The organism is Anaerovirgula multivorans, assembly GCF_900188145.1.
Classification (GTDB): Bacteria; Bacillota; Clostridia; order Peptostreptococcales; family Natronincolaceae; genus Anaerovirgula; species Anaerovirgula multivorans.
In genome coordinates this window covers 115,343-158,203 of sequence record NZ_FZOJ01000010.1, presented here as the reverse complement: position 1 = coordinate 158,203, position 42,861 = coordinate 115,343, and the positions used below count along the sequence as shown (strand labels likewise).

Below are 42,861 nucleotides of genomic sequence, written 5' to 3'. Positions count from 1 at the left end.
GGTCACACCTGTTCCCATACCGAACACAGAAGTTAAGCCCTTCAGCGCTGATGGTACTTGGCGGGAAGCTGCCTGGGAGAGTAGGTCGTTGCGACGTGAATGAAAAAAGTTCTACAAAAACATGTAGAGCTTTTTTTAGTTTTCGTTTTGCGCTGAAAGGGCTTAAATAAATTAAGGAAGTTAAAAACCACTATAGATAGATGTTTTGACTGGTGAACTGCATGAGAGATAAGATAGATACTATTACAATAGAAAGATCTAGGTTTTTAACTAGGTGACCAGCACAAAAGTTACAAAGCAAACTTTTGGCTGTCTACCTAACCGCTGATGGTACTTGGCGGGAAGCTGCCTGGGAGAGTAGGTCGTTGCGACGTGAATAAAAAAAGTTCTACAAAAACATGTAGAGCTTTTTTTAGTTTTCGTTTTGCGCTGAAAGGGCTTAAGTAAACGTATGAAAAACATCGTCTAATTTATGGATAATTTGTTATTTATTGTTGAAGATATTTTTAACTATTGATACAATAGACATATCAATAGTTAAAATCTTTAGTTTTTAAGTACTTTATTAACATAAAATTATGGCTAGGGGGAAAAGGGATGATTTCTACAAATAGAAAAGAAATCAAAAAACTAAAAGAAGTTGTTTCCAATATTGCAGAGGGAGATTTGACTTCTAAGGTAGGACTTCAGAAAAATGGCAACTTACAGGAATTAGGAAGTACCATTAACTCTCTGTTAGTTAATGTGAAAAATCTTATAGGAAAAGTTTCAGTATCCAATGAAAAAACAGTTTCCTTTGCACAGGAGTTAGAGGAAAGTGCAAAACATATCTATGATTCTGCTGAAGAGATAGCAAATGTCATTATGCATATAGCTAATGAAGCTACCCATCAAAATCAATCTCTCATGAATGCCCAAGAATATACACAAAAAATTGAAGAAGATACTTTAAATATTTTAAATGAATCAGAAAAAACCCAGAAAATGTCTAACGATATGATACATACTGTTAAAGAAAGTATAGAAACTTTTGAAAGCACTTTAGAAACACTGAACCAAAACACCAGCTGGATTATTAATTTAGCTACAGATATGAAAACATTAGAAGAAAATGCAGAAAAGATACAAAAAATTACTATAGCTGTTTCCAACATTAGTGAACATACAAATTTATTGGCTCTTAATGCTTCTATTGAAGCTGCAAGAGCAGGGGAAGCTGGAAAAGGATTTGCTGTTGTAGCAGGAGAAGTAAGAAAACTAGCAGAACAATCCTCTCAATCAGCTAAAGAAATAGAAGAAACCGTTAATAGTATTACAGGAAATATAAGAAGTATTACTACAGAAATTGATAGAGAAACTCATCATATGAAAAAGAACATTGAAATAGTGGATCGAAGCAAGGCTCAGTTTAGATATATCATTGAATCTACTGAAAATACTTCTAAAGCTATTGATAGAATATATTTACTGGCTGAAAATGAAGCCAATCTAGTAAAGGAAGCTAATAAAACAATAGAAGATATTGCAGCCACTACAAAAAAGGCTGTATCTTTTACTCAAGAAACAGTCGCTGCTACAGAGGAACAATCAGCTTCCCTCAGCATCATGTTTGATTCAATTAAACAGTTAAGCCAAATGGCGGAGGAAGTACAACAAATAATAGAAGGTTTTGTAAAGAAGATAGCAATCAACAACGATATGAAAAATAGATTGGATAAAGGAAAAAAAGTTATTGAAGAGATAGCTATCAATCAGAAGGTAAGTGAGATGAAGGAACATGAATTTGGAGCCCTGATGGAAGGCTATTATAAAAACTATCAATACTTTGATGTGTTAGGTATCATTGATAAAGCAGGTGATACAAAAACAATTTTATCAAAGGGACAAAAAGTAACAAAGCAACAAAATTTTTCTTATAGACCTTTTTTCAAGCAAGCTATCAAGGGAAAAACTTTTATATCTGAACCCTATATATCTGTTTATACTAATACCTACTGTGTTACAATCGCAGCACCCATTAAAAATTCTCAAGAGAGTATTATAGGTTTAACATTTGGAAATATATCCTTAGAAGAATAGAGGAACAGCAATTGCTGTCCCTTTTGTTTTTGCACTCTGTGAAAGTGACTGACACCAAATCAAAGATTTGGGTCATCTACTTTTTATGCTACAATATTTCAATCTTGATAAATCTTAAGGTCTTAAATTCATCAAGACATCTTAGCAAAGAAGCTTCGGTATTTTTGACAGCATCTAGGGATGAAACCCTAGACCTTTGGGTATTAATAAGTCAATCGATGTATATCTATAATAATGAAAAATTATTTAAAACCCCTTTACATACACTAGAGGGGTATGGTATATTTATTTTAGAAGGGAGGGGAATAGGTGAAAGAAATAAATAAAAATCATAAAAAACCCAGTTTACAGTCCTCTAAAATCCAGAAATCTATTCTTGATAGACTTAGCAGAATAGAAGGGCAAGTTAGAGGTATAAAAAAAATGATAGAAAAAGGTACCTATTGTGACGATGTAATCAATCAAATAGAGGCCTCACGATCCGCTTTGAGCGCTATTGAGCTTATTCTACTGGAAAGTCACTTTAGGTATTGTGTTGGGGAGGAACTTAGAAATGGTAAAAGGGAAGCTATGGAGGAAGTATTAGAGACCATCAATAAGCTTACTGATCTAGAGCCCTCATCAAAAACTGAGGAACCAATTCTTGATAGGCTTAATAAAGCTGAAGAGGCAATAAAGGACATTAAAGTAATGATAGAAAAGGAAACCTACTGTGATGATATCATAAATCAAATAGAGGCTATCCGTTCCCTTTTAAGAAATACCGAATTAGTTTTATTGGAAAGTCATCTTAAGCATTGTGTTGCAGACCAGCTTAAAAATGGAAAAGAAGAAGTGGTAGAGGAAGTGCTAAAAACTATTAAAAAGCTTATTCATTAAAAAACATTATAAGAAATTGGAGGAATTATGTATGAAAAAGAAAATTATGATTGAAGGAATGAGCTGTGGTCATTGCGTAGCTCATGTAGAAAGAGCTTTGAAGGAACTACAAGAGGTAGTTGATGTAGAGGTAGATCTTCCAGGGAAAAATGCTGTTGTAGAATTAAAAGAAGATGCTCCTGATGAAAAGCTTAAAGAGACAATAGAAGAAGCTGGATATGATGTAATCGCGGTGGACAATCTTTAAAAATATTAAAGCTCCATAGGTTCCAGGTATAAGAAGACCCAGCATCCGTGGCATATAAAGAAATGCATGAGGGTGCTGGGTGTGAAAAACAAAGAAGAAAATTGTGTTTTTTCAACAGTCTAAGCAGATTTTACAATCTCATTAATTCTGATTAACCATTTGTCGATATTTATCAACATTATTTAAATGTTCGTTATAGGTTTTGCTAAAGACGTGACCATCTTCACCTAATACATAATAGAGATAACTATGTTCCTCAGGATATAAGGCAGCTACAATAGAAGCTTTAGAGGGAGCTGCAATAGGGCCTGGAGGCAACCCTTGGACTTTATAGGTATTAAAGGGAGATGGATCCTCTAGATGAGTATACAATACTCGTGTGATATGTTCTTGACCTTTACCTATACCATAGATAACTGTAGCATCAATTTGAAGAAGCATACTTTTCTGCAGCCTATTATAGATTACCCCTGCAATGGTAGCTTTTTCTTTATCGTTATAGGCCTCTCTTTCAATTAAAGAAGCAATGGTTAATACTTCATGAGGAGATAAATTCATTTCTTCGGCTTTTCTTTTATATTCCTCTGTGAAGACATCCTCCATTGTTTTAGCTAATATGGAGACAATTTCCAGTATAGTTTGTTTTTCACTGAAATAATAGGTATCGGGATATAGATAACCCTCCATTTCAAAAAACAGTTCAGAGGTATCAAAGGTATATCCTTTCTTCTCGAAATAAGCTACAGTTGCTTCCACAAACTCTTCAGATGTACCAAGGCCAGCAGTTTCAATTCGGTTAGCTATTTGATAAAGAGTAAAGCCCTCAGGAATCGTTACGATAACAGGAGCATCCTCTGTACCTCTTTGTAATAAAGTAAACATTTCTTCGAAGCTAATATTAGGATGAAAAACATAGGTGCCGGGTTTGATATTTCTATCGACACCTTCTGTTTTAGATCTATATTTGAACCAAAGCTTACTTTTGATGATACCCTCTTCATAAAGAAGTTCCGCCACATAATTTAAAGAAGCTCCTTTAGGAACAGTAATTTCCAGTGGTTCTTCATTAGAAGATACAGATAAATAGGATGGCAAATAAAAATAGATGCTACCTGCTACTATTATGAATATCAGTAAAACAGAAACTAGTTTTTTCATACAAAATCCCCCATTAAATTACAAAAAGCGTTTAATTTCATCACAATCTATATACTATTTTATCATCTTATAAGGTAAATTGCATCAGTATATTCAGAAACCAAAAATATTTTCCTAAAAAACAGGGTTTTCTGGAAAATTTATAGAAAGATAAGAATAAAATGATGTAAAGGATGATTCTTATGGAAGAAAGATATATAAAGCAGGTAAATTTTCATGGGATAGGTATTAATGGACAAGAACAATTGAAGAAGGCTAAGGTACTCTTGGTAGGCTGCGGTGCATTAGGAACTGTGTCTGCTAATAATCTTGCTAGAGCTGGAGTAGGGTACTTGAGGATTGTAGATAGAGATTTTGTAGAACTCAGCAATCTTCATAGACAAACTCTATTTGATGAAGAGGATGTCTATAACAGCATGCCCAAGGTAGAAGCCGCCGCAAGAAAGCTAAGGAAGATTAACTCATCCATTGAAATAGAGGCCATCATTAAAGATGTAAATAGCGTAACTATTGAAAGGTTAGTAGAGGGTATGGATCTTGTTATAGATTGTACAGATAACTTCAAGACCAGATACTTAATTAATGATGTGGCCTTCTCTAAGAAAATTCCTTGGATTTATGGAGGAGCTATAGGCAGTGCAGGAAATGTAAAGGTCTTTCTTCCTGAAGAGGGGCTTTGTTTGAGATGCATGATGGAAAGTCCTCCACCCGTGGGAAGTACTCCTACCTGTGATACTGCAGGGGTTATCAATACCATTACTGGAATTGTTGCTATGCTACAAACCAATGAAGCTATAAAATATTTAACCAATAATAAAAAAGAAATAGAAAGAAATCTAGTTTTTATTGATTTATGGGAAAATGTTATCGAAAAAATTGAATTAGTAGAAAGAGAAGATTGTCCCTGTTGTAAAAAAAATGATTTTGAATACTTGGAAAATAAAACACCAGAAGCAGTACATATATGTGGGAATAATAGTGTGCAGGTGGATTTTCAAAATACTCCCATTAAACTTCAACAATTATATGATCGTCTAAAGGCTGCTGATTTAGATGTAAAGCTTACTCCCTTCCTTCTAAATCTAAGGGTAGAGGGCTATGATATGAAGATTTTTGATGATGGTAGAGCAATTATTAAAAATGCTAAAACTATTGAGGAAGCTAAAAGTATTTATGCAAAATATATAGGTTATTAAGCATATATAGATATACGCCTTTAGACTTAAATTTTAATATACACGGTCTACGGTTTCGCCCAAAACTACGGACTGCAAATGTAGTACTTAGTATATCAAAATTTCACCTTGTATAAGCGACTGACATGAAATCATAGATTTCAGTCATCTGCTTAAGTTCTAGAGTTGGTTACCTATATAGATAACTAACTCCAGAGCTTAATATAAATACATGTTGCTATAGTTGGTGTCATTTTGAGCATAGCGAGGAATCTTTAAAGCCTTTTAAATACTTAGATCCTTCGCCAAGGCTCAGAATGACAATCTTGCTTTCTTACTGCATTAATTGACTTTTTCAACAGTCTCCTTAGTTATCTATATAAGAGAATAGACAAGCTGTTTCTGAAAGGAAAAGGACTATGAAGAGAAAAAAGATTTTTACAACCGTAACCTTAATAATTACAGGCATCCTTATCCTTCTGTGGTTTTTCTACTATAGAAAAAATTCATCTATACAATGGGATATAGAAACCCTTCAACAAACAGTTGAAGGGTTTGGAATATGGGGATTATTAGTGTTTATTGGTATTGCAGCCATTCGACCTTTTTTGCTTTTTCCTAACATACTCATTTTTATTGTTGGTGGTTTAATCTATGGAACCCTTTTAGGAAGCCTAGCTGCATTAATAGGTGCTATGTTGGCCTTTTCTCTCTGCTATTGGCTAGGAGGCAGGTTTCAACAGGTGTTTAGAAAAACAGTGGGGGAGAAGAATTTAATCAAGCTGCAAAACCTACAGGATAAAGAAATCATTAGAACATTATTTATCATGCGGGTTACACCTGCGTTTCCCATAGATCCTATTAGCTATGGTTCAGGTTTGGCGGGAATGCCCTTTGAAAAATTCTTTTTGGGAAGCCTTTTAGGGATAACCCCTAAAATTTTTCTTTATACATTTCTGGGAGACACTATAGATAATGTTTTTTCTATAAGAACCTTAGTGGTATACCTTTTACTGTCTATACTAGCAATTCTACCCGTAGTATTACAGAAAAAGGAAATTTGATATTTTGATTGAAAGCACAGGTATTTTTTGATATGATGGTTATGATAAAATAGTATCAATAATAATGAAATATAGGAAATTAAATAATATTTTAGGTGTTTCATGGGAAACTTAAATGGGAAAGCGGTGAAAATCCGCTGCAGCCCCCGCTACTGTAAGTGATGATGAAATCGACAACAGCCACTGAAGATCTTTTGGGAAGGCGTCGAGAGTAAAGAGATTCACAAGTCAGGAGACCGACCTAAAGTAATGCAGCAACCTTCGGAGGGAAGGGGTGTTTGTAGTGCTGTGATAGCTAAGGTTATTTAGTGCATACAAATTCCACTCTACCGAGTGGGATTTTTTCGTAAAAAACACTACTGATGAGGAGGCAAATCTATGAAAAAAGCATTATTTGTATTGGCGCATGGGAGCAAAGCTAAGGAAGCAGATGAAATATTAATAAGTATTGTAGAAATGTTAAAGAAAAGAGATGTGCAGGAGTTTCCCCTGTTAGGTTACGGTTCATTGCAAATATCAACACCAAGCTTTGAGGAAGGGATCGATGCTTTGGTAGAAGAAGGTGCCGAGGAAATCGTAATTGTACCAATGTTTCTTTTTCAGGGAAATCATATAAAACATGATATTCCAGTGGAATTACAGGTAATAAAAGAGAAACATCCAAAGATAGAATTCATCATGGGTAAACATATAGGAGCGGATAGAAGAATTGCAGATATTGTTGAGGAGAGAGGGAAAGAGGCAGTTGCCTCTATACTTTAAAAAACATAGAAGGTGAGAATAAATGAAATTAGTTGCATTTGGCATTACCCACAAAAACTCCACTATAGCCCTCCGAGAAAAGGTAGCTTTTTCTAAGAGCAAGTTGAAGAAGGCCTACAATCTGTTAAAGGAGGATTCCTTTATAAAAGAAGCTGTAATCATCTCTACCTGTAATCGCAGTGAAATCGTGGCAGTGGTGGAGGACACCAACGGGGCAGAAGAATGGTTTAAAAGTTTTTATATGGATTTCTTTCAATTAGAGAAAGAAGAAATAGAAGGTCGCTATCTATACAAATGCAAAAAAGAAGCCGTGAGCTATTTATATGAGGTTTGTTGTGGCTTGGATTCTTTGGTTTTAGGAGAAGATCAAATCTTAGGTCAAGTGAAAGAAGCTCATCAAGGTTCTATGGAGTTAAAGGCCTGTGGAAAGATACTAAATAAATTATTTTTAGAAGCTGTTACTACTGCAAAAGAGATTAAAACCAAAACTAGCATTTCTGAAAATCCTTTATCCATTAGCTATATTGCGGTTAAACAGGTAGAAAAACAAATTGGAAGCCTAAGGGATAAAAATGTTCTCATTATAGGGTTTGGAGAAATGAGCAGGTTAGCTGTGGAGCACCTTTTGGATAAAGAGGTGGCATCTGTTTATATATGCAACAGAAGAAAAGAAACCTTAGAACTTTTAATAGAAAAGCATAACAATATTCACTACATTGACTTTGATAAGAAATACGAAGCAATCAAAGAGGTAGATATCATCATTAGTGCTACGGGTGCTCCTCATTACATTTACTATAAAGAAGAATTCAACAACTATTATGAAGGAGACAAACCCCTATGTATAGTAGATATTGCTTTGCCAAGGGACGTTGATCCTGCTATTGGAGAAACCCAAGGGATAAGCTTATTTCATATAGATCAATTGAAGGACATCGCTGATGAGAATCTAGCAGCTAGAGAAAGCTTGGTTATTGAAATTAAACAGAATATTGAGGCTGCTATAAAAAACTACGAAGGCTGGTATCAATGTCTTCCTGTTTATCCTAGAATTGAGGCTATAAAAAACTATAGCCAGCAATTAACAGACGAGGAACTAGATAAAATGTTTAAAAAACTTTCCCACATGCCACAGAAGGATAAGGAGACCATAGAGATTATCGTTAGAAGCCTTGTGAAAAAGATGTGGAGAAAGCCGATTCTTCAGCTAAAGGATGCTGGTGTGAAGGGTAAGGGGGAGGAAATGGCCTCTTTTGTAGATGAGTTTTTGGGATTATAAAATTTGTTTTGTAAGGAGGCTGAAGATGTCTCTGTATTATCCAATGATGCTTAAAATTAAGGATAAGCTCTGTACTGTAGTGGGGGGAGGATCAGTAGCGGAAAGAAAGGTAGCAACCCTATTGGAGTATGGAGCTATTGTTACGGTAATCAGTCCTAAGCTAACAGAAGGACTGCAACTTCTAAGAAAAAAAAACAAAATATTCTATATAAACAAACATTATGAAGTTGGTGATTTAGCAGGAAGTTATTTAGTTTATGCAGCTACAGATGATGAAAGCATTAATAAAAAATGCAGAAATGAGGCGGAAGCTCATCATATATTGATCAATGTTGGAGATTCTCCAGAGCTTTCAGATTTTATTCTTCCAGCTACTATAAAAAGAGGAAGTCTTACTATTGCCGTCTCCACGGAGGGGAAAAGTCCTGCCCTTTCTCGTAAAATAAGAGAGGAGCTGGAATCATTATATGGTGAAGTTTATAGTGAGGTGTTAGACACATTAGGAGAGATTAGGGTGAAGGCCTTAGAGGAAATTTCCTCTCCAGAGGATAGAAAAAAGCTTTTTCATCAGTTGGTATATGGTGTATTGAATGAAACAGCTTTAAAAGGAGAAAAAGAGGAGCTAAACAAAAATATGTGGGAAGTCTATAAGAATTTCACTTTAAAGAAGGCGTGATAAGATGAGAAGAATACGAATAGGTTCTAGAGCCAGTGAACTAGCTTTAGTACAGGCGGAAATCATTATTGAAATGCTTAGGAAAAGTTACCCTCAATATGAATATGAAATCATTAAAATCAAGACAATAGGGGATAAGATTTTAGATAAAACCTTAAGTAAAATTGGGGGTAAAGGGCTTTTTGTAAAGGAAATACAGACAGCTCTTCTAAATAATGATATAGATTTAGCAGTACATAGTATGAAGGATATGCCAGCAGAGTCACCAGAGGAGCTAATTTTAGGTGCTATTACCAAAAGAGAAGATCCAAGAGATGTGTTAATCATAAAGGACAAATGTAGTCTAGAAAAGCTTCCTAAAGCAGCTACCATTGGTACCAGCAGCTTAAGAAGAAAAGTCCAATTGTTAAGCTTAAGAGAAGATTTGCAGATGAAGGATATACGAGGAAATGTAGGTACTCGATTAAGCAAGATAGATACAGAAGGATTAGATGCTGTGATTTTAGCGGCAGCAGGACTAAAAAGATTGGGCTATAAAAATGATAATTTCTACTATTTAGATACTGAGGTTTTCACCCCGGCTGTAGGTCAGGGAGCATTAGGCTGTGAGATTAGAAAAAGTGATGAAGAGCTATACAAAATGCTGCAAGAAATCAATCACAAGGAAACCTATAACTGTGTGATGGCGGAGAGAATGTTTTTAAAGCTTTTAGAGGGAGGATGTCATATCCCAATAGGAGCTTATGGAAAGAAGGTAGGAGATGACCTCTCTATTACGGCTATGGTAGCCTCTCCTGATGGAGAAAGCATTCTTCGTCATACGGAAAAGGGAAACTTCGAAGAATATCTTGATATAGGAACACGCTTAGGTGAGGAAATGATTAGACTAGGAGCGAAGGAGCTTCTTTAAAAAGAAAGGAGGGATTCTGTGAAGAAACCCTATGTTTATTTGGTAGGGGCTGGCCCCGGGGACGAAGACTTAATCACATTAAAGGGATTAAGATGTATAGAAAAGGCAGAGGTGATTCTATACGATAAATTAGCAAATCCAAACCTATTAAAATATAAACAACCAACTGCGGAAATTATCGATGTAGGAAAAGCTCCAGACCATCATCAATATAGTCAGGAGGAGATTAATCGACTTCTGGTTTCTAAGGCAAAGGAAGGAAAGGTTGTTACAAGATTGAAGGGGGGAGACCCCTTTGTGTTTGGCAGAGGGGGAGAAGAGGCATTGGCTCTCTATGAAGAAAATATTTCCTTTGAGGTGGTTCCAGGAATTACGTCAGCTATAGCGGTGCCCACCTATGGAGGTATTCCTGTAACCCATCGTAATGTCAGCACCTCCTTTCATGTGATTACAGGGCATGAAGACCCTACAAAGGAAGTGGCAACTGTTAATTATGAGGCGTTGGCCAAACTAGCGGGAACCTTAATCTTTTTAATGGGAGTAAGTCATTTGAAGGAGATTACGGAAAAGCTGATGCATCATGGAAAGGACGAAAATACACCAGCTGCCCTTATTCATAGAGGAACCACCGCTAGACAAAGAACCGTCACTGGAACCCTTGAAAACATTGTAGAGGTGGCGAGAAATAACAACATAAAATCCCCTTCCATTATTATGATAGGAGAGGTGATCAATCTAAGGCCCCAGTTAAACTGGCTGCAACAGTTGCCTTTGCAGGGGAAACGAATACTGGTAACAAGAACAAGACAACAGGCCAGTGATTTATCAAAAAGATTGAAGGAGCTAGGGGCAGAGGTAATAGAATTCCCTACCATACAAATTGAAGCACCGAAGGATTTTACAGAGATAGATGCAAAGCTCAATCATTTGAAGGAAACACAGCATATTATCTTCACTAGTGTTAATGGAGTTCAGGCTTTTTTTCAAAGATTGAAGGCATTAAAAATAGATATTCGAGCCATAGGAGAAGCAAAAATCTATGCCATTGGCTCAGCCACAAAAGAGGCACTAGAGGAAAAAGGGATATTGGTAGATAGAATCCCAGAGGCTTATACGGCAGAAGGAATCCTAGAGGCAGTAAAAGATATCATTAAAGAAGGAGACCGAGTTCTTTTGCCAAGGGCAGATATCGCTAGAAAAGCATTATCAGAAGGGTTAAGCGTAATGGGGGCTGTTGTAGAAGAGATAGATATCTATAGAACAACGATTCCCACCTATAGCAGAGAGGATTTGCTAGAGATACTAGAAATACCAGTTGATTACATAACCTTCACCAGTTCTTCTACCGTAAGAAATTTTATAGAAATATTGGGAGAAGAAAATAAACATCTTATAGAAAGCAGCAAGCTAGCGGTGATAGGACCGATTACAGGACAAACAGCCAAAGACTTAGGCTTAGAGGTAAACATAGAGGCAGAGAAATATACGATTGAAGGGTTAGTGAAAAGTATAAGGGAGGGGTCTGACCTTGAAGGATTTTAAAAGATCTAGAAGATTGAGAAGTAGTGCTGAGATGAGATGTCTAGTTCAGGAAACTACTGTACATATTTCAGATTTAATTTATCCCATGTTTGTCGTTCATGGGGAAAACATAAAGCGAGAAATCCCAAATCTCTTTGGACAGTATCATCATTCTGTTGATCAACTGAAGAAAGCGGTTGGAGAAGTAGTGGAGCTAGGGATCAAAGCCATTGTGTTGTTTGGCTTGCCAGAGGTAAAGGATGAAGAAGCTTCTGGTGCCTATGCGGCGGAGGGAATTGTACAGCAGGCGATAAGAGAGGTAAAGAAGCATTATCCTAACCTTTTGGTAATCACAGATGTATGTCTATGCCAGTACACCAGTCATGGGCATTGTGGTGTTGTGAAAGAAGGAACGGTTAACAACGATGAAAGCATTGAAACACTAGCCTCAACAGCCTTATCCCATGCTATGGCTGGAGCAGATATGGTTGCACCCTCTGATATGATGGATGGCAGAGTTGGAAGGATTAGAGAGGTGTTGGATGAAAACAACTTCAAGCATATTCCCATTATGAGCTATAGTGTTAAATATGCTTCAGCTTTTTATGGCCCCTTTAGAAGCGCTGCCAACTGTGCACCTCAATTTGGAGATAGAAAGACCTATCAAATGGATCCTGCCAATAGGTTAGAGGCTATAAGACAGGTACAAGCGGATTTAGAGGAGGGGGCAGACATTATTATGGTGAAGCCAGCCCTAGCTTACATAGATATTATTCGAGAGGTGAGAGACCGCTTTTCTATGCCATTGGCTGCCTACCACGTTAGTGGCGAATATGCCATGATTAAATTAGCGGCAAAGCATGGATTGTTAAAGGAAGAAGAAAGTATGGTGGAGGCGTTAACGGCTATTAAAAGAGCTGGTGCCGATATGATTTTAACCTACTTTGCCAAAGATATGGCAAGATGGATTAGGAGGAATGGGTAATGAACTTAGAAAAGTCTAAAAAGCTTTTTGAAGAAGCAAAGGCAGTGATGCCTGGCGGTGTAAACAGTCCAGTTAGAGCATTTTCATCGGTAAAAATGGATCCTTTATTTTTAAAAAAAGGAGAAGGTACCTATATTTATGATGAAGATGGTAACAAATATATAGATTACGTAGGCTCCTGGGGACCTCTGATTTTAGGGCACTGTCATCCAGAGGTGATGAAAAACCTCAAAGAGGTTGTAGAATTAGGCACCAGCTTTGGTGCACCTACAGAAATCGAAACTAGAATGGCTCAGTTGATTGTGGAGGCAATTCCCTCGATTGAAATGATTAGAATGGTGAACTCTGGCACAGAAGCTACTATGACGGCCTTAAGATTGGCAAGGGGGTATACCGGCAGAAGCAAAATTGTGAAGTTCAATGGGAATTATCATGGCCATTCCGACAGCTTATTAATCAAGGCAGGCTCTGGTTTGTTAACCCATGGGGTTCCCAACAGCCCTGGTGTACCAGAGGATGTTGTTAAAAATACCATCACTGCTAGATATAACGATATAGAAAACATTGAAGAGATCTTCAAGACCTATGGAAAAGATATTGCAGCTGTGATCGTAGAGCCGGTGGCAGGGAATATGGGGGTTGTTCCTATGACCCAATCATTTGCCGACAGACTAAGAAGTATCACAGAGGAATATAGTAGTGTTTTAATATTTGACGAAGTAATGACAGGCTTTCGTGTAGCTTTTAAAGGGGCTCAAAGCCTATATAACATTACCCCAGACCTTACCTGTTACAGCAAGATAATAGGGGGAGGCTTACCTGTGGGAGCCTTTGGTGGTAAAAAGGAGATCATGTCTATGATGTCACCAATAGGGCCAGTGTATCAAGCAGGAACCCTTTCCGGCAATCCTCTAGCTATGATGGCAGGTTATACAACCCTAAAGATTTTACGAGATAATCCTGAAATCTACGAAGAATTAGATAGAAAAGCAGAAATGTTAGAGAAAGGCCTAAAGAAACATGTTGAAACATTAGGTATAAAAGCTTCCTTTAACAGAGTAGGGGCTATGTTATGCATGTTCTTTACAGATCAAGAGGTAGAGAATTTTGAAGCTGCTGTAACCTCTGATACAGAGAAGTATGCTGTTTACTTTAAGGAGATGCTGAAGCGAGGGGTTTATCTAGCACCGTCTCAGTTTGAAGCAACTTTTATCAATGCTGCCATGAGGTATGAAGATATTGAAAAAACCCTAGAAGCTGCCTACCATGCATTAGAGGAAGTAAAGAGGCTGGCATAAGATGAAGACTGCAAAAGGTTTTTTATTGGCAGGCACTCAAAGCGGCGTTGGGAAAACTACTATTTCCACGGGAATAATGGGGGTTCTGAAGAAACAGGGATGGAGGGTAAAGCCTTTTAAGGTGGGTCCTGATTATATAGACCCCCAGTTCCATCATTTTATTACCGGTAATCCCTCTAGAAATCTAGATGGATACATGCTTCAGGAGGAAAAGATTAAAAAAATATTCACACAAAACCTTCAAGAGGGAGATATAGCAGTGGTGGAGGGGGTAATGGGGCTTTACGACGGATACGGCACTGAAAAGGACCAGGGAAGCTCTGCCCATATTGCTAAAATGTTAGATTTGCCAGTGGTATTGATTATAGATGGTAGTGGTACCTCCACCAGTGCCGCCGCCATGGTATTAGGCTATAAGCTGTATGACCAGGAAGTAAATATTCAAGGAGTGATTATTAACAACCTTTCTGGTGAAAAACACTATCTTCTCCTAAAGGAAGCAATAGAAAGAGATACGGGAGTAAAATGTGTTGGCTATCTGAAAAAAAATAGAAACATTCAATTGAAAAGTAGGCATTTAGGCTTGATTCCCTGTGGCGAAGTACCAGAGCTGCAGGAAAAGGTAGAGGAAGCAGTGACCATGGTGGAAGAAACCATTGATATGCTTGCATTACTAAGTTTAAGTGGAGAGATAGATACTGCAAACCACAAAGCGTTTGTAACGAAACCTTTAGAGCAAAAAGCTACTATTGCCTATGCCTATGATGATGCCTTCAACTTTTACTATGAAGACAATTTAGACATACTAAAGGAGTTGGGCTGCCAGCTCATTCCCTTTAGCCCATTAAGGGATGGGGAACTGCCGAAAGGAATAGATGGCATCTATATAGGAGGAGGCTTTCCAGAGGTGTTTGCTAAGGAACTAGAGGCAAACACAAGTATTAGGAGGTCTATCCTGGAAAAGGCGCTAAAGGGCTTGCCTATCTATGCAGAATGTGGTGGATTTATGTATTTAACCAAAGGAATTCAAACCTTTGATGGGAATTATCACCAAATGATAGGAATCTTTGATGCTACAGCAGAAATGACCGGTCGCCTACAGCGGTTTGGCTATTGTGAAGTAGAGATTAAAGAAGATAGCAACTTTTTTAAAGCTCCCTTTAAAATAAAAGCCCATGAATTTCATCGGGCAGTAGTGAAGGGCCATGACACTAAATATTGCTACGATGTTAAAAAGATAAAAAAAGGAGAAGTTGCGGAGAACTGGAGCTGTGGCCTAGAAAAATATAATTGCTTAGGAGCTTTTCCCCACATACATTTTTATAGCAACCCCTTCTTTGTAGAGAGCTTCCTTCAAAAATGTCAAAGCCATAAAAGAGATTAAGAATGACGGAGGAGGGAGAAAAATATGCAGGTTGAAAAATTTAGAGATCTTACCCTTATAGAACATACAGCAGATAAGCTTTTGGTAATTGCCTGCGATTCCTGTGGGGGCATAGGCAGTAAAGAAAATGATGTGCTAAAGGTACCACCAGAAATAGTAGGTTACTACACCGCAAGAGTAGCTTTGATGGAGGTTTTATCAGTAGGTGCTGAGGTGTTAACAGTGATTGATACCTTATCGGTGGAAATGGAGTCTACTGGAAGGAGAATTGTTCAAGGGATTGAAGGCTTGTTGGAGGAAGCAGAAATTCAAGCTGTTTGTTTAAATGGTAGTACAGAAGAAAACATTCAAACCAGCCAGACGGCGATGGGGATCACCATCATAGGAGAAGTGGAGAAGGCTTCCATCAAAGTGAAGACCTCTTCAAAGGGAAATCAGGTTGTTTTATTAGGAATTCCTAAGGTTGGAAGTGAACTGAACCTACCCTTTGACGAGGAAATCTGTAGCATAGAAGATCTGAGAAAGCTTTTAAGTATAGAGGAAGTCAATGAAATATATCCAGTGGGATCTAAAGGGATCTTTTACGAAGCTAAGTATTTAGGTGACAGCAATGGATGCTTATTTAAAGTGGTAGGAGAACCGCCTGTAGACATGAATAAATCTGCAGGACCTGCAACAGCGGTTATATTTACAATAGAGGCTAAAAATTTTTCGGCAGTAGAAAAAAAAGTCAAGAAACCCCTACAGATTATTGGGGAATTAATATAAGGAGGAAAAAAATGAAAAAGAAAAGTATTCTTTATGCACTGACCCTAGCGGGGATATTTGCTCTCACACCTATACCCGTATTTGCAATGCACATCATGGAGGGGTTTCTTCCAGTAAAGTGGGCAATTTTTTGGTGGCTTGTATCAATACCTTTTCTAGTGGTGAGCTATAGAAGAATTAAGGGTATTTTAGATGAAAATCCAAATGGGAAAATGATGCTAGCTCTTTGTGGTGCATTCATTTTCGTACTTTCAGCATTAAAGTTACCTTCAGTTACAGGAAGCTCTTCTCATCCAACAGGGGTAGGTCTAGGGGCAATATTATTTGGACCCTATGCCATGGTATTACTTTCTTTTATCGTTCTTGTATTTCAAACGCTGCTGTTGGCCCATGGAGGAATTACTACTTTAGGAGCAAATACCTTTTCCATGGGAATCGTAGGTCCCATCGTAGCTTATGGCAGCTACAAATTGTTACAAAAAACAAAAGCACCTGCATGGTTTACTGTACTTATAGCTGCTACTCTAGGGAATTTTTCTACCTATGTGGTAACTTCATTACAGCTGGCGGTGGTGTACCCAGATCCTGTTGGAGGATTTCAAGCTGCACTTATGAAGTTTATGGGGATTTTTGCCCTTACACAAATTCCTTTAGCTGTTACAGAAGGACTACTAACCGTTGCTATTCTAAATGTTATATGGAAATACAACCGAGAAGGGTTGCAAGCACTAAACTTTATGAAGGAGGAGATGTAACATGAAAAGCAACAGAAAAAAACTATTTCCCAGTACAATATTATTGTTAGTATTGGCTATAGCATTAATGATATCTCCTTTGATATTCCTTAAAGGTGCAGAGTTTGAAGGCGCAGATGATTTAGCAGGGGAAGCTATCTTGGAATTAGCGCCTAATTATGAACCTTGGTTTGAACCGATTTTTGAACCATCTAGTGACGGGATGGAGAAGGTCTTGTTTCTTCTTCAAGGAGCCATTGGTGGAGGCATTATCCTATATGTTTTAGGACATATGAGAAAGACTGGGAAAAAGGAAACAGTCTAATGTATTTTGTTGATCATCTTGCTTATTGTAGTCCTTTAAGAAAAATGAATCCAAATCAAAAGTTAATATTTTCTATAGCAAATATGGTGATGGTTTTGTTAGCAACGGGTTATATTTTGCCTGTTGCTGTGATTTTATTAATGACTTTGATTACCATAACAAAAGGAAAAATTTCTGTAAAAAACTTTGGAAAGATACTACTTCTCCCAGCCCTTTTTTTGATCATGGGAATCATACCAGTGATGGTGGGATTAGAAATGGAGGCAGGTTTAAAAATTTATCTAACATGGGAAGGCTTTTATCAAGGTATATTCTTAGCGGTTAGAGCTTTAGCTGCAATAATTTGTCTGTATTTTTTCATACTAACAACCCCCATGGTGGATACACTGCAATTATTAAAGAAATATAGATGTCCTGCTTTGATAAGAGAATTAATGTTTTTGATTTATCGATTTATTATGATTCTTACAGAAATAACAATGAAAATATTTTTAGCACAAAGATGCAGGGGTGGGTATAATACCATTAGGAACAGCCGACAATCCCTTTCTCACTTGGTATCCAGCTTGTTTTTGGGACTCTATCAGCGAAGCGAAGAAAGCCAGCGAGGGTTAGTAGCAAGAGGATATAATGGGGAAATAGATCTTCTTCCCCTAGAATATGATCCATCCCCGAAGGTCTGGTTATTTATTATCACTACACAAGCAGCATTGCTTTTTTTGTTAATGATTTAGGAGGTTTTTATGGAACAACAATGGATTCTACATTTAAAGAACATAAGCTATAATTATCCTGATGGTACACTGGCATTAGATAACCTCCATGTAAAAATACCAAAAGGACAGAGAATTGTATTTTTAGGTCCTAATGGCTCGGGAAAATCCACTACCTTCCTCCATATGAATGGTGTACTAAAGCCTCAAAAGGGTGAAGTTTATTATGAAGGCCAAAAACTTTCCCATAAAGAGAGTAAAGACCTGTGGAGGAAGGTGGGAATTATCTTTCAAGATGCGGATACCCAGCTATTTTCCACCAGCGTATATCAGGAAATATCCTTTGGACCCAAAAACCTAGGTCTTTCCAATGAGGAAGTAAAAAAGAAGGTGGTAGAGGCCATGGAGGCCACTGATGTTTCAAAGCTACAGCATAAACCAGTACATTTCTTAAGTGGCGGAGAAAAGAAGCGGGTATCTATTGCTGATATTTTAGCTATGGATACTGAGATAATTCTATTGGACGAGCCTACCATATCCTTAGATCCTAAGCATGCAACAGAGCTAATGGAGATATTGGAGGAACTGCATAAAAAGGGAAAAACCTTAATCATTTCTACCCATGATGTGAACTTCGCCTATAGCTGGGGAGATTATTTTTATATTATGAAAGAAGGCAAAGTCCTGCTAGAGGGAAGTTATCAAGAGGTATTTAAACAACAGACACTTTTAAAAGAAGCAAACCTAGAAGTCCCATGGATTTTAGAAATTTACTATGATTTGTTGGAAAAGGGAAAAATCAAAGCCCCTTATCCACCTAGAAATAAACAGGAATTATTAAAATATCTATAATAGAGCAGGGTGATGACATGATGATTCAGGCAATCTGTCCCGCCTCCTGTGGCGAGTTGCTGCAGGGTTATATTGAGGGAGGAGAAAAGCTGATTTCCTACAGTATTAACTTATTTAGTAGGGTTAGCATAATACAAAAAAACCAAAATGACAAAGAAAACATACCCCATAATTATACAAAGGCCTATAGAATGCTGGAGAAGGTCTTTAAATACTATGGCTATGATGAAAAAGACTATAAGCATCTATGCTTAAAAATAGATTCGCCTATTCCTATTGCTAAAGGAATGGCCAGTAGCACTGCAGATTTAGTTGCTACTGCTACAGCCACAGCAGAATACTTAGGTAAAGCTATTACCCAAGAAGAAATAGCTAAGCTTTCTATAGGGATTGAGCCCACCGATAGCATTGTTTTTTCTGAGATTACTCTTTTTGATCACCTAAAGGGTAGTTTTTATAAACAATACGGTACCTTTCCTAGCTGTAAGGTATTACTTTTAGAAGGAAGAGATGTAATTGACACCATAGACTTTCGTAAAACTGATAGAACTAGCATTATAAAGAGTAATGAAAAAGAAGTAGCAGAAGCACTTTTTCACTTTCAAAAGGGAATAAAAGAGCAGAGTTTAAAGGAACTGGGGAAAGCGGCTACCATCAGTGGATTTGCAAACCAGAAAATCCTATACAAGGAAGGTTTGGAGGAAATCCATGAAATTAGCCAAAGGTTTGGTGCTTATGGTATCAACGTGGCTCATAGTGGTTCTGTTATAGGAATTCTGTATAATGACACAGATTTTGATAGGGAAGGCTTTTGTCATACCCTTAAAGATAAGGATTTTATGAAAAGCTATTTATCGATTTGCAGCTATGATATTATTCCCGGAGGGGGAAGGATTTTGACTTTATAATCAAAGGGAGAGGAAACAGATGGAATATATCAAGGATCCAATGGAAATAGAAAGAAAAAGCTTTGAAATCATAACCCAGGAGCTAGGAGAAAAAACCTTTCCAGAAAAAGAGGGAAGGATTATCAAGAGAATGATTCATACAACTGCCGATTTTCAGTATGCTGATATCACTGAAATTAGCAAAGAAGCGATTGATTCTGCCTTAACAGCCTTAAGAGAAGGCTGCAGTATTTACACCGATACAAAGATGGCTATGGCGGGAATTAATAAAAGCGTGTTAAAGGAATTAAACTGCGAAATCTACTGTCTAGTGGACGATCCTCAAGTAGCAAAAGAAGCAAAGGAAAAGGGTCTTACCCGATCCATGGTGGCAATGAAAAAGGCAGTGGAGGATGAAAAAACAAAAATATTCGTTATCGGAAACGCTCCTACAGCATTGTTTCAGTTATGCCACTATATAGATGAAGAGAAAAAAAGTCCTAGCTTGGTGGTGGGTGTACCCGTGGGTTTTGTAGGGGCTAAGGAATCTAAAGATGAATTAGTTAAGAGAAGCGTTCCCCATATCACTACATTAGGAAGAAAAGGTGGTAGCACTGTAGCAGCCGCCATTGTAAATGCCTTGTTGTATATGTTGAAATAGGAGCATAACTTATGATAGATAAATATGTGGTGAGAAATGGAAAGCGCCTGCGATATGGTTATACTACAGGTTCTTGTGCTGCTGCCGCTTCTAGGGGAGGTGCCCAGATGCTTTTAACGGGAAAACCTGTAGAGGAGGTGAAAATCTCTACCCCAAAGGGATGGGATTTAACACTAGCCCTTTTTGACTGTGAAGTTGGAGAAGGGTGGGCCTGCTGTGGTATAAAGAAGGATGGAGGAGATGACCCCGACGCTACCAATGGTCTTATGATTTACAGCAGGATAAGCTGGCGACAGGATAATAAAATCAATATTGAAGGCGGTATTGGTGTAGGAAGAGTTACAAAAAAGGGCCTGCCAGTGGCTGTAGGAAAAGCTGCTATTAACCCCGTTCCTCTTCAGATGATAGAAAAGGAAGTACGGGAGATCATTGGTAAGGAAAGAGGCGTGGACATTGAGATTTTCGTTCCCAAGGGAGAAAAAATAGCTGTAAAAACCTTTAACCCTCGATTAGGAATTCAGGGGGGGATTTCTATATTAGGAACCTCCGGAATTGTGGAGCCTATGTCTGAGGAAGCCTGGAAGGAATCTCTATCTCTAGAGGTTTCTGTAGCAAAAGAGGAGGGTCTAGATAAATTGATCTTTGTCCCTGGCAACTACGGTAGGGATCTAGTCAAAAACAATTACAGCTTCCAGGATAACTATGTGATTAAAACCAGTAACTTTATAGGTTTTATGCTGGATAAGGCAGTAGGATATAAAATAAAGAAGGTTCTTTTGGTAGGTCACCTAGGAAAGCTAGTAAAGGTGGCAGGAGGTATTTTTCACACCCACAGTAAGGTGGCAGATGGTAGAAGGGAAATATTGGCGGCTTATGTAGGGTTGTTAGGAGCTTCTGCTGAAGAAATAAAGAGTGTGTTGAATAGCAATACAACAGAAGAGGCAGTTACCCTCCTTCAGCAAATGAAAAAAGAGGAAATCTTCCCGCTGCTGGCCCAAAAGATTACAGAAAAAGCAAGAGAAAGAACTGCAGAAGAGATAGATATTGGCACCATTATTTTTACGATGGAGCATGGAATCTTGGCTATTTGTCCAGAAGGAAAAAAGCTACTGGAGGAGTTTAAGGAATGAAAAAAATATGGATAGTTGGAATAGGTCCTGGTCATCCAGATTATGTGTTGCCAGCGGCCTATAGAGCTGTGGAGACCAGTGACATTTTAATAGGAGGTAGACGGAACCTTGAAGTCTTTCGAGACTATAAGGGAGAGACCTATGTTATATCAAAGGATTTGAAGGAAGTAGTGGAGTATATAAAAATTCATAAGAAAGACAAAAACATAGCAGTCATTCTTTCAGGAGACACAGGTTTCTATAGTATGCTAACTTATCTTAAAAAGTATTTCCACCAAGAAGACTTAGAAGTAATACCCGGAATTAGCTCTCTACAATATCTTTTTAGCAGAATGAAGGAAACCTGGCAGGAGGTACCCCTCACCAGTCTTCATGGAAGAGAGACTAACTTTATTGAGAAACTGCGTCAATTTAAGAAGATAGGATTGTTGACGGATACTCTTTATACCCCAGAGAAGATAGCAAAGGACCTAATCCATGCAGGACTGGAGAAGGCAGTCATGGTGGTGGGAGAAAATTTATCCTATGAGGAAGAACGAGTTATTAAGGGAAGTCCTAAGGATATCATAGAAAAGGCTCCCTATCAAATGACAGTGGTGGTGATTACATATGAATAAAAAATGGAATTACAGCAGCTTCGGAATCCCTGATAGTTATTTTATAAGGGGAAAGGCCCCTATGACGAAGGAGGAAGTAAGGGCTGTTGTGATGGGAAAACTGAGGTTACAGGAGGACAATATTTTTATAGATGTAGGAGCAGGCACTGGTTCGGTATCTATTGAAGCGGCTTTAAAGCTGTCTAAAGGCAAGGTTTACGCTATAGAGTATAAAGAGGAAGCCTTAAATTTATTAGAAGTTAATAAAAATGCCTTTGAATTAAACAACATAGAAATATTAAAGGGTAGAGGAAAAACAGAATTAAATAAAATTGAAGCCTTTGATAGGATCTTTATCGGAGGTAGTGGTGGAGAATTACCTTGGATAATGGACCATGCTTTACAACATCTTTCTCAGGAGGGCAGAATCGTCATCACCGCCGTTACTCTTGAGACTTTGACATCGGCGCTGCATGGTTTAAAGGATAAGGGATTTCAAGAAGTTGAAATGGTTTCAATAGGAGTTTCTAAAGGACGTTCCACGGGAAACTATACCCTTATGGAGGCCCAAAATACCATCTATGTCCTGTCGGCTACAAAGAGATGAAAAACGAAAAGGAGGACTTTTTATGAAGGGGAAGCTATACGGCATAGGGGTAGGCCCGGGAGATCCTGAACTACTAACCCTAAAGGCTGCAAAAATACTTGGAGAAGCAGATGTGATTATTTGTCCTAAAGGAAAAAAGGAAGAAGAAAGCATTGCTTTAAAAATTGCTAAAGTGCATATCACTTCATCGGCAGAAATCAAGGCTTTAGTATTTCCTATGGTTTATTGTCAGGAAACACTAGAAAGTCACTGGAAAGAGAATATCCGCATCATTGAAGATGCTTTAAATAAAGGAAAAAAGGTAGCCTTTCTAACGTTAGGGGATGCTTTATTATATAGCACCTATATATACATTCTAAAGGCTTTAAAGGAAAAAAATTATGATATTGAAACCATTCCAGGCATCACCTCCTTTAGTGCCACCGCCAGTAAAGTAAACCTTCCTTTGACGGAGGGAGATGAAACCTTAACGATTCTTCCCTTAATCAAAGAGGAAGAAAAGGTGGAGAGGGTGCTAAATAACGCTGACAACTTAGTGGTATTAAAGGTATCTCACGACCCTAAAGGGTTAGCAGAAAAGCTAAAAAAGAATGGGCTAGAAAAGAATTTTGTGATGATTTCAAAGTGCGGTCATGATGATGAATTTATTACTTCAGATATAAAGGATTTAGAGGAAGAAAAGGTTCCTTATTTATCAACAGTTATTATCAAAAAAGGAGGGGAGTTCCATGACTAAAGTCTATTTTATAGGAGCAGGGCCTGGTGACCCAGAGCTAATTACACTTAAGGGCAAGAAAAGAATACAGGAGGCAGATGTCATTATTTATGCCGGCTCTTTAGTAAATCCACAGGTGATCGCTGATAGAAAAGAAAATGCCCAGGTTTATAATAGTGCCTCTATGACCTTACCAGAGGTAATAGAGGTGATGAAGGGGGCGGCAGCTGATGACAAAATTGTTGCTAGAGTCCATACGGGAGACCCCAGTATATATGGTGCCATTAGAGAACAGATGGATGCACTAGAAGAGCTAGCGATAGATTATGAGGTTGTACCCGGCGTTAGCTCCTTTGTGGCTTCAGCTGCTCAGCTAAAAAAGGAATTTACCCTTCCTGAGGTGTCACAAACTGTGATTCTAACCAGAATGGAGGGGAGAACCCCTGTACCTTCTGGAGAAAGCCTTGCTTCTCTTGCACAGCATCAGGCTTCCATGGCAATATTTTTATCCGTCCAAATGATTCAAGAAGTGGTGGAGGAGCTATTAACTGCTTACCCTTCTAATACACCAGTTGCAGTAGTTCAAAAAGCCACTTGGGAGGACGAAAAAATCGTGGAGGGAACATTAGCGGATATTGCTCTTAAAGTGAAGGAAGCTGATATCAAGAAAACAGCACAAATCTTAGTAGGCAATTTTTTAGGAAATGACTATGCTCTGTCTAAACTATATGATGAAAACTTCACCCATGAATATAGAAGGGGAAAGGAATAAATGAAGATAGCTATTCTTTCCGTAACAGAGGGTGGTAAAAGGATGGGACTGAAACTAAAAAGGCATCTACCAGAAAGCCACCTATATGTGTTATCTAAGTTTTTCAAGGAGGAAGAAGATACGCTTCCTATAGAGCCAGATTTAAAGACTGTGGTGGAACGACTATTTCCTTCAATAGATTATTTGATCTTCATTATGGCTACGGGTATTGTAGTGAGAAGTATAGCTCCCTATATAGTAGATAAAAGACAAGACCCTGGTGTGATTGTAATGGATGAAAAGGGACAAAGTGTCATCAGTTTATTATCAGGGCATATTGGAGGGGCCAATGAGTTGACTTTAAAAATAGCTTCTAAAATTGGAGCCAACCCTGTCATCACCACAGCTTCAGATGTGCAAAATACGATGGCGGTAGATACATTAGCCCAAAGGCTTGAATGTAAAATTTACAACTGGCAGCTAACAAAGCAAATAACTGCTCACATTGTTAATGGTGGAGAAATAGATGTTTTTAGTGAAATTCGCATTTCCTTTCCTCTGCCTATAAATTATCATATTGTAAAAAACCTTGAGGAAATCTCCTCTACAACCTATGGCATCTACATAGGCAATAAAGCTATAGAAAATATAGAAGAAAATCTACTACAGCTATATCCTCAGAATCTAATCATAGGGGTAGGCTGTCGGAAAAACACCTTAGCTTCTGCTGTTTTTTCAGAAATAAAGGAAGCCTTAAGAAAGTGCAACAGAAGAATAGAGGCTGTTAAAAAAATAGTAACAGTGGATGTAAAGGCAGAAGAGGAGGGACTAAAGGAAGTTACTGAAACCTTGGGGATTCCCTTAGAAATTATAGAAAGACAACAGATAGTAGAAATAGAAGAAGACTTTGATATCTCTCCCTTTGTGAAGAAAACCATTGGAGTAGGCTCCGTCAGTGAGCCCTGCGCTTACTTAGGTAGTCAAGGGGGAACAATGCTCCTGAAAAAACAGAAAAACCACGGTGTTACCATTTCAATAGCGGAAGAAAAAGAGAGGAGATAAGAGATGAAAAAAATATTTGTCATCGGTATCGGACCCGGAGAAGAAAGTTATATGACGCCAGCTGCGAAAGAAGCAATTCTAGCCAGTGATGTGGTCATAGGCTACAAAACCTACATAGATTTAATTCCACATCTTGTAGAGAATAAAAAAGTAATAGATAGCGGTATGAAAAAAGAAATAGAAAGGTGTAATCTTGCCTTAGACTTAGCAGAGGAAGGGTCTACAGTTTCATTAGTCAGCAGTGGAGACCCTGGCATTTATGGTATGGCAGGAGCTATGCTGGAGGTAAAGGGACAGCGAGATAGTACTGTAATCATTGAAGTTATCCCGGGGGTAACTGCTGTTAGCGCTGCAGCAGCAGTACTAGGAGCTCCATTGATGCACGATTTTACAGTGATTAGCTTAAGCGATTTGCTTACTGATTGGGAGGTAATCAAAAAGAGACTGCATTTAGCAGCAGAGGGGGACTTTGTTATAGCCCTTTATAACCCTAAAAGTAAAGGGAGAGTAACCCAGATTGAAGAGGCTAGAGATATATTGTTGAAATACAGAAAAAAAGAAACCCCTGTTGGTATCGTCCGCAATGCAAAGAGAGAAGGAGAAGCCCATATGATCACTACATTAGATGAAATGCTGCAGCATCCCATTGATATGTTAACAGTGGTGATTATCGGCAACAGCAATACTTTTATCCAAGGGAACAAAATCATTACACCAAGGGGATATGCCCTATGATTTTAGCCCTCTGTGGAACAACAGAAGGAAAGATATTGGTGGAAGCTCTTACGAAAAAGGGATTGCAAATTATAGCCACTGTAACCACAGCTTATGGTGGTAAATTGTTAAAGGAAAATGCTAAGATAGAGGTAATGGAGAAAAAACTAGACAAATTAAGGATGGAGACTTTGATTGAAGAAAGAAGGATTACCGCCATCGTAGACATTACTCATCCCTATGCAGAAAACATTTCTAGATTGGCACTAGAGGTATCAAAAGTAAAAAAAATCCCCTATTTTCGCTACGAACGGCAGGATACTTTTTCTAAAGAGACAGAGGAGGAAACTCTTCTTTGGGCGGAGAATTTTTCCCATGCGGCAAAAATGGCGAAGGATTTTGAGGGAAAAGTATTTCTAACCATAGGAAGCAATCACCTGCCTACGTTTCTTAAAGAAATAAAAGTAGATCGATTGATAGCTAGAGTTTTACCTTTATCAAAAATTGTTAAAACCTGTGAAGATTATGGTTTTACTCCCGATAACCTGATTGCCATGAAAGGACCCTTTAGTGAAGAAATGAATCAACAAATGTTTAAAAGCTATGGAGCCTCTGTTGTTGTAACGAAAGATAGTGGTGAAGCTGGTGGTACAGAAGAAAAAATAAATGCAGCAAAATATTTAAAAATTCCTGTTATATTGGTAAAAAGACCATCTATTTCTTATGGAAAAATTTATTATGATATAAATGAAATAGTGAATAAAATGGCTTTCATTTATGGAAAATAATTGTGAAGATAGTAGTAACCAATTAAAAGGAGGCTATATACACATGAACCAAGAAGTGAATAAAGATATGGGCAAAATGAGCTATGCCAGTCTATCTCAAGATCAACTACAAAAATTAATGACAATTGAGGATGAGATTAACAAAAATAGACAAGAGAAAGTTTTTTTAATGGCTTTTGTTGATAAGATGTAATCAACAGAAAGAGGATGTGGGGACACATCCTCAGTTTATTGCAACGCTTAGTGTGTTAAAATTTATAAGTATATATTTACATAATAGGACATATTTCCTAGAAACCTAAGGTAGGACTTTGGAAAATGGTGTAGAATAATTTAAGTAGAAAACAAATCTTTGAAGAAATTTTGAAAAACAGCAGGATTTTCTACTGAAGATGACGAAAAATACCATGAATCCACTTTAGGGAGAGATGAAAATGTTTAACTATTTCATCAGCATAAGTTTTTTAGGCATTATCCTAATTCCTGTTATACTAATATTTTTAACATTGATTCAATCAATAGGGGAAGATGTTAGGAAAGTAGCTGTTAACACAAAAGAAAAACAGACATATTATAAAACTTCACTCAAAAAAGAAACATATCCTCAAAGACTTCGACGGATTAAATAGTCTTCTTCCATTAAGTAGGGAAAGGACTATTTTTCTTTATAAATCCATTAACAATGTACTAGTATATTGAATAAAATAGTTAATATAGGGCGACAATCAAAATACAATTATTTCATGAGGCTGGTGATTTTGATGAGTGAAGGGTTACAATGTTGTATTTGCAATGGTAAAACCAGTACAGGAATTGTCTTGTTAAACCAATACATATGTGGAAACTGCGAACGAGAGATGATACATACTCCCATAGACCAATTAAAATATGAGGTATACAAAAAGAAAATCAAAAATATTTGGAAGCAATTCTTAAAAAAAGCTTAAGAAGAAAAGGGACTCTAAAAGTCCCTTTATTTATTTAAGTGTTGCACTCTGTGAAAGTGATTGACTCAAAATCATAGATTTTGGTCATCTACTTTTGGTCATCTACTTTTTGTCATCTACTTTTTTCTATTCTGCTTCATTTTTGTCTGCAGATTATTTCGTAAATTTTCTTTTCGCTGGCTTTTTACTTTATCAATAGAAATATCCAGCATATGAGAAATCTCCATATCAGATTTTCTGTTGCTATAGGCTTGAACTAAATTTTTTAAATTGGTAATTTTATTATTCAAATAGGCCACCACCTTTACAGATTTTTTGTGGCTTTTTCTCTAGACATATAGTGTCTATGATTTTAGTATTTCTAAAAAATAAATATTCTATACCTAAAAGGGAAAAGCACGATTATTATCGAATTATTAATAGATAAAAAGGCATATTTTTAAGGTTAGTGTCATTCTGAGCATAGCGAAGAATCTTGATCAATATAAAAAAAGATTCTTTACTTTGCAAGATCCTTCACTATCACTCAAGATGGTAGATTCAAAAAAATGCAATGAATTTTATCAAGCTATAGGGTTGGTTATCTATAAAAGGAAATCTCTGAAACTTATTAAAAAGGAGGATCTTAGATGAAGGAAACACCACTATTAGATCGATTGCTAGAGCTTCAACAAGAAAAGCTCAAATCCTTTCATATGCCGGGTCACAAAAATGGAAAAATATTCAAAAAATTCAACTTTAAAAATTTTAGAGACTATTTAACCAACATTGATACAACCGAAATCATCGGTACAGACAACCTGCATAATGCTAAAGAAGTAATTAAGCAGGCGCAGGAGAGGGCTAGTGAGGTCTTTAAAAGTGAAGAGACCTTCTTTTTAATCAATGGAAGCACCTCTGGTATATATAGCATGATTATGGCTGCTACTTCTCCCGGAGACAAAATCATTATAGGGCGAAACTGCCATCAATCGGTTATTAATATTACTATTTTAGGGGACTTAGTTCCAGTCTATCTCTATACAGAAATGGATATTCAGGAGGGAATTGCCCTTGGTATCTCTCCTGAGGAAGTAGAAAAGAAACTAAAAGAGAATCCGGATGCTAAGGCGGTAGTAATCCCTTATCCTACCTACCATGGTTTTGCCAGTGATTTAAAGACAATAGCAAAAATAGTTCATCATCATGGAAAAGTGCTTTTGGTGGATGAAGCCCATGGTGCCCATTTAGGATTAAGTGATGAACTGCCTATGACAGCCTTAGCCTGTGGTGCTGATGCTGTAGTGCAAAGCATTCATAAAACCTTGCCGGCCTTTACTCAAAGTTCTATGCTGCATGTACAAGGAAATCGAATGGATAGAGAAAAGTTAAAATTTATGTTGCGGCTACACCAGAGCTCTAGCCCTTCCTATATCTTAATGGCTTCCCTTGACTTGGCTACCACGATCTATCAGAATCACGGTAGGCAATTGATGCAGGAGCTGCTAGGTCATATGGAGGCATTTAAGGAAAAAATGAAGGCTGTTGAGGGGGTTACTGTTTTAGGGAAGGAACGGGTAGGCAAGGACTTTATCAAGGCTATGGATGGCACTAGACTATGGATTAGTATGAATGAAAACAAAATAAGTGGTTACGAACTGGAAAACAAGCTAAGAACCAATTTTGGCATTCAAATGGAATTATCTAATATCTACGGAGTATTGGGAATGACCTCTATTGGGAATGACCGAGAAGATTTTGAGCAGCTTTATGAAGCATTAGCTTCTCTTTCCAAAGAAAAAGGAGAAGAGGAAATTGCAGGGATGCCCTTCTATTCCTATTCTATACCAAAGAGAATTTTTACTCCAAGAGAAGCACTCTATCGAGAGAAGAAAAAAGTAAGAATAGAGGAAAGTATAGGCCAAGTCAGTGGAGAATACTTTATTCCCTATCCTCCAGGGATACCTATATTGATCCCAGGGGAGGTCATAGAGGAAGAAATGATTATCTATGTAAAGGCTATGATGAAGAAGGGAATGGAAATAACCGGGCTAAAGGATCAAGAATATAAAGAAATAGAAGTGCTGATATCATTATAGATATGTGATAGTATATTAAAATTCATATAGAGTTTAAAAATTATATTTGATTTAATAGAAAGGGTAATGCAATTTCTATAGATATACGTCTCTATGCTTTAATTTTAATACACAGGAGCTACGGTTTCGTCCTTGCCTTAAAACCGTAGTCAAGGACTGCAAATGCAGCTCTTAGTGTATTAGAATTTATAAACGCATATCTATAAGCGCATTATACAAGGTGAGACAATGAAGACGGGCTTATTTATATCAATTGAAGGCTTAGATGGAGCTGGAAAAAGTACCCAGATGGCATTTATGGAAAAGTTTTTCCAACAAAGAGGATTTGAAGTCCTTCTTACAAGAGAGCCAGGAGGTACCATCATCGGAGAAAAAATTAGAGACATTATCTTAGATAGACAGCACCAAGAAATGGCGGATACTACGGAAGCCCTGTTATATGCCGCCTCAAGAGCCCAGCATGTAAAGGAACTCATAGTTCCCGCTCTGCAGGAGGAAAAAGTAGTCCTATGTGATCGATTTGTGGATTCCAGCATTGCCTATCAAGGAGGAGCTAGGGGTCTAGGACAAGAGGCAGTGAAGGCCATTAACGACTTCGCCACCCAAGGATTAAAGCCGGATTTAACGATTTTTTTCGATATTTCTCCTGAAACCAGTTTGAAACGTATTGATTCCAAGAAGGTAGATCGGTTGGAGCAGGAAAAAATAGATTTTCATATGACGGTATATAATACCTATTTAGATTTGGCTAAAAAGGATCCAAGTAGAATGAAGGTAGTAAAGGCAGATCGAGGAATCACTGCCATCAGTAAAGATATTGAAGATTTACTGCTACAATTAATAGATGCTGCAAAATGATGATAAACGAACCAGCCCCGTGACATTAAAAGCCTCCTCTTAAGCTCAGGTTAAGAAGAGGCTTTCTTTGACTTTTTTTTCCCTTTTAAAAGGCTAATACATAATAAAGCAATAGGTATAACGATCTGGAAGGGAATAGAATAATAGGGCCACACCTCAATGGCCCAGGAAAGCATTTGAGGAGCACTGGCATAAATCCAAATGGATAAGCCTGCCAATATAATACCAATAGGGTAGACAAATACTCGATGGTCATTGGATTTTGTCAGTTGGGCTAGACCAATCACTGAAGCAAGATAACAGACACAGATTTTTGTGGCTCCAGTGATAAAAAACATAACACCGATTAAGGGGTCAAAATTAAGAACCTCAATTTTTTTGGTGGAAAGATGAGGGGGAAAAATCTTTCTTTCAATTCCCAGCTCTCCTAAAATTGTTATTTCCCTAAAGACAGCTATGAGCAACAGCCCTCCTGCCAGTAGGAAGGATATAATAAAGTTTCTTTTCAGTTTTTTTCTATCGTTTAAATAGGGAAACAGCATCAGAAACACCACTGTTTCTCCAAAGGGAAAGGTGAGGACTGAAAAAGAAGCATCTAATACAGGTTTTAATCCATCCTCTAAAAAAGGTAGTAGGTTGGAAAATTTCATATGGGGTACTAGTAGCAGTGTAATTCCTATTTGAAACAGAAAAATAAAGGGAACAATCAGCTCAGCCGTCCGGCTGGTTACCTCTAGACCGCTTTTAACAGAATAAGCAATAACCAGGGTGTATAAAACCGTCATAAACCACAAGGGGGTTTCTGGCAGACTTATGGTAAGCGTATATTCTGTAAAATTCCTCAATACTAATGAGCCCAGATGAAGAAAGTACCATATATAAAGGATGGATAGGAGATTACCCAGCCATTTTCCTAACAATAGTTGGTGTATTTCTACTAAGGTTTTTTCAGGGTGTCGCTTATAAAGAGCTATGTATATAGAAAATAACAAAAATCCCCCCAGCCAACCGATGACATAGGCTAGCCATGCATTCTGATTTGCATGGCTGCCGGGAACCAGAATAACTGTACTGCCTAATAAAAATCCTATTAATAAGATACAAAATTGGAACGAGGAGATAAGCACCTGTTTTTTCATAGAAAGTCACCTCCTTATGATAAGGTCTATAAGTTTTTCAATATAAATTGCTGGAGAAGCCACAGGAAGATCCTGTATATTGATATAGGCGATAAAGATTCCTATCAAAATCAAAAAATAATAGGTAAAGGTTGCTAATGGATTCTTTTTTTTAAACAAAAAAGGCAAATCAAATAAGGTTAAAGCTAAAATTGCAAATATGATAACTATAACCATAAACATAGTAATCACCACCTAGTCACTGATGGAAGGAGCTAATATTTGTCCTGTTCTTTCAACTTTTGCTTCAACTGTAATTTCTATAGGGCAATTGGTAAAGATTTCATCCCAATCCTCTTGAATCTCCTTCCAAAGCTTTGGATATTTTCTATAGACCAGTTCACCAAAACCGAAAAAATCCACCTGAAAATCATTTTGGGCAATATCGAAAACTCTAGTTACCTCCATTCTAATGAGCTTTTCTTTTTCTCTTTGTAGATGAAGCAGCCCCGCAGGGTCCGTATGATCCTTTGGGTTCTGTTGATCACCGATGTTTCCTTCCTCCTTAATATGCACCTTTAAAACCATTTGACCATCCACTATTTCAACATCCATCTTGGACTCTGCATTGATAATTTCCATGCCTATCAATTCATCCGGCTTTCCTCTGGGGGGGACTACTAAAATACCTCCCTTTACCTCCCCCACAATCCATAGGTAACCTCGGGTTTCGTAGGGACCGAGATAGCCTATTAGTCTATCCTTTCCAAAAACCCCTGTGCCCTGGATGTGAAGATCCCTTATATACTGGGGATTTTCCTTTTCTGCTTTTGAGATGGTACCTAGAACCAAATGATGCCCTATGGTATTATACTCTTCAAAAGCATCCATTAAAATAAGATTCCTAGAAAATCCCACATGTTCATTATTTTTTAAGGCATTGACTATGTGAACTGCCGGTAGGGCTTCATAAATACTTTCTATCTCTAAAAGCTCCTTAGCCGACATACCCTTAGATACAATGGGTACCGCTTGCCGTCTGAACTCATGATCCCTCTCTAAAAAGTCAATTGTTCTTTGTATCCCTTCCATTGCTACACTTTCTCCAAAGACGATTAACTGTATATGACCGATATAGATTTTATGACTGGAGACGGTAGCCACCTTTCTTAGGGCTTCAAAAATGGTTTTGCCGGTTTCTGTATAAGTAACAGCGGCACTTCCCTCTACCCCATCTCTCCCTAGCTTTCTAGGAATCACCGCCTGAACGGTTAATTGAATCTGTTTATCCTCAATTATATCCACCCCTAAGGCCAAGGCAATGACTAAATCATTGATTTCCCTCTGATTCCAACAGCCGGGAAGGGTGATTATTTGTAAAATAATGATAATAAATAGAAGTATTTTTTTCATAAATCTATACACTCTCCAAAACCTATCTTCTTTTAATCAATAACATCCATAGTGGAGTCCGAATAAAGGTATCTTTCAAATCTTCAACAGATGTTGGAGCAAAGGGGAATAAGTACTCTATCCCAAAGGACCTTAAGTTACACATATAAACAAAAATCACAATAAGGCCAAAAACAATGCCGTAAAAACCCACGATGCTTGCCAAAATTAATAAGAGTATTCTAATAATGAAAGCAGTATTTTCTAAGGCAGATACAATAAAACTACTGATGGCGGTGATGGCAATCACAATGACCATTAGAGGGCTGGCCACTCCCGCCTCCACGATGGCCTGTCCTAATACAATAGCTCCTATGATGCTTACTGCTTGACCCACTGGTTTAGGCATTCGAACTCCTGCTTCTTGAATCAACTTGAAAATTACAATCATCATAAAAGCTTCAGTAACTGAAGAAATCGGTATAGGCTCTCTAGCAGTAGCACTGGACAAAAACAACCGAAAAGGTATAATTTCATGATGAAAGGTCTGCATTGCTACATAGGCTGCTGGTAAGACTGTAGTTAAAAGTAAAGCTAAAAAGCGAATGATTCTAAGAATACTGGCAAAGGGCCACTTTATATAATAGTCTTCACTGGTTTGCAGGTGCTCCACAAATAAATGGGGAACTGTTAAAACAAAGGGAGTACCATCACATAATATAGCTACTCTGCCTTCAAAAATTTTCCCTACCACCACATCTGGCTTTTCTGTGGTACCTATGGTGGGAAAAATACAAAAAGGTTGATCGTCTATAAACTCTTCAATATAGCCGGATTCTAAAACTGCATCAATATTGATTTTTTCAATACGGCTTTTCACCTCTTCAACAATTTTATGGTTAGCAATACCTTCAATATAGCAGATGGCTAAATCTGTCTTAGAATAAATTCCCCTTGTAATGAATTCAAACTTTAGTTTAGGGCTCTTTACCTTCCTGCGAATCATAGTAATATTGGTGGCAAGATTTTCATTAAACCCTTCCCTTGGTCCCCGTAGTACCATTTCTGCTGAAGGCTCTGATATTCCCCTAGTCTCCCAATCAGTTACAAAGATAGCCACAGCAGAAGGACTTCCATCTATAATAATAACGGCATACCCCTTTAAAAGATGTTCTACCACTTGATTCAAAGATTGAAGGGAGAAGGCATTTACTGAAGTAATGATTTCTTCTATTAAAGTATTTGCGATGGTTTTTGAGGTTTTTAGAGCTAAATAATGAGAAATATCCTCATTCATCAAGGGCTTTATAACATTTAATTCCATTGTATCGGTATCTACCAATCCCTTGACATAACAGATAAAGGCTTTATTTTTAGGATAGGTTTTGATTTTAAAGGATCTAATGGTAAAGCCTTGACTATGATGAAAAATTTCCTCTAGCCGATTTTTCGTTACCCCTATATCCAAGGAAAGCTTTTCCTCAACCTCCTCAGGGAGGGGAGTAAGGCTGTGACGATTGACTGGAGAATATTTTAGATATTTCATCATACCAATGATTTTTCTAAACATGCTATTTCCCTCCATAATATGAATATACGCCGATATATTTTAATTTTAATACACAGAGTCTACGGTTTCGCCCTTGGCTATAAATAGAAAAATATTTTTTATTCATCTATTTAGGATGTCTAAATCAAGCCAAGATATACTATCTTTACACTAAAGAAATATATTATGATAAATAGTGAAGATGTTGTATAAAAATTATGTATCTTCTAGATTTTTTTGATATAATGAGGAAAATAGATTTTTAATAAAATTTGCGAAACAGCTTAAAGATATGAAAAAAATAATAGAGGGAGGGTATTCTATGAAATTAGTAATAGCTATTGTTCATGATGAAGATGCGGGAGGTCTTATTGAAGAGTTAACCAACAATAAGTATCGAATAACAAAGCTAGCGACTACAGGGGGCTTTTTACGAGCAGGGAACACCACCCTTTTAGTTGGGACAGAGGATGAAGAAGTAGATAAGGTGATTGGTATCATAAAGAACAACTGTGAGTCTAGACGGGAATTGGCTACTTCACCAGCACCTGTCTCTGGAACAACTGGTGTTTTTATACCATACCCTATAGAAGTAACCGTAGGAGGAGCAACGGTTTTTGTTGTAGACGTTGAGAAGTATGTTAAGCTGTAAAAGAGAGCGAGGATACGTATGGGCTTTAATTGTATATTAGGGCAGGAAAGACTAAAGGAAAACTTAAAAAAAGCATTAGAAAAGAAACAGTTAGTTCACGCCTATTTGCTAGAGGGACAAAGAGGATTAGGTAAAAAAAAGATTGCCTATCAATTAGCCAAGGGAATCTGCTGTAGAGGAGAAGGGAAAAGGCCCTGCAATCGATGTATTAGCTGTAAAAAGCTGGAGCATGGGAATCATCCTGAGATACAATGGCTGCAGGAGGAGGGTTCTATTAAAATAGAGGCCATAAGGCAGATGCAAAAGAACCTTCAAATGAAACCCTATGAAGGTAGCCAAAAGGTCTATATTATTTGTGATGCAGATAAAATGACCCTTCAGGCGCAAAATGCCCTTTTGAAAACCCTAGAGGAACCACCAGAATATGCCACCATGATACTCTTGACCGCTAATGCCACCAGTCTATTGCCTACTATTGTTTCAAGATGTCAACGAATGAAGCTATTGCCAGTGACGATGGAAAAAATGCAGAAATATCTAGTGAAGGAAAAATCTGTTGACATAGAAGAAGCTAAGGTAATCGCTGCCTTCTCTAATGGTGTTGTTGGTAAAGCGCTACAGCTATTAGAAGATGAAGCCTTTAAAAATAGAAGAAAAGAAATTATAAGGATAACAAGAGATATTATTGACAAAAATACTATACAGTTATTGGAAAGAGTTCAGTTTTTTAATGACGAGAAGCTTCATATTGATGAAATATTAGAAATCCTGATGGGTTGGTATCGCGATGTTTTAATATATAAAGATACGGAAAAAAAGGACTATATTATTAACATAGATGAGATTGAAGAAATCCTATATCAATCTAATAAACTTCCTTTAAGTCATATTAAAGAAATGCTTTTTATTATTGATAGAACAAAAGACAATTTCCGAAGTAATGTAAACTATCAATTAAACATAGAAGTAATGATTTTAGATCTTAAACAGAAGGCAAAATTTTAACAATAGCATAAGTGTACAAAGTTTGATACAATAAGAAAAGGCTAATATTAATTGAGAGGACCTTAACCTCTTTCATATAGAACTAGGGAGGAATTATTAATGGTTACAGTTGTAGGTGTGCGGTTTAAGAAGGCTGGGAAAATTTATTACTTTAATCCCGGAGAAGTTGAAATAAAGAAGAACGATTATGTTATTGTTGAAACCGCTAGAGGCATAGAATTTGGAGAAGTAGTGGTAGGACCTAAGGATGTTTCTGAAGAAGACATTGTAGCTCCACTAAAGGATGTTATTAGAACCGTCACTGAAGAGGACAGACAGAGACATAAGGAAAATAAAATAAAGGAAAAAGAAGCGCTTGAGGTTTGTCTTGAAAAGATTACAGAACATCAATTGGAAATGAAGTTAATTGATGTAGAATATACCTTTGATAATAATAAAGTGATTTTTTATTTTACTGCTGATGGTAGGGTGGATTTTAGAGAATTAGTAAAGGATTTAGCTTCCATATTTAAAACTCGTATTGAATTAAGACAAATTGGTGTCCGAGATGAATCAAAAATGCTGGGAGGTATTGGCACCTGCGGTAAATCCTTATGCTGTTCCACCTGGTTAGGTGATTTTGAACCAGTGTCAATAAAAATGGCCAAGGAACAAAGCCTCTCCCTGAATCCAACAAAGATTTCAGGTATTTGTGGAAGATTGTTTTGTTGCTTAAAATATGAATACGATATGTACCAAGAAATTCTTGACAAGTTACCAGGAATTGGTTCAATTGTTTTGACCCCCGATGGAGAAGGAACAGTGATTGAAACTAATGTATTGCTAGAAAAGGTAAAAGTAAAGATAAAAAACCCTAGTGACAATACAGAAGAGTTAAAAATATGTAATATTACCGAAGTCACAAAAATAAAAGAAAAGCGGAGCCTTAAAGAGCAGCTGGAGGGCAATGTTCAGCGACAGGAAGGCTTGTTGGATGAAGAATTACAACAATTGAAGGAGTTAGAAGACTAACCATCCTAAGAAGGAGTGATATAGGTGAAGGCAATAAACAAAAGACTGATTTCTCTTCTATTATTAGGATTAGTTATTTTACTATTAGTGGGCTGTGGAAGAAAAGCTCAAGATATTACTGAAGATACAGATCCTATCCAACAGGAGGAGAATCTACAGCAGGAACCGGATAGTGGAGAAGTAGATGGAGACCTGTGGGAGGAAGCCCGAGAGAAGGATTCCCTAGAGGATATATTAAAAGGAGAAGACAAAAAGCCAGCAATTTTATCTTTTTGGGTATCTTGGAATGAAGAATCCAAAGAACAATTGGACATACTAGAAAATGTATATAAACTTTTAGAGGAGGATGTTGTCATCATAGGTATTCATGCTACCTCCTTTGATACAATGGCTAAAGAGGAAATTCAAAGCTATATGCGAGAAAAGAAGTATTCTTTTCCTATACTTTTGGATGAAGAAGGGGAAAAAACCCAAAGTTACTTTGTAGGAAGCCTTCCTACTACTGTGTTTTTAGATGAAAAAGAAGAAACAGTAAAATCCTTCACCACTTTGATCAAGGAAGATGAGGTTTTAGATGAGATAGAGCAGATACTAGAACCACTTATACAATAAAGGTAATGGGCTAAGGTTTGATTATTAATTAATCTTGACCTTAGCCCTTAGTATATTAAAATTTATGATCACATATCTATATCAAAATTAAAGTTTAAAATTGGTTATCTATACTAGATATTAAACAATTGAGGTGACATATTATACAAATGAATGATTTACTCAAACCCCATGAACGGATAGATGATTTACAACTAAACGATTTAAAAATTATACAAAACCCTAAAGGCTTTTGTTTTGGCATTGATGCCGTATTATTGGCAAATTTTGTAGATTTGAAAAAAAATGCAAAAATAGTGGACTTAGGTACAGGAACTGGAATTATTCCTATTCTTTTAGCAGGGAAAAGTAGTACAAGTCATATAACAGCTCTGGAGATTCAAGAGAAAGTAGCAGATATGGCAAAACGCAGTGTGAAATTGAATTCTCTAGAGGATAGAATTCACATCCTACAAATGGATTTGAAAAACGCTTTAGAAGAATTACCAGTTAACGGCTTTGATGTAGTTACCTCCAATCCTCCCTATATGCACCCTAAAGGACTGTTAAATCCACAGGATACCAAATCTATATCTAGACATGAAGTAAAATGTGAACTTGAGGATGTTATTAGAATAGCTTCTAGGCTACTGAAACATTGGGGAAAATTCTTTATGGTACATCGTCCTCAGCGATTGGTGGATATTATGTATTATTGTAGGCAATATAAACTAGAGCCGAAACAAATACGATTTATTCACCCCACCTATGGGAAAAAACCAAATTTATTATTATTGGAGTGTAGAAAGGCGGCTATGCCGGAGTTAAAAGTATTAGATCCTTTGCATGTATATGATCAAGATGGAAGCTATACAAAGGAAATTTATGAAATATATGGGAGAAGAATACTGGAGAAAGGGGAGGATGAAGCTGAGTGAAGGAAAATTATACATATGCCCTACTCCTATTGGAAATTTAGAGGATATTACCCTCAGAACCTTAAGGATTCTTAAGGAAGTAGATGCTATAGCAGCAGAGGATACCCGTCATACCATTCGTCTATTAAGACACTTTGACATACAAAAATTCCTCATCAGTTATCATGAGCACAACGAGAAAACCAAAAGTCAGTATTTAATTGAAAGATTGCTGCAGGGGGAGAATATTGCTTTAGTATCAGATGCGGGAATGCCAGGGATTTCAGATCCTGGAGAAATATTAATAAAACGGTGCATAGAAGAAAATATTAATGTTGAGGTGCTACCAGGAGCAACAGCTGGAATCATGGGGTTAGTAGCATCAGGATTAGATACAAGACAATTCGCTTTTGAAGGTTTTCTAAATCGGGAGAAAAAAAAGCGAAAAGAACGGCTTGAAAAAATTAAAGATCAAGATAGAACGCTAGTATTTTATGAAGCTCCCCATCGAATTAAAGATACGCTCAAAGATATGATAGACATCTTAGGAAACCGCAGAGGGGTAGTGGCTAGGGAACTAACAAAAAAATATGAAGAATTTATTCGAGGTAACCTACAAGAGATTTATGATCATTTTCTTGAAAGTCCACCAAAGGGAGAAATGGTTCTACTATGTGAAGGAATAAGTTCAGAGGAGGAAGAACTAAGGCAACAGGAAGCATATGAAGAACTTACCATAAAACAGCATATTACCTCTTTTATGGAGACGGGTATGGATAAAAAAGAAGCTATCAAAAAAGTAGCAAAACTTAGAAAGATATCTAAATCAGAAGTATATAAAGAAGCCATAGATATTTAACGTCCATGGCTTCTTCATCCTGCTACTTAACTAATTCATCGATACATTCGCTACAAATATTTTTGGTTTTATGTACTGTTACATTTTTAGCATTTCCACAGAAAATACAGGCAGGTTCATACTTTTTTAGTAAAATACTTTCACCGTCTACATAAATTTCTAGGGCATCTTTCTCTGCAATATTTAGGGTGCGTCTTAATTCAATTGGTAGCACGATTCTACCTAACTCATCTACTTTTCTTACAATACCTGTTGATTTCAAACTTTTGTCCCCCCCTCTTACATTGTTTAAATTAATAAATCTACTAAACAAAAACAACTGACAAACACATTTATACAAAATTCGACAATATATGTATTAAATAGTACCAGATATTCCATAAAAAGTCAATGACTAACTAATGTTAAATATTTGTTAACGATAGGATTCAAAGTCTTTAAAAGTTATAGTAAAGGCAGCTACAGAAGTTGTATATAAAAACTTTTACAGTAATGGTAAGGGGGAAAATTAACAAAAGGAGCTGATATGATGAATACCATTATTGTTCGTGTTCTTCAGATAAGTAAGGAATTAAATGTGGAGATATACTTAGTAGGGGGTACAATACGGGATTTATTGCTTAATAGAAGGACAAAGGACCTTGATCTGGTGACAGTACGCCACAGTAGGCTCCTCGCTGAAAAGGTTGCTGACATTTTGAGAGGAACCTTCGTAGAGCTAGACGATGATAGAGAAATTTATCGAGTGGTGCTAAAGGATAAGATTCTATTGGATTTCAGCAAAATGCGGGGAAATACTATTGAAGAGGATTTATATGAAAGAGACTTCACTATCAATGCTATGGCCTATAATCTAAGGAAGGGGTGGCCATTAAATGAAGGTGCTATCATCGATCCATTTAATGGAGTGAAGGATTTATATAATAAAACAATTCGACATATGCAGGATAAAGTCTTTCGAGAGGATCCTTTACGGATGTTAAGGGTACCACGATTTATGTGTCAATTGGACTTCGATTTAGATAGGGAAACAAAAAAATTAATTGAAAGTCACAGCCACTTAATTACTAATGTAGCAGGAGAGAGGATTGCTGAAGAGCTTTTTAAAATTCTAGATGAAAATAAGGCCTATTATTATTTTCATCTAATGGATAAACAACTAAATCTATTGGAAAAGATTTTTCCTGAAATAGTAGAAATGAAGAAAATTGGTGAATGTAAATATCATGTTTTAGATAGCTGGACTCATTCCATCTATACTATGAAGGAGATAGAAAGCTATATCTATGCCCATGGGTTCTTTGAGGATCATATAAGAGAAGCCTATGAAGAACATACTAGTCACATAATTGCAGGCAATCACAGTCGACTTCACTTGTTGAAGCTGGGAGCGCTATTTCATGACGTAGGGAAACCCTCTGTTCAGAAGGTAGATGTCAAAGGGAGAGTTCGTTTTAAAGGTCATGAAATTACAGGAGCGAAACTTGCTAAAGAATATGGCGATAAATTGAAACTAAGCGTGAAGGAAAAGGAATTATTATACAAATATGTGGCGCTGCATATGTGGCCATTGGTATTATATAAAAAAAATGATGTAAGTGGAAAAAGTCTATACGAGATGTTTAATGAAACTGGAAAAGAAACCTTAGACATTCTATTAATTGCCTTAGCTGATATCGTTGCCACTAGAAGAGTATTGAATTCTAAGGAAGAGATGGGGATGTTTAAGGTACACATAGAATATATAGCCAATAATTATTTAACTCGATATAAGCCTATAGAAAACATCTCTAAAATTATTAAAGGTAGGGAAATCATGGAGGCGCTGAATATTCCGGAAGGTGTAATCATAGGGAAAATGCTGGAGGAGATTCGAAAAGCCATCTATTTGGGAGAGATTGTTCCTACTAAGGAAGCAGTTCTCACCTATATAAAGGAGATCTACTAAATAAACATATAAATAAGCCTCTATACCCAGGATCTATAGTCTCGCCCGTGACTAAAGAACGTAGTCAAGAACTGCAACCATGGCCTGTAGTGTATTAAAATTACAAATGTATATCTACAAAAAGAAAGAGATCCTTAAAAGGCATCTCTTTCTTTATACTCACTGACCATTTGATTTTTTAAATTCCAAAGCTTTTCTGATAAATCCACCTTATAAAGATGTGGTCGATTAAATCTTTTATATTCTGGCCAAAGACTATCTAACTCTTTTTTTGCATAGGACCTAATTTCAGATACTGTCTTCCTTGGATAAACCAAATTTCCTTCTTGATAGATAGGAATCAACATTTCTCTTACGCTATATCTATTAAAAGTCTTCTTTTTCCACGTATAAATAGGATGAAATATTGTTAGAGGCTTATTGGTATCAATGACTTCTTCCTCTAACATAATTAAATCTGCCTGTGCGTTATTATAGGAATCATAGATTCGGATTACTTTTTTATAGCCTGGATTTGTAATTTTTTCGGGATTTTCAGATATTTTTATCTTAGGGATAATTTTATCCTTCTTTTCAATAGCTGACAGCTTATAGACTCCCCCTAATGCAGGACAATTACTGGAGGTAATAAGATTTGTTCCTACTCCCCATCCATTGATGGCGGATTTTTGTATCTTTAAGCTATAGATGGTTTCTTCATCTAGATCGCTGGAGGCTACGATAGATACATTCTGGAAGCCTGCTGCATCCAGAATTTTCCGAGCCTCTTTAGAAAGATAAGCAATATCTCCTGAATCAATACGGATTCCCTTTGGTTCAAAGCCTCTCTTTCTTAACTGATGAAATACTTTAATAGCATTAGGAACTCCGCTATTTAATGTATTGTAGGTATCTACTAAAAGCAGACAATTATCAGGATAGGTAGCTGCGTAGGCTTCAAAGGCTTCTAACTCTGAATCAAAGCTTTGGATCCAACTATGGGCTTGTGTACCTACAACTGGGATATCAAACATCTTTCCCGCCAATACATTAGAGGTGGAAGAACAACCGCCAATAACGGCAGCTCTTGCTCCATAAATACCAGCATCAGGACCTTGGGCTCGTCTTAATCCAAATTCAAATACAGGGTCTCCTTCAGCTGCCTCAATAATTCTAGAAGCCTTTGTGGCAATCAAAGACTGAAAATTAAGGATGTTCAATAGTGCAGTTTCAATCA

At 37.1% G+C, this 42,861-nt stretch carries 48 protein-coding genes, 1 rRNA gene and 1 riboswitch (1 of these 50 running past the window's edge); of the genes, 41 read left to right on the top strand and 8 right to left on the bottom strand.

Features of this window, described 5'->3' with window-relative positions:
* From rrf to CHB72_RS12295, 4 genes are all read left to right on the top strand, one after another.
* A 5S ribosomal RNA gene (gene rrf / locus CHB72_RS12315) occupies positions 1-97 on the top strand; the annotation flags it as partial.
* Between the two features lie 500 nt (positions 98-597).
* Positions 598-2,079 carry a methyl-accepting chemotaxis protein gene (locus CHB72_RS12310; protein WP_089283181.1) on the top strand — a complete coding sequence of 494 codons (1,482 nt, stop codon included), beginning with the start codon at positions 598-600 and terminating at the stop codon, positions 2,077-2,079.
* A 309-nt stretch (positions 2,080-2,388) separates the two neighbouring features.
* A complete protein-coding gene (locus CHB72_RS27365; RefSeq protein ID WP_089283179.1) occupies positions 2,389-2,958 on the top strand; it encodes a metal-sensing transcriptional repressor in 570 nt (189 codons plus the stop codon).
* A gap of 31 nt (positions 2,959-2,989) precedes the next feature.
* Complete coding sequence (locus CHB72_RS12295; protein WP_089283178.1) at positions 2,990-3,205, top strand: heavy-metal-associated domain-containing protein; 216 nt, start codon at positions 2,990-2,992, stop codon at positions 3,203-3,205.
* Between the two features lie 141 nt (positions 3,206-3,346).
* Here the strand turns inward: CHB72_RS12295 and mltG are convergent, their stop codons facing one another.
* Positions 3,347-4,363 carry an endolytic transglycosylase MltG gene (mltG, locus tag CHB72_RS12290; protein ID WP_089283177.1) on the bottom strand — a complete coding sequence of 339 codons (1,017 nt, stop codon included), beginning with the start codon at positions 4,361-4,363 and terminating at the stop codon, positions 3,347-3,349.
* Positions 4,364-4,545: 182 nt separating this feature from the next.
* On the opposite strand from mltG, the gene CHB72_RS12285 reads away from it, so the two are divergent.
* The 28 genes from CHB72_RS12285 to CHB72_RS28280 all read left to right on the top strand — a co-directional run bounded on the left by CHB72_RS12285 (position 4,546) and on the right by CHB72_RS28280 (position 27,667).
* A complete protein-coding gene (locus CHB72_RS12285) occupies positions 4,546-5,559 on the top strand; it encodes a ThiF family adenylyltransferase (protein ID WP_176431348.1) in 1,014 nt (337 codons plus the stop codon).
* Positions 5,560-5,957: 398 nt separating this feature from the next.
* Positions 5,958-6,602 (top strand): TVP38/TMEM64 family protein, encoded by a 645-nt coding sequence (locus tag CHB72_RS12280; protein ID WP_089283175.1) that lies wholly within the window; start codon positions 5,958-5,960, stop codon positions 6,600-6,602.
* 76 nt (positions 6,603-6,678) lie between these two features.
* Positions 6,679-6,861, top strand: a riboswitch (cobalamin riboswitch).
* A gap of 119 nt (positions 6,862-6,980) precedes the next feature.
* Positions 6,981-7,364 (top strand): sirohydrochlorin chelatase, encoded by a 384-nt coding sequence (locus CHB72_RS12275; protein WP_089283174.1) that lies wholly within the window; start codon positions 6,981-6,983, stop codon positions 7,362-7,364.
* Between the two features lie 22 nt (positions 7,365-7,386).
* The gene (gene hemA, locus CHB72_RS12270) at positions 7,387-8,643 is read left to right on the top strand and encodes a glutamyl-tRNA reductase (RefSeq protein WP_089283173.1); all 1,257 of its coding nucleotides are present in this window, start codon (positions 7,387-7,389) and stop codon (positions 8,641-8,643) included.
* Between the two features lie 25 nt (positions 8,644-8,668).
* Complete coding sequence (locus CHB72_RS12265; RefSeq protein WP_176431347.1) at positions 8,669-9,319, top strand: precorrin-2 dehydrogenase/sirohydrochlorin ferrochelatase family protein; 651 nt, start codon at positions 8,669-8,671, stop codon at positions 9,317-9,319.
* Between the two features lie 4 nt (positions 9,320-9,323).
* Complete coding sequence (gene hemC / locus CHB72_RS12260) at positions 9,324-10,229, top strand: hydroxymethylbilane synthase (RefSeq protein WP_089283171.1); 906 nt, start codon at positions 9,324-9,326, stop codon at positions 10,227-10,229.
* A gap of 18 nt (positions 10,230-10,247) precedes the next feature.
* A complete protein-coding gene (gene cobA / locus CHB72_RS12255) occupies positions 10,248-11,771 on the top strand; it encodes a uroporphyrinogen-III C-methyltransferase (RefSeq protein ID WP_089283170.1) in 1,524 nt (507 codons plus the stop codon).
* Positions 11,758-12,735, top strand: a complete 978-nt coding sequence (gene hemB, locus CHB72_RS12250) for a porphobilinogen synthase (protein WP_089283169.1) — start codon at positions 11,758-11,760, stop codon at positions 12,733-12,735. The genes cobA and hemB overlap by 14 nt, the downstream gene beginning before the upstream one ends.
* Positions 12,735-14,033 (top strand): glutamate-1-semialdehyde 2,1-aminomutase, encoded by a 1,299-nt coding sequence (gene hemL, locus CHB72_RS12245; protein ID WP_089283168.1) that lies wholly within the window; start codon positions 12,735-12,737, stop codon positions 14,031-14,033. The genes hemB and hemL overlap by 1 nt, the downstream gene beginning before the upstream one ends.
* 1 nt (position 14,034) lies before the next feature.
* Complete coding sequence (locus CHB72_RS12240) at positions 14,035-15,417, top strand: cobyrinate a,c-diamide synthase (protein ID WP_089283167.1); 1,383 nt, start codon at positions 14,035-14,037, stop codon at positions 15,415-15,417.
* A gap of 24 nt (positions 15,418-15,441) precedes the next feature.
* Positions 15,442-16,185 (top strand): AIR synthase related protein, encoded by a 744-nt coding sequence (locus CHB72_RS12235; protein WP_089283166.1) that lies wholly within the window; start codon positions 15,442-15,444, stop codon positions 16,183-16,185.
* Between the two features lie 11 nt (positions 16,186-16,196).
* Positions 16,197-16,940: an energy-coupling factor ABC transporter permease gene (locus CHB72_RS12230; protein ID WP_089283165.1), complete on the top strand. Its 744-nt coding sequence runs from the start codon at positions 16,197-16,199 to the stop codon at positions 16,938-16,940.
* Between the two features lies 1 nt (position 16,941).
* On the top strand, positions 16,942-17,244 hold the full coding sequence (locus tag CHB72_RS12225; RefSeq protein ID WP_089283164.1) for an energy-coupling factor ABC transporter substrate-binding protein: 303 nt from the start codon (positions 16,942-16,944) through the stop codon (positions 17,242-17,244).
* On the top strand, positions 17,244-17,978 hold the full coding sequence (cbiQ, locus tag CHB72_RS12220; RefSeq protein WP_089283163.1) for a cobalt ECF transporter T component CbiQ: 735 nt from the start codon (positions 17,244-17,246) through the stop codon (positions 17,976-17,978). The genes CHB72_RS12225 and cbiQ overlap by 1 nt, the downstream gene beginning before the upstream one ends.
* 9 nt (positions 17,979-17,987) lie before the next feature.
* Positions 17,988-18,809: an energy-coupling factor ABC transporter ATP-binding protein gene (locus tag CHB72_RS12215; RefSeq protein WP_089283162.1), complete on the top strand. Its 822-nt coding sequence runs from the start codon at positions 17,988-17,990 to the stop codon at positions 18,807-18,809.
* Between the two features lie 17 nt (positions 18,810-18,826).
* The gene (locus tag CHB72_RS12210) at positions 18,827-19,717 is read left to right on the top strand and encodes a GHMP family kinase ATP-binding protein (RefSeq protein ID WP_089283161.1); all 891 of its coding nucleotides are present in this window, start codon (positions 18,827-18,829) and stop codon (positions 19,715-19,717) included.
* Positions 19,718-19,736: 19 nt separating this feature from the next.
* The gene (locus CHB72_RS12205) at positions 19,737-20,357 is read left to right on the top strand and encodes a precorrin-8X methylmutase (RefSeq protein ID WP_089283160.1); all 621 of its coding nucleotides are present in this window, start codon (positions 19,737-19,739) and stop codon (positions 20,355-20,357) included.
* Positions 20,358-20,368: 11 nt separating this feature from the next.
* The gene (cbiD, locus tag CHB72_RS12200; RefSeq protein ID WP_242975116.1) at positions 20,369-21,487 is read left to right on the top strand and encodes a cobalt-precorrin-5B (C(1))-methyltransferase CbiD; all 1,119 of its coding nucleotides are present in this window, start codon (positions 20,369-20,371) and stop codon (positions 21,485-21,487) included.
* On the top strand, positions 21,484-22,104 hold the full coding sequence (cbiE, locus tag CHB72_RS12195; protein WP_089283159.1) for a precorrin-6y C5,15-methyltransferase (decarboxylating) subunit CbiE: 621 nt from the start codon (positions 21,484-21,486) through the stop codon (positions 22,102-22,104). Before cbiD ends, cbiE begins: the two co-directional genes overlap by 4 nt.
* The gene (cbiT, locus tag CHB72_RS12190) at positions 22,097-22,690 is read left to right on the top strand and encodes a precorrin-6Y C5,15-methyltransferase (decarboxylating) subunit CbiT (RefSeq protein ID WP_089283158.1); all 594 of its coding nucleotides are present in this window, start codon (positions 22,097-22,099) and stop codon (positions 22,688-22,690) included. Before cbiE ends, cbiT begins: the two co-directional genes overlap by 8 nt.
* A gap of 22 nt (positions 22,691-22,712) precedes the next feature.
* A complete protein-coding gene (cobI, locus tag CHB72_RS12185; RefSeq protein ID WP_089283157.1) occupies positions 22,713-23,426 on the top strand; it encodes a precorrin-2 C(20)-methyltransferase in 714 nt (237 codons plus the stop codon).
* Positions 23,419-24,177 carry a precorrin-4 C(11)-methyltransferase gene (gene cobM / locus CHB72_RS12180; protein ID WP_089283156.1) on the top strand — a complete coding sequence of 253 codons (759 nt, stop codon included), beginning with the start codon at positions 23,419-23,421 and terminating at the stop codon, positions 24,175-24,177. Before cobI ends, cobM begins: the two co-directional genes overlap by 8 nt.
* Positions 24,178-25,218, top strand: coding sequence for a cobalt-precorrin 5A hydrolase (gene cbiG / locus CHB72_RS12175; protein ID WP_089283155.1), 1,041 nt, complete (start codon positions 24,178-24,180; stop codon positions 25,216-25,218). It abuts the gene before it with no gap.
* Between the two features lie 3 nt (positions 25,219-25,221).
* On the top strand, positions 25,222-25,953 hold the full coding sequence (cobJ, locus tag CHB72_RS12170) for a precorrin-3B C(17)-methyltransferase (protein WP_089283154.1): 732 nt from the start codon (positions 25,222-25,224) through the stop codon (positions 25,951-25,953).
* On the top strand, positions 25,950-26,720 hold the full coding sequence (locus CHB72_RS12165; RefSeq protein ID WP_089283153.1) for a cobalt-precorrin-6A reductase: 771 nt from the start codon (positions 25,950-25,952) through the stop codon (positions 26,718-26,720). The genes cobJ and CHB72_RS12165 overlap by 4 nt, the downstream gene beginning before the upstream one ends.
* A 43-nt stretch (positions 26,721-26,763) precedes the next feature.
* Positions 26,764-26,913: a hypothetical protein gene (locus CHB72_RS26550; RefSeq protein ID WP_176431346.1), complete on the top strand. Its 150-nt coding sequence runs from the start codon at positions 26,764-26,766 to the stop codon at positions 26,911-26,913.
* A 241-nt stretch (positions 26,914-27,154) separates the two neighbouring features.
* Complete coding sequence (locus CHB72_RS12160) at positions 27,155-27,349, top strand: hypothetical protein (RefSeq protein ID WP_089283152.1); 195 nt, start codon at positions 27,155-27,157, stop codon at positions 27,347-27,349.
* A 114-nt stretch (positions 27,350-27,463) separates the two neighbouring features.
* A complete protein-coding gene (locus tag CHB72_RS28280) occupies positions 27,464-27,667 on the top strand; it encodes a sigma factor G inhibitor Gin (protein ID WP_089283151.1) in 204 nt (67 codons plus the stop codon).
* Between the two features lie 116 nt (positions 27,668-27,783).
* Here CHB72_RS28280 and CHB72_RS26545 read toward each other — a convergent pair whose 3' ends face one another.
* Entirely contained in the window at positions 27,784-27,957 is a 174-nt protein-coding gene (locus tag CHB72_RS26545; RefSeq protein ID WP_176431344.1) for a hypothetical protein, read from the bottom strand.
* Between the two features lie 339 nt (positions 27,958-28,296).
* Here CHB72_RS26545 and CHB72_RS12150 point away from each other — a divergent pair, with 339 nt between their 5' ends.
* Both CHB72_RS12150 and tmk read left to right on the top strand, forming a co-directional pair.
* Positions 28,297-29,745, top strand: a complete 1,449-nt coding sequence (locus tag CHB72_RS12150) for an aminotransferase class I/II-fold pyridoxal phosphate-dependent enzyme (RefSeq protein WP_089283150.1) — start codon at positions 28,297-28,299, stop codon at positions 29,743-29,745.
* A gap of 228 nt (positions 29,746-29,973) precedes the next feature.
* Positions 29,974-30,603: a dTMP kinase gene (tmk, locus tag CHB72_RS12145; RefSeq protein ID WP_089283149.1), complete on the top strand. Its 630-nt coding sequence runs from the start codon at positions 29,974-29,976 to the stop codon at positions 30,601-30,603.
* 50 nt (positions 30,604-30,653) lie between these two features.
* On the opposite strand, the gene CHB72_RS12140 is transcribed toward tmk, so the two are convergent.
* The 4 genes from CHB72_RS12140 to CHB72_RS12125 are packed head-to-tail and all read right to left on the bottom strand — an operon-like array spanning position 30,654 to position 34,683.
* Positions 30,654-31,742 carry a GerAB/ArcD/ProY family transporter gene (locus tag CHB72_RS12140; protein ID WP_089283148.1) on the bottom strand — a complete coding sequence of 363 codons (1,089 nt, stop codon included), beginning with the start codon at positions 31,740-31,742 and terminating at the stop codon, positions 30,654-30,656.
* 6 nt (positions 31,743-31,748) lie between these two features.
* Positions 31,749-31,964 carry a hypothetical protein gene (locus CHB72_RS12135; protein ID WP_089283147.1) on the bottom strand — a complete coding sequence of 72 codons (216 nt, stop codon included), beginning with the start codon at positions 31,962-31,964 and terminating at the stop codon, positions 31,749-31,751.
* Between the two features lie 12 nt (positions 31,965-31,976).
* Positions 31,977-33,134 carry a Ger(x)C family spore germination protein gene (locus CHB72_RS12130; protein ID WP_089283146.1) on the bottom strand — a complete coding sequence of 386 codons (1,158 nt, stop codon included), beginning with the start codon at positions 33,132-33,134 and terminating at the stop codon, positions 31,977-31,979.
* Between the two features lie 22 nt (positions 33,135-33,156).
* Entirely contained in the window at positions 33,157-34,683 is a 1,527-nt protein-coding gene (locus CHB72_RS12125) for a spore germination protein (RefSeq protein ID WP_176431343.1), read from the bottom strand.
* Positions 34,684-34,984: 301 nt separating this feature from the next.
* Between CHB72_RS12125 and CHB72_RS12120 the strand changes: the two genes are divergently transcribed.
* From CHB72_RS12120 to rsmI, 6 genes are all read left to right on the top strand, one after another.
* Positions 34,985-35,314, top strand: a complete 330-nt coding sequence (locus CHB72_RS12120; RefSeq protein WP_089283144.1) for a cyclic-di-AMP receptor — start codon at positions 34,985-34,987, stop codon at positions 35,312-35,314.
* Positions 35,315-35,332: 18 nt separating this feature from the next.
* Entirely contained in the window at positions 35,333-36,319 is a 987-nt protein-coding gene (gene holB / locus CHB72_RS12115; protein ID WP_089283143.1) for a DNA polymerase III subunit delta', read from the top strand.
* Between the two features lie 99 nt (positions 36,320-36,418).
* Positions 36,419-37,330, top strand: a complete 912-nt coding sequence (locus CHB72_RS12110) for a PSP1 domain-containing protein (RefSeq protein WP_089283142.1) — start codon at positions 36,419-36,421, stop codon at positions 37,328-37,330.
* 24 nt (positions 37,331-37,354) lie between these two features.
* Positions 37,355-37,942, top strand: a complete 588-nt coding sequence (locus CHB72_RS12105) for a TlpA disulfide reductase family protein (RefSeq protein ID WP_089283141.1) — start codon at positions 37,355-37,357, stop codon at positions 37,940-37,942.
* 149 nt (positions 37,943-38,091) lie between these two features.
* Positions 38,092-38,859, top strand: a complete 768-nt coding sequence (locus CHB72_RS12100) for a tRNA1(Val) (adenine(37)-N6)-methyltransferase (RefSeq protein WP_089283140.1) — start codon at positions 38,092-38,094, stop codon at positions 38,857-38,859.
* Positions 38,846-39,697, top strand: coding sequence for a 16S rRNA (cytidine(1402)-2'-O)-methyltransferase (gene rsmI / locus CHB72_RS12095; RefSeq protein ID WP_089283139.1), 852 nt, complete (start codon positions 38,846-38,848; stop codon positions 39,695-39,697). Before CHB72_RS12100 ends, rsmI begins: the two co-directional genes overlap by 14 nt.
* A gap of 22 nt (positions 39,698-39,719) precedes the next feature.
* Here the strand turns inward: rsmI and CHB72_RS12090 are convergent, their stop codons facing one another.
* Positions 39,720-39,959 carry an AbrB/MazE/SpoVT family DNA-binding domain-containing protein gene (locus CHB72_RS12090; protein ID WP_089283138.1) on the bottom strand — a complete coding sequence of 80 codons (240 nt, stop codon included), beginning with the start codon at positions 39,957-39,959 and terminating at the stop codon, positions 39,720-39,722.
* Between the two features lie 267 nt (positions 39,960-40,226).
* Between CHB72_RS12090 and CHB72_RS12085 the strand changes: the two genes are divergently transcribed.
* Entirely contained in the window at positions 40,227-41,645 is a 1,419-nt protein-coding gene (locus CHB72_RS12085; protein WP_089283137.1) for a CCA tRNA nucleotidyltransferase, read from the top strand.
* Positions 41,646-41,779: 134 nt separating this feature from the next.
* On the opposite strand, the gene CHB72_RS12080 is transcribed toward CHB72_RS12085, so the two are convergent.
* Positions 41,780-42,861, bottom strand: partial view of a nicotinate phosphoribosyltransferase gene (locus CHB72_RS12080; protein ID WP_089283136.1) — the 3' portion only. It continues 355 nt past the right edge of the window; only the last 1,082 of its 1,437 coding nucleotides appear in the window; its start codon lies beyond the right edge, outside the window; its stop codon occupies positions 41,780-41,782.

Coding starts and splice junctions, on each gene's coding strand:
- hemL (WP_089283168.1), top strand. CDS start 12,735: ATGAACTTAGAAAAGTCTAAAAAGCTTTTTGAAGAAGCAAAGGCAGTG.
- cobJ (WP_089283154.1), top strand. CDS start 25,222: ATGAAAAAAATATTTGTCATCGGTATCGGACCCGGAGAAGAAAGTTAT.
- CHB72_RS12150 (WP_089283150.1), top strand. CDS start 28,297: ATGAAGGAAACACCACTATTAGATCGATTGCTAGAGCTTCAACAAGAA.
- hemA (WP_089283173.1), top strand. CDS start 7,387: ATGAAATTAGTTGCATTTGGCATTACCCACAAAAACTCCACTATAGCC.
- CHB72_RS12110 (WP_089283142.1), top strand. CDS start 36,419: ATGGTTACAGTTGTAGGTGTGCGGTTTAAGAAGGCTGGGAAAATTTAT.
- CHB72_RS12265 (WP_176431347.1), top strand. CDS start 8,669: ATGTCTCTGTATTATCCAATGATGCTTAAAATTAAGGATAAGCTCTGT.
- CHB72_RS12310 (WP_089283181.1), top strand. CDS start 598: ATGATTTCTACAAATAGAAAAGAAATCAAAAAACTAAAAGAAGTTGTT.
- CHB72_RS12215 (WP_089283162.1), top strand. CDS start 17,988: ATGGAACAACAATGGATTCTACATTTAAAGAACATAAGCTATAATTAT.
- cbiD (WP_242975116.1), top strand. CDS start 20,369: ATGATAGATAAATATGTGGTGAGAAATGGAAAGCGCCTGCGATATGGT.
- cbiQ (WP_089283163.1), top strand. CDS start 17,244: ATGTATTTTGTTGATCATCTTGCTTATTGTAGTCCTTTAAGAAAAATG.
- mltG (WP_089283177.1), bottom strand. CDS start 4,363: ATGAAAAAACTAGTTTCTGTTTTACTGATATTCATAATAGTAGCAGGT.
- rsmI (WP_089283139.1), top strand. CDS start 38,846: ATGAAGCTGAGTGAAGGAAAATTATACATATGCCCTACTCCTATTGGA.
- CHB72_RS12120 (WP_089283144.1), top strand. CDS start 34,985: ATGAAATTAGTAATAGCTATTGTTCATGATGAAGATGCGGGAGGTCTT.
- CHB72_RS12140 (WP_089283148.1), bottom strand. CDS start 31,742: ATGAAAAAACAGGTGCTTATCTCCTCGTTCCAATTTTGTATCTTATTA.
- CHB72_RS12230 (WP_089283165.1), top strand. CDS start 16,197: ATGAAAAAGAAAAGTATTCTTTATGCACTGACCCTAGCGGGGATATTT.
- CHB72_RS12210 (WP_089283161.1), top strand. CDS start 18,827: ATGATGATTCAGGCAATCTGTCCCGCCTCCTGTGGCGAGTTGCTGCAG.
- cbiE (WP_089283159.1), top strand. CDS start 21,484: ATGAAAAAAATATGGATAGTTGGAATAGGTCCTGGTCATCCAGATTAT.
- CHB72_RS12085 (WP_089283137.1), top strand. CDS start 40,227: ATGAATACCATTATTGTTCGTGTTCTTCAGATAAGTAAGGAATTAAAT.
- CHB72_RS28280 (WP_089283151.1), top strand. CDS start 27,464: ATGAGGCTGGTGATTTTGATGAGTGAAGGGTTACAATGTTGTATTTGC.
- CHB72_RS12135 (WP_089283147.1), bottom strand. CDS start 31,964: ATGTTTATGGTTATAGTTATCATATTTGCAATTTTAGCTTTAACCTTA.
- CHB72_RS26550 (WP_176431346.1), top strand. CDS start 26,764: ATGAACCAAGAAGTGAATAAAGATATGGGCAAAATGAGCTATGCCAGT.
- tmk (WP_089283149.1), top strand. CDS start 29,974: ATGAAGACGGGCTTATTTATATCAATTGAAGGCTTAGATGGAGCTGGA.
- CHB72_RS12285 (WP_176431348.1), top strand. CDS start 4,546: ATGGAAGAAAGATATATAAAGCAGGTAAATTTTCATGGGATAGGTATT.
- CHB72_RS12225 (WP_089283164.1), top strand. CDS start 16,942: ATGAAAAGCAACAGAAAAAAACTATTTCCCAGTACAATATTATTGTTA.
- cbiT (WP_089283158.1), top strand. CDS start 22,097: ATGAATAAAAAATGGAATTACAGCAGCTTCGGAATCCCTGATAGTTAT.
- cbiG (WP_089283155.1), top strand. CDS start 24,178: ATGAAGATAGCTATTCTTTCCGTAACAGAGGGTGGTAAAAGGATGGGA.
- holB (WP_089283143.1), top strand. CDS start 35,333: ATGGGCTTTAATTGTATATTAGGGCAGGAAAGACTAAAGGAAAACTTA.
- CHB72_RS12235 (WP_089283166.1), top strand. CDS start 15,442: ATGCAGGTTGAAAAATTTAGAGATCTTACCCTTATAGAACATACAGCA.
- CHB72_RS12125 (WP_176431343.1), bottom strand. CDS start 34,683: ATGTTTAGAAAAATCATTGGTATGATGAAATATCTAAAATATTCTCCA.
- cobI (WP_089283157.1), top strand. CDS start 22,713: ATGAAGGGGAAGCTATACGGCATAGGGGTAGGCCCGGGAGATCCTGAA.
- CHB72_RS12130 (WP_089283146.1), bottom strand. CDS start 33,134: ATGAAAAAAATACTTCTATTTATTATCATTATTTTACAAATAATCACC.
- CHB72_RS12295 (WP_089283178.1), top strand. CDS start 2,990: ATGAAAAAGAAAATTATGATTGAAGGAATGAGCTGTGGTCATTGCGTA.
- CHB72_RS12165 (WP_089283153.1), top strand. CDS start 25,950: ATGATTTTAGCCCTCTGTGGAACAACAGAAGGAAAGATATTGGTGGAA.
- CHB72_RS12240 (WP_089283167.1), top strand. CDS start 14,035: ATGAAGACTGCAAAAGGTTTTTTATTGGCAGGCACTCAAAGCGGCGTT.
- CHB72_RS12205 (WP_089283160.1), top strand. CDS start 19,737: ATGGAATATATCAAGGATCCAATGGAAATAGAAAGAAAAAGCTTTGAA.
- CHB72_RS12275 (WP_089283174.1), top strand. CDS start 6,981: ATGAAAAAAGCATTATTTGTATTGGCGCATGGGAGCAAAGCTAAGGAA.
- hemC (WP_089283171.1), top strand. CDS start 9,324: ATGAGAAGAATACGAATAGGTTCTAGAGCCAGTGAACTAGCTTTAGTA.
- CHB72_RS12160 (WP_089283152.1), top strand. CDS start 27,155: ATGTTTAACTATTTCATCAGCATAAGTTTTTTAGGCATTATCCTAATT.
- CHB72_RS12100 (WP_089283140.1), top strand. CDS start 38,092: ATGAATGATTTACTCAAACCCCATGAACGGATAGATGATTTACAACTA.
- cobM (WP_089283156.1), top strand. CDS start 23,419: ATGACTAAAGTCTATTTTATAGGAGCAGGGCCTGGTGACCCAGAGCTA.
- CHB72_RS12280 (WP_089283175.1), top strand. CDS start 5,958: ATGAAGAGAAAAAAGATTTTTACAACCGTAACCTTAATAATTACAGGC.